The 56133-nt window shown below is 68.5% G+C and carries 47 protein-coding genes and 20 pseudogenes (2 of these 67 running past the window's edge); 35 read left to right on the top strand and 32 right to left on the bottom strand.

Features of this window, described 5'->3' with window-relative positions; translation table 11 throughout:
- Nucleotides 1–256, top strand: the 3' portion of a protein-coding gene (locus OG395_RS54630; protein ID WP_327241153.1) for a hypothetical protein. It extends 230 nt beyond the left edge of the window; only the last 256 of its 486 coding nucleotides appear in the window; its start codon lies beyond the left edge, outside the window; its stop codon occupies nucleotides 254–256.
- 11 nt (nucleotides 257–267) lie between these two features.
- Here OG395_RS54630 and OG395_RS54625 read toward each other — a convergent pair whose 3' ends face one another.
- The gene (locus OG395_RS54625) at nucleotides 268–1326 is read right to left on the bottom strand and encodes an IS630 family transposase (RefSeq protein WP_327241115.1); all 1059 of its coding nucleotides are present in this window, start codon (nucleotides 1324–1326) and stop codon (nucleotides 268–270) included.
- Nucleotides 1327–1430: 104 nt separating this feature from the next.
- Here OG395_RS54625 and OG395_RS54620 point away from each other — a divergent pair, with 104 nt between their 5' ends.
- Nucleotides 1431–2051 (top strand): plasmid pRiA4b ORF-3 family protein, encoded by a 621-nt coding sequence (locus OG395_RS54620; protein ID WP_327241116.1) that lies wholly within the window; start codon nucleotides 1431–1433, stop codon nucleotides 2049–2051.
- Between the two features lie 359 nt (nucleotides 2052–2410).
- Here the strand turns inward: OG395_RS54620 and OG395_RS58935 are convergent.
- Together OG395_RS58935 and OG395_RS54615 are read right to left on the bottom strand one after the other, a co-directional pair.
- A pseudogene (locus tag OG395_RS58935) lies at nucleotides 2411–2521 on the bottom strand (IS5/IS1182 family transposase); the annotation flags it as partial.
- 294 nt (nucleotides 2522–2815) lie between these two features.
- A complete protein-coding gene (locus OG395_RS54615; protein WP_078641296.1) occupies nucleotides 2816–3676 on the bottom strand; it encodes an enoyl-CoA hydratase/isomerase family protein in 861 nt (286 codons plus the stop codon).
- Nucleotides 3677–3830: 154 nt separating this feature from the next.
- On the opposite strand from OG395_RS54615, the gene OG395_RS54610 reads away from it, so the two are divergent.
- Nucleotides 3831–4448: a TetR/AcrR family transcriptional regulator gene (locus OG395_RS54610; protein ID WP_327241154.1), complete on the top strand. Its 618-nt coding sequence runs from the start codon at nucleotides 3831–3833 to the stop codon at nucleotides 4446–4448.
- Nucleotides 4449–4764: 316 nt separating this feature from the next.
- A pseudogene (locus OG395_RS54605) lies at nucleotides 4765–6369 on the top strand (DUF4158 domain-containing protein); the annotation flags it as partial.
- Between the two features lie 137 nt (nucleotides 6370–6506).
- On the opposite strand, the gene OG395_RS54600 reads toward OG395_RS54605, so the two are convergent.
- Nucleotides 6507–7826 (bottom strand): IS256 family transposase, encoded by a 1320-nt coding sequence (locus OG395_RS54600; RefSeq protein WP_442818489.1) that lies wholly within the window; start codon nucleotides 7824–7826, stop codon nucleotides 6507–6509.
- A 143-nt stretch (nucleotides 7827–7969) separates the two neighbouring features.
- On the opposite strand from OG395_RS54600, the gene OG395_RS54595 reads away from it, so the two are divergent.
- From OG395_RS54595 to OG395_RS54585, 3 genes and pseudogenes are all read left to right on the top strand, one after another.
- On the top strand, nucleotides 7970–8626 hold the full coding sequence (locus tag OG395_RS54595; RefSeq protein WP_327241156.1) for a hypothetical protein: 657 nt from the start codon (nucleotides 7970–7972) through the stop codon (nucleotides 8624–8626).
- Between the two features lie 27 nt (nucleotides 8627–8653).
- Entirely contained in the window at nucleotides 8654–9031 is a 378-nt protein-coding gene (locus tag OG395_RS54590) for an integrase core domain-containing protein (protein ID WP_327241157.1), read from the top strand.
- A gap of 279 nt (nucleotides 9032–9310) precedes the next feature.
- Nucleotides 9311–9642 (top strand): annotated as a pseudogene (locus tag OG395_RS54585) (site-specific integrase); the annotation flags it as partial.
- Here the strand turns inward: OG395_RS54585 and OG395_RS54580 are convergent.
- Nucleotides 9605–10849: an MFS transporter gene (locus tag OG395_RS54580; RefSeq protein WP_327241158.1), complete on the bottom strand. Its 1245-nt coding sequence runs from the start codon at nucleotides 10847–10849 to the stop codon at nucleotides 9605–9607. The pseudogene OG395_RS54585 and the gene OG395_RS54580 sit on opposite strands and share 38 nt — an antisense overlap.
- A gap of 102 nt (nucleotides 10850–10951) precedes the next feature.
- Here OG395_RS54580 and OG395_RS54575 point away from each other — a divergent pair, with 102 nt between their 5' ends.
- Entirely contained in the window at nucleotides 10952–12037 is a 1086-nt protein-coding gene (locus tag OG395_RS54575; protein ID WP_327241159.1) for a helix-turn-helix domain-containing protein, read from the top strand.
- Between the two features lie 280 nt (nucleotides 12038–12317).
- Here the strand turns inward: OG395_RS54575 and OG395_RS54570 are convergent.
- Nucleotides 12318–12728 (bottom strand): annotated as a pseudogene (locus OG395_RS54570) (ISAs1 family transposase); the annotation flags it as partial.
- Nucleotides 12729–13023: 295 nt separating this feature from the next.
- A pseudogene (locus tag OG395_RS54565) lies at nucleotides 13024–13203 on the bottom strand (ISAs1 family transposase); the annotation flags it as partial.
- A 171-nt stretch (nucleotides 13204–13374) separates the two neighbouring features.
- Here OG395_RS54565 and OG395_RS54560 point away from each other — a divergent pair.
- From OG395_RS54560 to OG395_RS54550, 3 genes and pseudogenes are all read left to right on the top strand, one after another.
- Nucleotides 13375–13521, top strand: coding sequence for a hypothetical protein (locus OG395_RS54560; RefSeq protein WP_327241161.1), 147 nt, complete (start codon nucleotides 13375–13377; stop codon nucleotides 13519–13521).
- Nucleotides 13522–13589: 68 nt separating this feature from the next.
- A complete protein-coding gene (locus OG395_RS54555; protein ID WP_327241162.1) occupies nucleotides 13590–13928 on the top strand; it encodes a TetR/AcrR family transcriptional regulator C-terminal domain-containing protein in 339 nt (112 codons plus the stop codon).
- 151 nt (nucleotides 13929–14079) lie between these two features.
- Nucleotides 14080–14564: pseudogene (locus OG395_RS54550) on the top strand (transposase); the annotation flags it as partial.
- 48 nt (nucleotides 14565–14612) lie between these two features.
- Here OG395_RS54550 and OG395_RS58930 read toward each other — a convergent pair.
- Together OG395_RS58930 and OG395_RS54545 are read right to left on the bottom strand one after the other, a co-directional pair.
- A pseudogene (locus OG395_RS58930) lies at nucleotides 14613–14879 on the bottom strand (IS110 family transposase); the annotation flags it as partial.
- A 218-nt stretch (nucleotides 14880–15097) separates the two neighbouring features.
- Nucleotides 15098–15523, bottom strand: a pseudogene (locus OG395_RS54545) (transposase); the annotation flags it as partial.
- A 162-nt stretch (nucleotides 15524–15685) separates the two neighbouring features.
- Here OG395_RS54545 and OG395_RS54540 point away from each other — a divergent pair.
- Nucleotides 15686–15847, top strand: a pseudogene (locus OG395_RS54540) (DUF4259 domain-containing protein); the annotation flags it as partial.
- A gap of 136 nt (nucleotides 15848–15983) precedes the next feature.
- Here the strand turns inward: OG395_RS54540 and OG395_RS54535 are convergent.
- Nucleotides 15984–16580: a hypothetical protein gene (locus OG395_RS54535; RefSeq protein WP_327241163.1), complete on the bottom strand. Its 597-nt coding sequence runs from the start codon at nucleotides 16578–16580 to the stop codon at nucleotides 15984–15986.
- A 47-nt stretch (nucleotides 16581–16627) separates the two neighbouring features.
- On the opposite strand from OG395_RS54535, the pseudogene OG395_RS54530 reads away from it, so the two are divergent.
- A pseudogene (locus OG395_RS54530) lies at nucleotides 16628–16822 on the top strand (transposase); the annotation flags it as partial.
- Between the two features lie 118 nt (nucleotides 16823–16940).
- Complete coding sequence (locus OG395_RS54525) at nucleotides 16941–17324, top strand: hypothetical protein (RefSeq protein WP_327241164.1); 384 nt, start codon at nucleotides 16941–16943, stop codon at nucleotides 17322–17324.
- 50 nt (nucleotides 17325–17374) lie between these two features.
- Here the strand turns inward: OG395_RS54525 and OG395_RS54520 are convergent.
- Nucleotides 17375–17531: pseudogene (locus tag OG395_RS54520) on the bottom strand (RacP protein); the annotation flags it as partial.
- A 10-nt stretch (nucleotides 17532–17541) separates the two neighbouring features.
- A pseudogene (locus OG395_RS54515) lies at nucleotides 17542–17811 on the bottom strand (DUF6192 family protein); the annotation flags it as partial.
- A gap of 310 nt (nucleotides 17812–18121) precedes the next feature.
- Here OG395_RS54515 and OG395_RS54510 point away from each other — a divergent pair.
- Entirely contained in the window at nucleotides 18122–19384 is a 1263-nt protein-coding gene (locus OG395_RS54510) for an IS110 family transposase (RefSeq protein WP_327241165.1), read from the top strand.
- Nucleotides 19385–19439: 55 nt separating this feature from the next.
- On the opposite strand, the gene OG395_RS54505 is transcribed toward OG395_RS54510, so the two are convergent.
- A complete protein-coding gene (locus OG395_RS54505) occupies nucleotides 19440–20021 on the bottom strand; it encodes a Uma2 family endonuclease (RefSeq protein WP_327241166.1) in 582 nt (193 codons plus the stop codon).
- A gap of 157 nt (nucleotides 20022–20178) precedes the next feature.
- Between OG395_RS54505 and OG395_RS54500 the strand changes: the two genes are divergently transcribed.
- On the top strand, nucleotides 20179–21618 hold the full coding sequence (locus OG395_RS54500; protein ID WP_327241167.1) for an NF041680 family putative transposase: 1440 nt from the start codon (nucleotides 20179–20181) through the stop codon (nucleotides 21616–21618).
- Between the two features lie 113 nt (nucleotides 21619–21731).
- Nucleotides 21732–22001, top strand: a pseudogene (locus OG395_RS54495) (transposase); the annotation flags it as partial.
- A 133-nt stretch (nucleotides 22002–22134) separates the two neighbouring features.
- Here OG395_RS54495 and OG395_RS54490 read toward each other — a convergent pair.
- Nucleotides 22135–24420, bottom strand: coding sequence for a SpoIIE family protein phosphatase (locus OG395_RS54490; protein WP_327249216.1), 2286 nt, complete (start codon nucleotides 24418–24420; stop codon nucleotides 22135–22137).
- Between the two features lie 454 nt (nucleotides 24421–24874).
- The gene (locus tag OG395_RS54485; protein ID WP_327241168.1) at nucleotides 24875–25717 is read right to left on the bottom strand and encodes an IS5 family transposase; all 843 of its coding nucleotides are present in this window, start codon (nucleotides 25715–25717) and stop codon (nucleotides 24875–24877) included.
- A gap of 284 nt (nucleotides 25718–26001) precedes the next feature.
- Here OG395_RS54485 and OG395_RS54480 point away from each other — a divergent pair.
- The 4 genes and pseudogenes from OG395_RS54480 to OG395_RS54465 all read left to right on the top strand — a co-directional run.
- Nucleotides 26002–26232, top strand: a pseudogene (locus tag OG395_RS54480) (IS6 family transposase); the annotation flags it as partial.
- Between the two features lie 226 nt (nucleotides 26233–26458).
- Nucleotides 26459–27655: an IS110 family transposase gene (locus OG395_RS54475; RefSeq protein ID WP_327241169.1), complete on the top strand. Its 1197-nt coding sequence runs from the start codon at nucleotides 26459–26461 to the stop codon at nucleotides 27653–27655.
- 16 nt (nucleotides 27656–27671) lie between these two features.
- A pseudogene (locus OG395_RS54470) lies at nucleotides 27672–28159 on the top strand (IS6 family transposase); the annotation flags it as partial.
- A 160-nt stretch (nucleotides 28160–28319) separates the two neighbouring features.
- Nucleotides 28320–28739, top strand: a pseudogene (locus OG395_RS54465) (transposase domain-containing protein); the annotation flags it as partial.
- A 293-nt stretch (nucleotides 28740–29032) separates the two neighbouring features.
- On the opposite strand, the gene OG395_RS54460 reads toward OG395_RS54465, so the two are convergent.
- Together OG395_RS54460 and OG395_RS54455 are read right to left on the bottom strand one after the other, a co-directional pair.
- Complete coding sequence (locus OG395_RS54460) at nucleotides 29033–33526, bottom strand: caspase, EACC1-associated type (RefSeq protein ID WP_327241170.1); 4494 nt, start codon at nucleotides 33524–33526, stop codon at nucleotides 29033–29035.
- 2 nt (nucleotides 33527–33528) lie between these two features.
- Complete coding sequence (locus tag OG395_RS54455) at nucleotides 33529–34068, bottom strand: effector-associated constant component EACC1 (RefSeq protein WP_327241171.1); 540 nt, start codon at nucleotides 34066–34068, stop codon at nucleotides 33529–33531.
- A gap of 308 nt (nucleotides 34069–34376) precedes the next feature.
- On the opposite strand from OG395_RS54455, the pseudogene OG395_RS54450 reads away from it, so the two are divergent.
- From OG395_RS54450 to OG395_RS54430, 5 genes and pseudogenes are all read left to right on the top strand, one after another.
- Nucleotides 34377–34619: pseudogene (locus OG395_RS54450) on the top strand (transposase); the annotation flags it as partial.
- Between the two features lie 1021 nt (nucleotides 34620–35640).
- Complete coding sequence (locus OG395_RS54445; protein ID WP_327241172.1) at nucleotides 35641–35910, top strand: hypothetical protein; 270 nt, start codon at nucleotides 35641–35643, stop codon at nucleotides 35908–35910.
- 820 nt (nucleotides 35911–36730) lie between these two features.
- Complete coding sequence (locus OG395_RS54440) at nucleotides 36731–37663, top strand: helicase associated domain-containing protein (RefSeq protein ID WP_327241173.1); 933 nt, start codon at nucleotides 36731–36733, stop codon at nucleotides 37661–37663.
- Nucleotides 37664–37706: 43 nt separating this feature from the next.
- Complete coding sequence (locus tag OG395_RS54435) at nucleotides 37707–38282, top strand: hypothetical protein (RefSeq protein WP_327249750.1); 576 nt, start codon at nucleotides 37707–37709, stop codon at nucleotides 38280–38282.
- On the top strand, nucleotides 38177–38503 hold the full coding sequence (locus tag OG395_RS54430) for an ASCH domain-containing protein (RefSeq protein ID WP_327249747.1): 327 nt from the start codon (nucleotides 38177–38179) through the stop codon (nucleotides 38501–38503). Before OG395_RS54435 ends, OG395_RS54430 begins: the two co-directional genes overlap by 106 nt.
- A gap of 2 nt (nucleotides 38504–38505) precedes the next feature.
- Here the strand turns inward: OG395_RS54430 and OG395_RS54425 are convergent, their stop codons facing one another.
- The 3 genes and pseudogenes from OG395_RS54425 to OG395_RS54415 all read right to left on the bottom strand — a co-directional run bounded on the left by OG395_RS54425 (nucleotide 38506) and on the right by OG395_RS54415 (nucleotide 41590).
- Nucleotides 38506–38907 (bottom strand): group II intron maturase-specific domain-containing protein, encoded by a 402-nt coding sequence (locus OG395_RS54425; protein WP_327249739.1) that lies wholly within the window; start codon nucleotides 38905–38907, stop codon nucleotides 38506–38508.
- A 141-nt stretch (nucleotides 38908–39048) separates the two neighbouring features.
- Nucleotides 39049–39548, bottom strand: a pseudogene (locus OG395_RS54420) (reverse transcriptase domain-containing protein); the annotation flags it as partial.
- An 842-nt stretch (nucleotides 39549–40390) separates the two neighbouring features.
- Nucleotides 40391–41590, bottom strand: a complete 1200-nt coding sequence (locus tag OG395_RS54415; protein ID WP_327249208.1) for an RNA-guided endonuclease InsQ/TnpB family protein — start codon at nucleotides 41588–41590, stop codon at nucleotides 40391–40393.
- 50 nt (nucleotides 41591–41640) lie between these two features.
- On the opposite strand from OG395_RS54415, the gene tnpA reads away from it, so the two are divergent.
- Nucleotides 41641–42069 carry an IS200/IS605 family transposase gene (gene tnpA, locus OG395_RS54410; RefSeq protein WP_327241177.1) on the top strand — a complete coding sequence of 143 codons (429 nt, stop codon included), beginning with the start codon at nucleotides 41641–41643 and terminating at the stop codon, nucleotides 42067–42069.
- A gap of 160 nt (nucleotides 42070–42229) precedes the next feature.
- On the opposite strand, the gene OG395_RS54405 is transcribed toward tnpA, so the two are convergent.
- Together OG395_RS54405 and OG395_RS54400 are read right to left on the bottom strand one after the other, a co-directional pair.
- Nucleotides 42230–43858 carry a transposase gene (locus OG395_RS54405; RefSeq protein ID WP_327241178.1) on the bottom strand — a complete coding sequence of 543 codons (1629 nt, stop codon included), beginning with the start codon at nucleotides 43856–43858 and terminating at the stop codon, nucleotides 42230–42232.
- On the bottom strand, nucleotides 43851–44429 hold the full coding sequence (locus tag OG395_RS54400) for an IS607 family transposase (protein WP_327241179.1): 579 nt from the start codon (nucleotides 44427–44429) through the stop codon (nucleotides 43851–43853). Before OG395_RS54400 ends, OG395_RS54405 begins: the two co-directional genes overlap by 8 nt.
- A gap of 356 nt (nucleotides 44430–44785) precedes the next feature.
- Between OG395_RS54400 and OG395_RS54395 the strand changes: the two genes are divergently transcribed.
- The 7 genes from OG395_RS54395 (at nucleotide 44786) to OG395_RS54365 (ending at nucleotide 49202) form a co-directional block, all read left to right on the top strand.
- Entirely contained in the window at nucleotides 44786–45127 is a 342-nt protein-coding gene (locus OG395_RS54395; RefSeq protein ID WP_327241180.1) for an ArsR/SmtB family transcription factor, read from the top strand.
- Between the two features lie 68 nt (nucleotides 45128–45195).
- On the top strand, nucleotides 45196–46860 hold the full coding sequence (locus tag OG395_RS54390; RefSeq protein ID WP_442818724.1) for a SulP family inorganic anion transporter: 1665 nt from the start codon (nucleotides 45196–45198) through the stop codon (nucleotides 46858–46860).
- The gene (locus OG395_RS54385) at nucleotides 46860–47276 is read left to right on the top strand and encodes a pyridoxamine 5'-phosphate oxidase family protein (RefSeq protein ID WP_327241182.1); all 417 of its coding nucleotides are present in this window, start codon (nucleotides 46860–46862) and stop codon (nucleotides 47274–47276) included. Before OG395_RS54390 ends, OG395_RS54385 begins: the two co-directional genes overlap by 1 nt.
- Nucleotides 47277–47326: 50 nt before the next feature.
- Nucleotides 47327–47698, top strand: coding sequence for an ATP-binding protein (locus OG395_RS54380; protein ID WP_442818490.1), 372 nt, complete (start codon nucleotides 47327–47329; stop codon nucleotides 47696–47698).
- Nucleotides 47699–47747: 49 nt separating this feature from the next.
- Nucleotides 47748–48197 carry an STAS domain-containing protein gene (locus OG395_RS54375; RefSeq protein ID WP_327241184.1) on the top strand — a complete coding sequence of 150 codons (450 nt, stop codon included), beginning with the start codon at nucleotides 47748–47750 and terminating at the stop codon, nucleotides 48195–48197.
- 5 nt (nucleotides 48198–48202) lie between these two features.
- Entirely contained in the window at nucleotides 48203–48559 is a 357-nt protein-coding gene (locus tag OG395_RS54370; RefSeq protein ID WP_327249218.1) for a zinc ribbon domain-containing protein YjdM, read from the top strand.
- A 274-nt stretch (nucleotides 48560–48833) separates the two neighbouring features.
- On the top strand, nucleotides 48834–49202 hold the full coding sequence (locus OG395_RS54365; protein WP_327241185.1) for an ArsR/SmtB family transcription factor: 369 nt from the start codon (nucleotides 48834–48836) through the stop codon (nucleotides 49200–49202).
- 70 nt (nucleotides 49203–49272) lie between these two features.
- Here OG395_RS54365 and OG395_RS54360 read toward each other — a convergent pair whose 3' ends face one another.
- The 5 genes from OG395_RS54360 to OG395_RS54345 all read right to left on the bottom strand — a co-directional run bounded on the left by OG395_RS54360 (nucleotide 49273) and on the right by OG395_RS54345 (nucleotide 51194).
- Nucleotides 49273–49443, bottom strand: coding sequence for a hypothetical protein (locus OG395_RS54360; protein ID WP_327241186.1), 171 nt, complete (start codon nucleotides 49441–49443; stop codon nucleotides 49273–49275).
- 60 nt (nucleotides 49444–49503) lie between these two features.
- Entirely contained in the window at nucleotides 49504–49623 is a 120-nt protein-coding gene (locus OG395_RS54355) for a DUF6126 family protein (RefSeq protein ID WP_442818725.1), read from the bottom strand.
- Between the two features lie 114 nt (nucleotides 49624–49737).
- Nucleotides 49738–49875, bottom strand: coding sequence for a transposase (locus OG395_RS58925; RefSeq protein WP_442818491.1), 138 nt, complete (start codon nucleotides 49873–49875; stop codon nucleotides 49738–49740).
- Between the two features lie 245 nt (nucleotides 49876–50120).
- Nucleotides 50121–50903: an MmyB family transcriptional regulator gene (locus OG395_RS54350; RefSeq protein WP_327241188.1), complete on the bottom strand. Its 783-nt coding sequence runs from the start codon at nucleotides 50901–50903 to the stop codon at nucleotides 50121–50123.
- Between the two features lie 36 nt (nucleotides 50904–50939).
- A complete protein-coding gene (locus OG395_RS54345; RefSeq protein WP_327241189.1) occupies nucleotides 50940–51194 on the bottom strand; it encodes a hypothetical protein in 255 nt (84 codons plus the stop codon).
- A 38-nt stretch (nucleotides 51195–51232) separates the two neighbouring features.
- On the opposite strand from OG395_RS54345, the gene OG395_RS54340 reads away from it, so the two are divergent.
- The gene (locus OG395_RS54340) at nucleotides 51233–51385 is read left to right on the top strand and encodes a hypothetical protein (RefSeq protein WP_327241190.1); all 153 of its coding nucleotides are present in this window, start codon (nucleotides 51233–51235) and stop codon (nucleotides 51383–51385) included.
- Between the two features lie 49 nt (nucleotides 51386–51434).
- On the opposite strand, the gene OG395_RS54335 is transcribed toward OG395_RS54340, so the two are convergent.
- From OG395_RS54335 to OG395_RS54315, 5 genes and pseudogenes are all read right to left on the bottom strand, one after another.
- Nucleotides 51435–52574, bottom strand: a complete 1140-nt coding sequence (locus OG395_RS54335) for a serine hydrolase domain-containing protein (RefSeq protein ID WP_327241191.1) — start codon at nucleotides 52572–52574, stop codon at nucleotides 51435–51437.
- A gap of 341 nt (nucleotides 52575–52915) precedes the next feature.
- Nucleotides 52916–54555: pseudogene (locus OG395_RS54330) on the bottom strand (Helicase associated domain protein); the annotation flags it as partial.
- Nucleotides 54556–54557: 2 nt separating this feature from the next.
- A pseudogene (locus OG395_RS54325) lies at nucleotides 54558–54929 on the bottom strand (transposase); the annotation flags it as partial.
- Nucleotides 54916–55494: an AAA family ATPase gene (locus tag OG395_RS54320; protein ID WP_327241192.1), complete on the bottom strand. Its 579-nt coding sequence runs from the start codon at nucleotides 55492–55494 to the stop codon at nucleotides 54916–54918. The gene OG395_RS54320 and the pseudogene OG395_RS54325, both read right to left, overlap by 14 nt.
- A gap of 345 nt (nucleotides 55495–55839) precedes the next feature.
- Nucleotides 55840–56133: the 3' end of a response regulator transcription factor gene (locus OG395_RS54315; protein ID WP_327249220.1), read on the bottom strand. The gene runs 345 nt beyond the window's last position; 294 of the gene's 639 nt are visible here — the last part of the coding sequence; its start codon lies beyond the right edge, outside the window; the stop codon is at nucleotides 55840–55842.

Here is a 56133-nt window from a genome sequence, read left to right as displayed (position 1 = left end):
GGAGCAGTTCCCGGAGCTTCAGCCGAACGAGGAGGGGATCACCGATGTCGCCGACACCTACGCCTTCTTCGCTGTCCTCACCTTGCGGTATGCCCTGCTAGCCCATGGCACGGGAGACGCTGATGACGCGGTGTCCTGCGGCCATGTGGCGCTCACCGCGATGGGGATGCTGGACCAGAACGTGGCGGGGGCCAGCCTTCTTGCCGAGGAGCAACGGCTCCAGTCCTTGTTGCTGACTAGTGCAGCGCCGCACTGATCCTGCGGGGGTCAGGTGGCCTTGAGTGGGGTGCCGTCGTAGGTCCATCGGAAGGGGCGGGCTTCCTTGTCGTAGGCGAGGGTGAACTCGCGGATCTGGTCGATGAGGTCCTGGCGTGAGGTGAACTCGCCTCGTCGCAGCAGTCGGCGGGCCAGGATCGAGAAGAAGATCTCGACCTGGTTCAACCATGAGGCGTGCTTGGGCGTGTGGTGGACGGTGAACCTCGGGTGGGCCGCGAGCCAGGCCCGCGTGGCCTTCGAGACGTGTGACGATCCGTTGTCGAGGACCAGATGGATCGCCAGGGCAGGGTCGATACTCCCGTCCAGCAGTCGCAGGAACCGGATGAAGGTGACGGAGTCGTTGCGGGCGATGTCCTCGACCAAGACCTGTCCGCTGTGCACGTCCAGGGCCGCGACGATGGACGCGGTGCCGTGGCGTCGGTACTCGAACTCGCGGCGCTCGGCATGGCCGGGCCGTACGGGCCTGGTGGGGTGGCGACGCGAGCGGGCCTGCATGGCGGTCTTCTCGTCCACGCTGAGCACGACCGACCCGGGCGGGCGATGCAGGTAGAGGGCGCACACCTCGGCGGCCTTGACGTGGAAGTCCGGGTCGTCGGGGCGGGTGAGCCAGCCGCGGACGAGGTGGGGTTTGAGGTCCAGGTCGGCCAGGATCCGCCCGACCTGGGAGGCGGAGATCTCGTGGGCAGCAAGGGACTTGGCGATCGACTTGTGGGTCCATTGACTGTCGGGGGCCGGTTTGGCGGAGGTGACCGTGGCGACGATCGCAAGGTGCACCTCGGGCCCGTACCGACGCGGGCGGCCCGGCCTCCTGCGGTCGTCCAGAGCGGCCATGCCCTCGTGGTGGAACCGCTTGCGCCAGCGTCGCACGGTGGCGATGTGTAACCGGTGGCTGCGAGCGATGGCCGCGTTGGAGACACCGTCGGCGGCGGCCAGGGCGACCTCGGCTCGCTGGATGCGCCGCAGCGGCGCGGTGCGCGAGCGGGCCAACTGCTCCAGAACCGCGCGCTGGCTCTTGTCCCAGACCACCGTGAACGGGCTGTGCGCTGGCATGACCCCACCCCTGGATTCGACGAGCGGCGGTCATTGTCGCGCGGACGAACGGGGTCAGCGGCGGACGGCCTCGCGGGAAGGGGGCCGGTGGCAGGATGACGGCCATGGCGAATACCAGGCGCGCGAAGCCGATCTCCCGCTCCCGGACGGCACCCGGAAAGGTCGTCCACAAGATCAAGGTCACCCTGCGTGGCTCCCGGCCCCCGGTCTGGCGCCGCCTGGAAGTGCCGTCGGGCACCACGCTGCAGCAGCTTCACCACCTCATCCAGGCGGCCTTCGGCTGGGAGGGCTACCACATGTGGGCCTTCGAGACCCCGCAGGACCGCTATGGAGTCGCCGACCGTGAGTTGGGGATCCGCAGCGCGGCATCCAAGCGACTTGACCAGGTCGCCCCGAGCGTCGGCGACAAGCTCAGCTACACCTACGACTTCGGCGACGACTGGGAGCACGACATCCTCGTCGAGGCCATCACCGACGCCGAAGCGGGTACCCCCTACCCACGCTGCCTCACCGGCCGCCGTGCCTGCCCGCCCGAGGACTGCGGCGGGATGTGGGGATACGAGTACCTCATCGAGATCCTCGCCGACCCCGGCCACGAAGAACACGACGAACGGCTCGAATGGCTCGGCCTCGACACCGCAGACCAGTTCGACCCCGCCGCCTTCGACCTGGCAGAGGTCAACAGCGCACTGTCCGGCTTCGCAGCCATCCTGATCGAGAACTGACGCTCCACCATGCAGCATCGATCGCCCCAGCCACCACGGCAGGGGCGATCCTGACCCTCGCAGGATCAGTGCGGCGCTGCACTAGTGATGCAGGAGGTCTGTGGGACGCGAGCGTCACGGCAGGACGGGAGAGGTTCCGTGCCGTACTGGGCCGCCTGCCCCGCTAGGCGGGACGCGGGGAACGGCCATGCCGGATCGTGCGCTAAGCCGGGTCCGGCGTCGCCTCCGCGTCGGCGTCCGGGTCGCCGGGCATCCACACAGGGCCGTCGTACTCGGCTCGGGCCAGGGTGTTGCCCTCAGCGTCGAGCAGGTGCAACACGTTGTTCGCGGCCTGGTCCTGCCAGTCGTACTGGTGCCGGGCGGTGTTGCGGAAGCGGGCGCTGTCCGGGCTGGGCCGGCGGGGGTCCGGGCAGCAGGACCGCGAATTGGTCCCAGAGCGGCTCGGTCAGCCATGATGGAAGCGCAGGCACAGGTCTCCTCGGTGATCACAGAGCGTCACAACTCCGTGATCAACGAGACCTGTGCCCGCTCGGCTACCTACCTTCCCAACCGCGCCTATCCGCGCGGCCGAACAGCGTTGTCAAGCTTACGGCTTTGCGCTATCCACTCCCCTGCCCGCCGTTTCCGGCGCTTCAGCCGGTCGTGTTCCCGACAGGCCCGGCGAACCAGGGTGGTCGACCTGACCACTCGACAACGCGCGTGCCGGCAATGGCTGAGGAACTCTTCCTACGGAGCCTCTGCACGGATGGCGAGAGCTTGGGCACTCAGATGCTGTTGGCGATGCGCTCGTGGTCCCGTTCGCCCTCGCGGGTCTGGATACCAGCGGCGAGCAGCTTGTGGGCGAGCTCGGTGACCTCATCGCCGAACGCCGCGAACAGGCCCTCGTTCTCAACGGCGTACGCCGCACGCGGAATCGGCTGCGCGACCGCGTCGACCGCAGCCTTCGTGATGGAGATCACCTCCGGCCGGAGGCCGGCGATCCGTCGGGCGAGGGTGTCGACGAAGGAATCGAGTTCTGCGGCGGGCAGGGCACGGTTGATCAGGCCGTACCGTTCCGCGAGCTCCGCGCCCACGAGTTCGGCGCCGAGGATGAGCTCCAGCGCGCGGGCCCTTCCTGCCAGGCGCGTCATGTTCACCGTGCCGCCGCCTCCGGGGAGGATCCCCATCAAGGACTCCGGCTGCCCCTGCCCCGACTTGCCGATCGCCGCGAATCGCATGTCCAGGTACATGAAGAACTCGTTGCCCGCGCCGCGCGCGAAGCCCGCCAGCTTGCCGATGGTGACCTGCGGCAGCGAGCGGACCTCCTCGCTCATCGCCTGGAGGATGTTCAGGCCTTCCGGGACGGTCGAGCCCGGCGCGGCCGCGATCGCAGCGCGAGTGGCTGCAGGCAGCGCGTCAGGGTCGGTGAGGTAGGCCATGTCACCGTGCGCAACGAAGAACTCCGGGTCAGCACTCTCGAAGACAATGACGCGGACGTCGGCGTCGTCCCGCACACGCGCGACGAATGCCCGGAGTGACGGCAGGAGGACCGCGTCCATCAGATTGAGCGGCGGGTGATCGATTGTCACCGTCGCGACCCCGTCCGAGACGTCGATCGTCAGGGCGGGAAGGTCTTCGTAGCTCATGAGGTGGCTCCATTTCGCAGTAAGGGACGGCCCGTGACCGGGCCGCCGGCTGGGGACAGCGTCGCGAATCTCAGCATCGCAACTGACACTGAGTATCAGGTTAGAAACCTGTATCCAAAGAAGCAAACGAGTGTGTCGGAGTACACTCGTCCCCATGAGCGCAGCGCCAGTCGGTACCCGTGAGATCAGCCGCCACGCGGTGCGAGCAGAGCTGGCCCGCGTCGCGTTCAACCGGTTCTGCCTCACCGGCTTCAACCAGGTCACCTTCACCGACCTCTCCGAAGCCGCCGGAGTGTCGCGGAGCACCTTCCTGCGCTACTTCGGCACCAAGGAAGACGTGGTCCTGTTCGTCTTCGACCCTGTCGGTGACGTCATCACTGACGCGCTCGATGCCGAGCGGGCCAACCAGGACGATTGGAGCAGGCTGCGCAACGCCCTGGAGTCAGCCGTGAGGTTCCTCGTGCGCGACGTCCAGGAACTCGTGACGATCCTCGGCCTCATCGAGCAGACCCCAGCCCTGTGCGCACGCCTCCGCGAGAAGCAGGCTGAATGGCGACCAGAGATCGTCGCCCGACTGCAGAAGACAACCTCCTCGACCGACGGGTCATTGGTCATCGCCAACGTTCGCGTAGCGGCGGCGCTCGAAATCTTGTGGATCGTCCTCGGGCAATGGAGTGCGAGCGACGGCCAAGAGGACCTCGGCAAACTGCTGGACGCTGCGTTCGCCGCCTTCTCGACCCCGGCATGCCAGCAGACGGACGCTCCGTTGTAAAGGGCCGAGGCGGCGGCTTCCTCGGCGGTGCCGAAGCGGCCGAAAGGAGTGGTCGATCCGGCGGCGGTGATCGCGTCGTCGGAGTCCAGCTCCGGCCGCGAGTGCAGGAGTGGGGTGTCGATCCGGCCGAAGCGGACGGTGTCCACGCGCAGCCGTGCGGGGCCGCCGAGGCCCCCATAGCGCCTATCTGGGGCTTGAGGAACATCTGTGTCAGATCGTGCGCTAAGCCCTCCGGGCGTTGATTGGCGCTTTGACCTGGTGTGATTGCGTACCGGAGCCTTCGCGGGTCGCTGTAGTCGATCTTCGGAGAGTTGTTGTGGCGGTCGAGTTTCTGTCGGGTGAGCAGGCTGGGTACGGGGCGTTTGTCGGGGCGCGGTCCCGTGCGGAGTTGGAGCGGTACTTCTTCCTGGACGACGCGGACCGGGATGTGGCGCAGGCCAAGCGGCGTGCACACAATCGGCTCGGATACGCGGTCCAGCTCACGAGCGTGCGCTACTTGGGCCGGTTCATGCCGGATCCGCGGCAGGTGCCGGCGGAGGTGGCCGAGTATCTGGCCGAGCAGCTGGAGATCGAGGACCCTTCGTGCCTGAAGGAGTACGGCGAGCGGGACGGGACGGCCCGCAGCCACGCCGGGGAGATCCAGGAAGCCGGGGGCTGGCGGGACTTCACCGAGGTCTCGGCCGAACTGGGTGAGTGGCTCGATGCGCGGGCCTGGACGACCGGGGACGGGCCGAAGGCGTTGTTCGACGCGGCGGCCGGGTGGCTGCGCGAGCGCAGGGTGCTTCTTCCCGGGGCGAGCCGCCTGTCAAGGCTGGTAGGTAATGTCCGGGAGGCGGCGAACCAGCGACTGTGGGACACCCTCTACGGGCTGCTGAACACCGGGCAGCGGGCGGTGCTGGACTCGCTGCTGACGGTGCCGGCCGGTTCGCGGGTCTCGGAGCTGGACCGGCTGCGGCGCGGGCCGGTGCGGGTGTCGGGTCCGCAGATGAAGTGGTCGCTGGATCGGGCGGAGGAGATCGCCGACCTGGGCATGGGTGAGCTGGACGTGTCGGGGATACCGCCGCGCCGGCTGGCTGAGCTGTCGCGGTACGGGGTGGATGGCAAGGCAACGCTGCTCAAGCGCCACAACGACGCGCGCCGGCTGGCGACCCTGCTGGCCACCGCGGTGCACCTGACGACGCGGGCGGTCGATGACGCCCTGGATCTCCTGGAGGTGTTGATCGCCACCAAGCTGCTGGCCAGGGCCGAGCGGGAGACGGCCAAGGAAAAGATGAAGACCCTGCCGAGGGTCGAGCGGGCCGGGGCGAAACTGGCGACCGCGTTCCAGGTCGTCTTCGACACCACCTCCGAGCAGGTCGACACCGACACCGGCGAGATCAGCGCCCCGAAAGTGGAAACGTTGGCGGCGATGTGGGAGCAGATCGAGGCGGTGGTGCCACGCAGCGAGTTGGCCGCCGCGATCGCCGCACTGTTCGAGCTGACGCCGCCGCTGGACTCCGATGCGGACCAGGCATGGCGGGCGATGCTGGTTACCCGGTTCGGCACGGTGCGGCCGTTCCTGAAGCTCCTGATCAAGGTCGTGGACTTCGGCGCGACTCCGGAGGGCGCCCCGGTGCTGGCCGCGCTGAAGTCGCTGCCGGAGCTGATGGGCCGCAAGAAGGTGGGACCTGCCGAGATCGACACCGAGCTGTTGGCCGGGTCCTGGCGGCGGCTGGTACTGGCCGCGCCGAACCTTGAGCCGGGGTGCGTGGACTGGAAGGCGTACGTGTTCTGCGTGCTGGAGCAGTTCCACCGCATGCTGCGCAGGCGGGAGATCTTCGCGAAGAACTCCTCTAAGTGGGGCGACCCGAGGGCGAAGCTGCTGGCCGGCGGGGCATGGGAGCAGGCCAAGCCCACCGTGCTGGCATCCCTGGGCCTGCCTGTCCCGCTCGAAAATACGATTTCGCGGCTGTGGCCTGCACGTTTGCTGAGAGGTTGTCAATTCCTTTGTGTATGTCGTGATGCGTGTTCTTGCTGGTCGGGCCCGTGGGGTGGTTACTGAGGGTGATCTTGCTGGGGTCAGAGGGGGAGGCGGTCAGGGAAGGCGAGCATGAAGTGGTTCATGGCGCGCTTCCAGCCGAGGGTGCCGGTGCCCCGGACGCGGCCTTGGGGGATGGGGCCGTCGCCGTCGATGTGCCGGCCCTCGATGCGGCGGATGCCGAGGTAGAGGAGCTTGATGGCGGCGTCGTCGGAGGGGAAGTGGCCGCGGGTCTTGGTGATCTTGCGGAGCTGGTAGTTCAGGGATTCGATCGCGTTGGTGGTGTAGATCACTCGACGGATGTCGCGGTCGAAGGCGAGGAAGGGGATGAAATCCTCCCAGGCCCGCTCCCAACTGGCAATCAAACCAGGGTAGTTCTTGCCGTAGTTCGCCCTCAGCTCGTCCAGGGCGGACAGCGCCTCGGACTCGGTCGCGGCCGTGTAGATGGGTTTGAGGGCGGCGGCGACCTTCTTGCGGTCGCTGTAGGAGACGTACTTCATCGACGCCCGGATCAGGTGGGTCACACAGGTCTGGACCAGGGCTTTGTCCCAGACGGTGTTGATGGCCTCGGGCAGGCCGGTCAGGCCGTCGCAGCACACGATCAGCGCATCGCGCAGGCCGCGGTTCTTCAGCTGGCTGAGCACGTTCAGCCAGAACTTCGAGCCTTCGGTGTCCTGGATCCAGATGCCCAGGACGTTCTTGATGCCGTCGACGTCGACGCCGATGACCAGGTGGGCGGACTTGTTGGTGACCATGCCGCCGTCGCGGACCTTCACGCTGAGTGCGTCGATATAGAGGATGGGATAGACCTCGTCAACTGGCCTGTTCTGCCAGGCAGTTATCTCATCGGCCACCACATCAGTGATCTTGGAGACCAGGGCCGGGGAGACCTCGGAGCCGTAGACCTCCTTCAGATGCGCGGTGATGTCGCGGGTGGTCATGCCGCGGGCGTAGAGGGACAGGATCATGTCGTCGACCTGGGCCAGGCGCCGTCGCCCCTTGGGCACGATGACCGGCTCGAAGGCGGCCTTGCGGTCCCTGGGCACGTCCACCGTGACCGGCCCCGCCGTCGTGGTGAGTGTCTTGGGGAAGCTGCCGTTGCGGGAGTTCCCGCTGCCCCGACCGGCCGGGTCGCCGGCCTCGTAGCCCAGGTGGTCGGCCATCTCGACCTGCAGAGCCCGCTCCAGGACCGCCTTCATCATCTGCTGCAGCAGCCCGCCGGCCCCGTCGATGCCGACCCCGGCCTCCTCCGCGTCCGCCAGCATCCGGTCGATCGCCGCAGGCGACAGTGCCCCCGCCAGGCGTCGGGCGGCCTCCTCACGGCTGTCCATGGGCGCGGCCTGCGGGCTGATCTCGTTCATCAAGTCACTCACTGTGTGTCACAAACTCCAGGTCAGGACGGGCCCGACCAGCACCCAGCAAGACCATCACTTACACATAGGAGTGAACACCCTCTTTGCTGATCCTGGCGACAAGGCCTCGACTGGCCTGCGACGATCTGCGGATGTCGCTGTCGGTCGTCGCCACGCTCGTCCGGAATCTGATCACCGTGCCCGCTGCCGTACTGCGCAGCCGTATGGCCAAGGATGCGGAAGTTCTCGCGCTCCGGCATGAGAACGCGGTGCTGCGCCGGCAGACCGCCCGGGTCTGCTACGAGCTCGCCGACCGGATCTGGCTCGCCGCATTCTCCCGGCTGATCCCGCGCGAACGCCGGCGCCAGGTCTTCGCGGTCACCCCCACCACATTGCTGGCCTGGCACCGTCAACTCCTCGCCCGCAAGTGGGCGTTCATCCAACGCCGCCGCCCCGGCCGACCCTCCACCGCGCCCGCCGTCAAGCAGCTCATTCTGCGCCTGGCCCGCGAGAACAGCACCTGGGGCCACCACCGCCGGATTCAGGGCGAACTCGCCCGCCTGGGCTACGCGATCGCCCCGTCCACAGTCTGGGAGATCCTGCATGCCGCCGGCATCGACCCCGCCCCGCAGCGCTCCGGGCCGACCTGGCGCCAGTTCCTCACCGCCCAGGCCCACGGCATCATCGCCGCCGACTTCCTCCACCTCGACACCGTGTCACTCAAGCGCCTCTACGCCCTGGTCGTCATCGAGCACGGCACCCGGCGCCTCCACCTCGCCGGCGTCACCGCCCATCCCACCGCGCAATGAACCGTCCAGCAGGCCAGGAACCCCGCCGTGATCCCGGACCGCCCCATCGACTCGCTGCGATTCCTCCTCCGGGACCGGGACAGCAAGTACACCCACGCCTTCGACGCCGTCCTCGAGGCCGACAGCGTGGAGATTCCGCTCAGCCCACCACGGACACCCAAAGCGAACGCGATCTGCGAGCGAGTCGTGGGCACCCTCCGCCGCGAGCTCCTCGACCGCATGCTCATCTACAACGAGACCCACGCCGTGAAAGCACTGACCGAGTACATCCAGCACTACAACGGACACCGTCCCCACCAATCCCGCCAGCAGCTACCCCGGACAGCGACCAACCGTCCAACCCGGCCGCCATCACCGACCTCCAGACCCACCAGATCCGGCGACAACCCATCCTCAAAGGATTGATCAACCAGTATCACCGCGCCGCCTGACCAAACGACACCACCGCAGCTCACAGCACCGAATCGTATTTTCGAGCGGGACAGCAACGGCTTCGACGCGCAGGACTGCCTTCTTGCCCGCGTGAGCCCCGGCGCCACCGAGGTGTGGGTGCCGCCCCGGATCCAGCGGATGCCCGGCGGATGCACCGTCGGCAACGCCCTGGACCCGAAACCGCCACCGCATTGAACGGGGTGCATGGCTCCGGCGAAAAGCCGCCTGCACCTTCCACGCCGCCTCCACGATGTCGCCCATCGCCGCCCCGGGCCTGGCAAGGTCGTCAGCCCGCGCGGCATATGCCCGGACACCGGGCTTGCCCGGCTCTCCTACGGCCAGGCGCGCGCCCTGCTGGACGAGCACACCGCACTTCGGGGGCCGGGCACAGGCTGGGATCTGCACGAGTACCGCCACTCCTCGCTGACCTACCTCGGCGAGCAGGGCGCGTCCCTGTTGATGCTGATGGCGAAGTCCCGGCACAAGAGAGCGGAGAACGTCCGCCGCTACGTCAAACCGTCACCAGAGGCGAGGCGATTGCCGAGCTCACAAGCCTGCTCGCTCCCGGGGGCAGCAACCGCTGAGCCGCGTTCCTTGATCCTTCTCGGTGGCAACGGCGCCAGCGGAGAGGAGTGTCGCGGCGGCGAGGCTGCCCCAGAGGGCGGCTGGGCCGTGGGGTGCGAGCGTGGTGATGACCGCCGGGGAGACGGCGAGGCCGAAGCCCGTGGAGAGCTGGAAGCGAGCGAGGGTGCGGCCCAGGACATGGGCCGGGGCGAGTGCGGTGACGAGCGCGGTGGCGCTGCCGGCGTAGATGATCTCGCCGACCGTGCAGACCACGGACACCGTGGCGATGGCCGGGGTACCCCAGCCGTGTCCCAGTGAGGTGGCCGCGAGGAAGCCGAGGTAGGACGCGGCCAGCACCACGCCAGAGAGGGCCAGCACGGTCCGCCGGGAGAAGCGGGACATGAGGACGGTGACCGGCACCTGCAGGGTGACGACCAGCGCCGTGTTGGCCACGAAGACGGCTGCCGGCCACGCCGGGGACGCGTGGAGCTGCGTCACCAGGACCAGAGGGAGCGCGATCTCGGGGACGTTGAGGCAGAAGACGTAGACCACATTGGCGACAAGTAGCGCGAGCATCCGGGGTGCGGGCTCATCGTCCCGGTCCTTGGCCGGGGCGGCCTCCGCTGGATGTGCGTGCACGTGGACCGACCACGCCAAGGCGGCTGCGGCAAGGTAGGCGAGCGCAGTGACAGCTGCCAGCGCCCGCAGTGCGGTGGTGCCGCCCGCCAGGCATACGGTGGCAAGGAGTGCTCCGACGCCCAGGGCGGCGTTGCGCAGGGCGCGGGCCCCTGCGAGGGCGGTGTCGCGTTCTCGGCCGTGGGCGACCGTGGCCACGAGCGCGGCGTGGGCGGCCGGCCATGCCTGGTTGCCGATGCCGAGGAAGAGTGCCGCCGTCGCGAAAAGCCAGACGTGCCCCGCTGGGGCGGCCAGCAGCAGCGCCACGCCCAGCACCCGCACCAGCATCGACGCCGCCACGACCGTGCTGCGTGCGCCGCGGTCCAGCCATCGGCCCACTGCGGGCATGCACACCAGACCCGCGACGATGCCGACCGTCATGGCGGTGCCGGTGACCGGAGCGGACAGCCTCAGTACCGTCACGCCGTAGAGCAGTAGAAAGGGCCGCAGCAGGCCGGTGCCTAGCGCGTCCACGGCCAGGGCGACGGCATAGCGGGGGCCTCCTGAGGCGCGGACGAGGGCGCGGGGCTGGATTCTGGTGATGGTTGCCATGGCGTCAGACGGTGCGTTCGGCCGCTGGGGCAGGGCACGTCGGTTGACGCACATCGTCAATCGACGCCGTCGCCAGGTTGTCCGGGCGGTGATGATGAGGGGATGACGCTGAGGATCGACATCAGCGGTCTGCCGTCCGAGCGAGTGCGGTTCGCCGCCTCCCCGCTGGCCGAGCTGACCGCGATGCTGCACGTGCTGGCCGAACCCGGTCACCATCCGCAGTTCGCCGGCTGGGCCGCGGACGTCTGGGCCGGGCTGCGGCCGGAACTGGCCGAGCGGCTCAGGGAGGCGGAGTTCCTCTGGCGTTCCTCACAGGCAGACTTCCTGATCCCCGCGCGGCCCCGGCCGACCCTCGCCGAGGAGCTGGACGACGTGGACCGGATCGACGACGAGACGTATGTGACCGCCGCGCTCGTCACCACGTGCGGCAGCAACCGGGTCCATTTCCCCGGGGCGTCGCCGCTCACCGACACGACAGCGCGCGAGCGGGCCCTGGACGTGGCCCAGGCCCGCGGCGCGCCGCAGGAGGCCTTCGCGGAACGGCTGCTCGCGGACCCGGCCGCGGTGCGAGCGCGGGTGCGCCACACCCTCGAAGAATGCGTCGGAGCCTTCTTCGACGGCGCCTGGGCGGGCGTCGCGGTGCAGCTCGCCACCGATCTGCGACTGAAGAACGAACTGCTCAGGCGCCACGGCGTCGGGGCGGCACTCGCCTCGGTCTCCGGCGCGGTCACCCTGGCACCGGACGGCGACTGCATCATCGTGGACAAGGTGCAGGACAAGGCGACCGCCGCCCGTGGCGCCGGGGTCACCTTCATCCCCAGCGTCTTCGGCCGCCCGCACCTGGTGGCGGTCCACGCGCCCGGGTGGCATCCGGTGGTGCAGTACCCTGTCGCCGAGCTGAGTCCGGCTGATCCGGTCTCTCTGGAGACGGTCACCCTCCGGCTGGAGGCGCTCGCGCATCCGGTACGGCTGCGGCTGCTGCGCACTCTGGCCCGCGGCCCGCACACCACCGGCGAGCTGTCCCACTTCTGGGAACTCTCGCCCCCGGAGGTGTCCCGCCACCTTGCCGTCCTGCGCCGCGCGGGCCTGCTCACGGCTCGGCGGCACGGTCGTTACGTCCGTTACACCCTCAATCTGCCCGATCTGGCGGCGTTGGGCACCGACCTCCTGTCGGCCGTACTGCGCTGAGTAGCTTCCGACTATCAGAACGCGGGCGACCACCGCCTTCGCAGCATCATCCGACTCGGCAGGCCGCCGAGCAGTACCGGCGCCAGGGCTTCGGCGTAGTCGGCGGGCGTCCGTTTCGTGATCACTTGAGCCCGAGCAGGGCGAGCGGGCGGTCCGCGTTGCGGGCGTTGTGTCGCAGAGCGGCGGCGATGTTGGTCGCGCCGGCCAGCCGCAGGGCGCCTATGGCGAGGTTGCGCCAGGTGGCCATCGCGCGGGGCGCGTTGCCGGTTCGCAGCTGCGAGGCGTCTTCGGCGAACGTGGTGTCTCTGACGTGGTGCAGGGCCTCGATCTGCCAGTGGTCACGGATCAGGGTGGCAAGCTGGGCGGGGTTGGCGTGCTCGGCGGTGAGGCTGGTGACGGCGTAGACGGTCCTGATGGTGGTCTTGCCGGTCTTGCGGTCGGTGCGGCGGCGCTTGACCTGGACGGCTTGCCGGGCTCCGGGGAAGAGCAGGCCGTTGACCGTGGCCACCTTGATCCGTCGGATCTCCGAGCGTCCGTGGCCGGTGCCCCTCACCCGGCCCTGCAGCGGGATCTCTGTCCACGGAAGGGATTTGAGCTGCTTGCGGAGCTTCTTCTGGTTGCCCTTGACGATCACGATGTAGTGGGCTTCGCGACCGAGGATGTAGTCGGCGTGCTCGCGCTGGGTGTGCATGGCGTCGCTGGTGACGACCACCCCGGCCAGGTCGGGTCTCCAACAGCGGCTGGAAGCAGGTGATTTCGTTCGTCTTCTCCTGCACGTCCAGCTGGGCCAGGACCAGGCCGGTGGTGTGCTCCAGGGCTGCGAGCAGGTGGATCCTGCGGCCGTTGGCCCTGGCCGCTCCGCGCAGGCTCTTGCCGTCGACCGCCAGGCCGCGCAGCCGGCCCTCGGCTCGGTTGCGGCGGTCGGCGAGCCAGCGGCCGACCGCCAGGTCCAGCGTGTCGCCGTCGATCCGGGCCAGCAGTCGTCGAACCGTTGTTTCCGCAGGCAGAGACCGTTTGGGGAACAAGGGATCGAGTCGCATGCCGACTTGTTCCAGCACGTGGGGCGGAGCGTCGGCGATCCATTCGCCGACCGCCAGCAGCGACGTTGCCCCGGCCAGCACCGCGCAGGCGGCCAGGGCAAGAACGCCGACCAGCGCGTGGCGCACTCCGCGGGGATCACGCGGATCGGGCACCTGGGTGAGGCGGTCCAGCAGTCCGGGCACTTCTTCCGGCGCGGCCTCGGGATGCTCGCGAAGTTGGTCAAGGGCAGGCGGGATCAGCGATGATGCTTCGGCAGGCACGGTCTTCCAGACAGGTCACGGGGCGTCGAGAACTCCATGATCTTGGAGGCCGTGCCTGTTCCGCTCTCCCCGGCCGACCAGACCGTCATGAACCGGATGCCCGTCGACTACGCCGAAGCCCTGGTACCGGCGCGACTGAACGCCCCCAGAGGTTCGTGCGCACCGACGGCACGCACCGGGTGACGGCTCCTGCGGGTGTCGTGGGAGGAGCAGACTGCCCACACCGTGACGGTGTATCAACCCCTGGTCCGGTGGCCGCTGCCCACCCCCTGCAGGCCGCGGCCGCCGTCTTCACCTACGTCCTCGGCCACGCGGCTAGCGCCGCCGCGACCGCCGCACTCACCCGGAGACTCAACCAGGGCCGCGTCACCACCGAAGCACAGTTCCAGGACGCCATGACCAAGGCGCAGGAGATCGCCATGCACTACCCGCGCCTGCGCGCCCGGCTGGACACCCAGGCGGCCGCCGAATATGCCGCTGCCCCCGACAGGACCTTCGAGTTCGGCCTCCAGGCCCTTCTGGACGGCCTGGCGCATCACCGTATGAACCCTGCTTGGGCATCGTCTCCAGGGTGTCCACTCGCCACCTGAAGCGCTCAGCCGCCGACTGAGGAGCTCAGTCACACCAACTCAAATGCACAGCCCGACAGATCCAGTGCTCATCCGCCATCTGTAGTGCTCAGTCTCATGCGGGGGGTCTGTACGGTAACCGGTGTAACTCCCGAGCTGGAAGCGACAGTTGATGACTGACGTGATGAGTGACATCAAGGCCGGGGAGGCCGCCGTGGGTGCGCTGGATGTGTGGATGACGGTCTGGTTGCCGAACTGGTGGCCCGGGCCCAGGCCGGCGGAGTGAAGCTGAACGGCGAGGGCGGCCTTCTGGCGGAGCTGACGCGCAAGGTGCTGGAGTCCGCGCTGGAGGGTGAGCTGACCGACCACCTCGGACACGAGCCCGGTGAACGGGTCGAGGGCGGCCGGGAGAATTGCCGCAACGGCCACCGGTCCAAGACCGTGACCACCGAGGTCGGCCCGGTGGAGATCACGGTGCCGCAGGACCGGGCGGGCACGTTCGAACCGCAGCTGGTCAAGAAGCGCCAGCGGCGCCTGGGCGGCGTGGACGAGATGGTCCTGTCCCTGTCCGCGAAGGGCCTTACCCACGGCGAGATCTCCGCCCACCTGGCCGAGGTCTACGGCACGGAGGTCTCCAAGACCACCGTCGATGGGATCGGACTTGCCGATCCTGCGGCGCTCGGCCTTGTCCGGCCGGTTGACCTCGATCACGGTCAGGCCGGCCTTGCGGGCCGCTCGCGTGAACCCCGAGCCGTAGGACGATGTGCCTTCCACCCCGACGGAGACGACAGTGCCATGAGCGGCCATGAACGCGATAGCAGCCGTGTATCCAGCGGCCGTTGTGGGGAACTCAGCGTCGGCGAGCTGCCCGCCGCGGTCAGTCACCACGGCGACGTGGATGGTGTCGGCGTGGGAGTCCACTCCGCCGATCACCACGTGTTCGACGACGGCTTCGGTGTCCGTTCCTGTCATGCTGGAGATGCCTTCCTGACCGGAGATGGCTCCGGCCGGGCGGGGCAGACAGGACAGTGATGGGGCCTTTGGCCAGGCTCCTATAAGGTCATGATCCACCCGGCCGGGGCCTCGGGAACGGGCCCCGGCAGCCGGACAGACCAAGGCGAAGACAGCCCAGCAGGACGTCAGTCAGTGATCGAGTCACGACCACCGGGAACCCGGATACCACTATCACTGTCCGTGATCATGGAAATGGTCGTCTTGGAAACCTCGGCGCCATAGACCTCCGCCAGGTGGGCGGATATCTCCCCATGGGTCAGGCCACGGGCGGACAGCGAGAGCACCATCTCGTCCACTCCGGTCAGCCGACGCTGTCGCTTCTTGACGATCTGCGGCTCGAAGCTGCCCTCACGATCGCGGGGGACTTCGATGTCCACCGGCCCAACCTCGGTCACCACGGTCTTGGAGCGGGTGCCGTTACGGGTGTTGCCGCCGACGGCCCTCTCGTGCTTCTCGTGCCCGAGATGGTCGGTGATCTCACCTTCGAGGGCGGACTCGAGGATCCTCTTCGTCAGCTGCTGCAGCAGCCCGCCCTCACCGGTCAGTTTGATCCCGCTGGCCTTCGCCCGGTCCACCAGCTGGCCGATCAGCTGGTCGTCCATGGCGTCCGGCACCCCCAGGGGCTGCACTTCCTGCACGGCCTCAGCCGAGACGATCACGTCTGTCATCAGGTGTCACTTCCTGTTCGAAGATCCACCGTTGACCGTACAGACCCTGTCGAGCCTGATGCGAGGATCCCGGCGAAGCTACGCAAGGAGATCAGCATGGGCACCTGGGATACTGGTCCTTTCGACAACGACACAGCTGCGGACTTCGCCAGCGCTCTCGACGACGCCGAGCCCGAGGCACGCGAGGCCCTGATCCGAGGCGTTCTCATCCGGACAATCGACGCCACTGGCTACCTCGCGGAAGCGGAAGAGGCGGTGGAGTAATAGTCAAGACCTGTGGATCAAGTCAGTTGGGCTGGTCCCTGTGCCAGGGTCGGCGTCTCATTGCGTTTCGAACGCGGCGGGTTCCTCCGCGTTCGGCCAGCAGTCCAAGGGCCTCTGGTGAGATGCTTCCTCACTGGTCTTGGCCGGGCCAAACTGTCACAAGATCGCGGTAGTTGGCGAAGCGAGGGCCGGGAACCGTGTCTTGGATCGGCTGACCGTTCAGCCAGCATATTTGGAAGGTGTCGCTCTCGGTGTCGAGTAGACAGCACACTCCGCCGCTGGCGGCGGTGAGGCCGGTAAACACGGCTCCGATGCTTGCGGATCGCTCAAACAGCCGACTCATCCCCGACGTGGCTGCGGTGAACTTTAGCGACGCGAAGCGAGGGTGTGGCGCGGGCGCGAACCGCAGCGTGAGGTAGACGTACCCAATCTGAACTCTCCCGAACTCGTCGGGTTCGGAGTCACGGTCCCCGCAGAACTCGCGCACCGCGTCGTCGACGCCGAACATGATTGAGGTGTCGAGTTCAAGCCTGCCGCTTGTGGAGCAATCCACCGGCTCGCTCTTGAAGTTGGACGTGAACGGGACGACGACCCGGTCACCGCCGGGCATGGTGACCGTAAGCGGCGTCACTCGACGGGTTGGCGGCGCCAGCTTGGTGAGCTCGAGCAGCGCCCTGGCGACGTTCTTGGCAGGCACAAAGATCTTGTAGCTGTAGTCAAGCCCCATACGCTCCACCCCTTGTCCGTCGAACTGGATCTTCCCATGACATGCCCGGACCGGTCGAGGTGAAGGTCCCGCGAGACGTGGCCGGCACCTTTGAGCCGCAGATCGTCAAGAAGCGCCAGCGGCGTCTGACCGGCGTGGACGAGATGGTGCTGTCGCTGTCCGCGAAGGGCCTGACTCACGGGGAGATCTCCGCGCACCTCGCCGAGGTCTACGGCGCGGAGGTGTCCAAGGCGACGATCACCACGAAATAACGGGGCCATCGTGGGCGGTGAGAGCCACAATGTCGCCATGGGAGACCGGGGTGGGGATGAGGTCGCGGTGTGGCGCGTCGGCGGGGGTGCTCGCCCCGCGGCGTATGTCATGTCGGCTGTTGTCGTGGTGGCAGCCGCTCGGTGCTGGTTCTGGTGGGTGCTTGCACCGACGTGGGTGGGCTTCACACGGGCAGGGTTGTGGACGGGCCTGGCGGTCGGTGCCTGCTGTTTCTTCTGGTGGGTGATACTGCGAGTCCGGCTGGAGATTGGTCCGGAGCTGGTTGTCGCCGTGAACCCGTGGGGTACTCAGCGGTTGCCCTTGCAGCAGGTCACACATGTGACGCTCGGCAACTGGGGTGCCGAGTTCCATCACACTGACGGGTTCAAGACCACTGCGTATGCGCTCAGCGACATGGCCGCCGGCAAGGTGCAGAGCGAAGAACGCTTCGCAGAAGTCCGGGCCGCGTTTGAGAGGGCCCGACGACCTGCGTAATTCCCGGCTCAGGCGGCTTCTGCCAGCTCAGTCGGGGTGAGGGCCGGGCCCGCGATGATGTCGCGCAGGCAGGCCAGCCCTGCCCGCACCTGGCTGGGTGTGAGTTCACCGGCAGCGGCCCAGCAGCCCGGCGGGGCGGGCCTCGAAGAGGATGAAGCGGAGTGTGTCGGCGCGCCGCCGAGCAGCCTGGCCCCGGCGCCTGGGGGCATGGCTTGGGGCCGGCCAGGAGACGGGCCAACTCGCCGTCGACGTCGACCTTGCCGGTGTCGACCGCGGTCTCGATCCAGTCCAGCGTGGCCCTCACCCTGGCGACGTTCTCGTGCACGATGGCGCGCTCGTCCTCGCCCAGCTGCCGGTCCCGCAGGCCGGGGACGGTGCGGCCTGCGGCCGCGACGAAGGAGTGGCAGGCAGAAACCAGGTCGAGGAACTCAACGGTCCGGTCGATCTGGCGGACTACGGGGGCGACGGGGCTGGTCCGGTCGAAGTGGATGAACGAGCGGGAACGAAACCCGGCGGACGAGGTCCCGACCGGGCGCAAGGCCCTGCCCAAGACAGCTCCTACCTGCAGTTATTTACGCGTCAGTAATCCAGGCCCGCTGCGCGGGCCTCCGTGGAGGCGGGAAAATGGGCCCGTGTCCGTCCGGGACGCCGATCTATCTGTGATGCCATCGAGCTCGCGCGTCAGTATGGCGTTGGGGGCCGCTGACAGGGACCGTCAATTGTTGCTGCAGCACGCGGACCAGACTCTTCAGCCCTGTGGCCCCTCCGGACGGCGCCTCGTCGCCCGGGAGGGGTTCATGGACGTGTTGCACGAGCGGTGCGCCGCTTTGGACATCGGCAAGAAGGACCTAAAAGCGTGCGTACGCACCCCCAGCCCGAGCGGGCGACGCTCGCGCCGACAAGAGACCCGCACGTTCGCCACCACCACCAACGCGCTCCTGGAGCTGCGTGACTGGCTGATCTCCGAACAGGTCACCCTGGTGGTCATGGAAGCAACCGGCGACTACTGGCGCGGGGCGTTCTACCTCCTCGAAGACTGCCTGAACGTGATCCTGGTCAACGCCGCACACGCCAAGGGCCTGCCCGGGCGCAAAACCGATGTCGCCGACGCGGCCTGGCTGTGCCAGCTGGGCGAGTGCGGCCTGCTGAAGGCATCGTTCGTGCCCCCGGAGCCGATCCGGCACCTGCGCGACCTGACCCGCTACCGCTCCACCCTCGCCGCGGAACTCGGCCGCGAGGCCCAGCGGCTGGAGAAGGAACTGGAGGACGCCGGCATCAAGCTCTCCGCGGTGGCCATCGACATCCTCGGCGTCTCCGGGCGGGCGATGCTGACCGCGCTCATCGACGGCGAACGCGACGTCCACGCCCTGGCCCAGATGGCCAAGGCCCGCATGCGGCCCAAGATCCCCGCCCTGGTCGAGGCGCTGACCGGCAACTTCGGCGAGCACCACGCCTTCCTGTGCCGTCTGCACCTGGAACGCATCGACCAGCTCAAGGCGGCCATCGCCGAGCTGTCCACGCGGATCGAGGAGGAGATGCGCCCTTTCGCCCGCCAGCTTGAACTGCTGGAAACCATTCCCGGAGTCGGCCGCACCACCGCCGAGGTGCTCATCGCCGAGACCGGCGGCGACATGTCCCGCTTCCGCACCGCCGGACACCTGGCCTCCTGGGCCGGGGTCTGTCCCGGCCACCACGAGTCCGCCGGCAAGCACAAGTCCGGCCGCAGACGCCACGGCAACCGCTGGCTGGGCGCCGCCCTGGGCACCGCAGCCATGGCCGCCTCCCGCACCCGCGACACCACCTACCTCGGCGCCCGCTACATGCGCCTCATGCCCCGCCTCGGCAAGAAGAAAGCCCTGGTCGCACTCGAACACTCGACCCTGACCGCGGTCTGGCACATGCTCACCCAGGACACCGCCTTCCACGACCTCGGCGGTGACTACTACGCCAAACACGACCCCGAACGCGCCCTGCGCCGGATCACCCGCCAGGCCAACGCCCTCGGCCTTACCGTCCGCTTCGAACCCATCGAGGCCACCTCAACCCACCTACCGGGCTGATGCTCAGACGTTATTTTCGGACCAGAGTCCCACAGGATGCCAAACGCCACTGTGATCAGCGAACGAGACGGAGCAAGTCGAGTTCGATACCGAAAGGGACTGCTGTCTTTATGCGATCGCGGTTAATACCGGTGGCGACGTAGGCGCGGGTGGTGTTGTCCAGCTCGTACGTGTGGATGACGGGGAGGCCGTTTTCCTCCTCGACACGCCAGTAGTGCGGAATACCCGCCTGCGCGTACTTGAACGGCTTCAGCGACCGGTCACGGTCGGCGGACTCATCCGAGACGACTTCGATGGCGAGGGCTACCTGGTCGGGGAGGTAGCGCGTGCGGTTCGGGTCGTATGGGACCGTGACAGCAAGGACGTCGGGCTCGGGCCGGTTCTTCTCGTTCAGCTTGATCGTCATTTCCCGGTCGATCTCGAATCCCTCGGGAGCCTGATCGTCCAATGCGGTCGTAAGCCGGGTGACGACGCGGGCGTGCCAGGACCGCTGCGGGGACATCATGAAGATCAGCGCTCCATCGATCAGCTCGGTGTGTCGCGGGAGGGCGGGTGCGTTGTCGAGGTCATCGGCCTCCCACCCACTCGGCCGGGGCGGCAGCATCCAGGGCGGGAGCGCGTCCCATGCGGTCGTCATCGTGTCCTCCTTCGGGCGCTCTGGTCAGCTTAGCTTGACTATTAACCCCACCAAGATCGTGTCTTGGTGGGGTTCGTCGTTCGCCTGACAGCTGGGCGGCCTTTGCGTGATCGTGTCTTCTCGCTGAAGTCGACAGTCGATCAACCCAAAGGCCGTGATGGACAGTCTGCAAGACGACGCTGCGCGCGTCGAGGCATTGACCGGGTTATCTCGGTTTCGCCGCGAGTTCTACGAGTGCCTGACCCTGCGGGCGGATGCTCTGTTCGAGCTGGCGGACGCGGTGCTGTGTGCCGGCGGGCCGGTGGTCTCGCTGCCGGAGTTGTCGCTGGAGGCAGTGCACCGGCGTGGGCACGGGGCGATGTACGACGCGCTGGCCCAGGGCCACATCGCCGTGTCCCGCCTGCGGATGGCGCTGGCAGGCCTTGAGCTGCCGCGCGGGGCGGACCGGCAGCTGTCGATCGCGCTGGACGTCACTCCATGGCCGCGTCCGGACGCCGAGTGCTCGCCGGAGCGCCTGCACTGCCACCGTCCGTGTCGCTGCGACGGGGTTCGCCAGACCATCCCGGGCTGGCCCTACCAGGTGGCCGCGGCCCTGGGCGGTGGCCGCTCCTCGTGGACAGGGCCGCTGGACGCAGTCCGGCTGGGGCCCGAGGACGATCCCACCGAGGTCACCGCGACTCAGATCCGTGACCTGCGCGCCCGCCTGCAGCGGGCCGGGCAATGGCGACCGGGCGACCCGCCGGTCCTGTTCGTCCTGGACTCCGGCTACGACCTCGTGCGCCTGACCTGGCTGCTGCGCGAAGAACCGGTGCGGCTGCTGGGCCGCATCCGCGCGGACCGGGTGATGTATGCACCGGCTGGCAAGCGCCGCGGAACCAACCCCGGACGCCCGCCCCGCCACGGAGCACAGTTCCGCCTCGCCGACCCCGCCACCCACCTGGCCCCGGTCCAGGAGTCGGCCGGCGTCCACGACCGCTTCGGCCAGGTCCTCGCCCGCTGCTGGGGCCGGATGCACCCCAAGCCGGACCGGCGCGGCTCCTGGGCCGACCATGAAGGCGAACTACCCCTCGTCGAGGGCACGTTGGTCCATCTGGCCATCGAGCACTTACCCGGAAACCGCGACCCCAAGCCGCTATGGCTGTGGCACAGCGACCCCGACGCCACCGCGCACGACGTCGACCGCCTCTGGCGGATCTTCCTCAGGAGATTCGACATCGAGCACACATTCCGCTTCTTCAAGCAGACCCTCGGCCTCACCCGCCCCCGCCTACGCACTCCCGAGCAGGCCGACCGGTGGGTGTGGCTGATCCTCTCCGCCTACGCCCAGCTCCGCCTCGCCCGCCCCCTGGCCGAGGACCTGCGCCGGCCCTGGGAGAAGCCGCTGCCGCCGGATCAGCTGACCCCCGGCCGGGTCCGGCGAGGCTATCCACGCATCCGGCGGATCCTGGGCACCCCGGCCAGCACGCCGAAAGCCACCCACCCCGGGCCCGGCCGCCCCAAGGGCCGCACCTCCACCCCCGCACCCCGCCACCCAGTCGGCAAGAAACAACGTAAAGCGGACACACCCCGATGCGGCGGAGCCGAGGAGGAGGCTTAAAGATCAAGCTTAGAGCTCGCGCAGATAGGCGGCGTGGGCAGCCCCGGCAACAAGGTGGGCACAGGTCCCGGTGATCATGGAGTTGCGACGCTCTGTGACCACTGGGGAGATCTGTGCCCGTCCTTCCATCATGGCTGACCGACCCGCTCTGGGATCAATTCGCGGCACTGCTGCCCAAGCGCCCTGCGGTCGATCCGGCCCACCCGCTGGGTTGCCACCGCAGCCGTATCAGCGACCGGATCGTGTTCGACAAGCTGCTCCAGCTCCTGCGGTTCGGCTGCTCCTACCAGGCGGTCTCCGACACGACCTGCTCGGCGACCACGATCCGCAACCGCCGCAACGAGTGGATCCGGCTCGGCGTCTTCGCCCGGCTCAAACAGATCGCGCACACCTGGCAGAGCGCCGTCCACCGGCTCCGATCGGCGGTGGGCTCGGAAAGGGAGGCATGCTTCACCGAGTCCGGCGGCGTCGACGTGGCGGGGACAGGAGCCCCGCCGAGCTGGGCGGGCCGTGGTGTCAGCGGCCGTGTTGTTGAGGCCGGATGAGGAGCAGGGCGATGTCGTCGTTGCGGGGGGCGGACCGTTGGGCGTGGTGAATGAGTGTGTCGGCGAGGGCGTCCAGGGTCTGGCCCCGGGCCTGTGCGAGCTGGGCGGCGAGGTCGGCGGTGGCGTCGTCGATGTCGATGCCGGGGGTTTCGACGAGTCCGTCGGTGTACAGGGCGAGCACGGCCCCGGGCGGTAGGGGGATGTCGGTCTCCGGGTAGTCGGCGGCGGGGTCGATGCCGAGCAGGAGCCCGGGCGTCAGCGTGAGGATCTCAGTGTGTAGGTCGGGGTGGCGCAGGAGTGGGGGCGGGTGGCCGGCGGTGGCCAGGCAGGCGCGGTGGCGTGCCAGGTCGAGCTGGACGTAGAGGCAACTGGTGAACAGGCCGGGGTCGAGGTCGGTGAGCAGGCGGTTGGTGCGGGCGAGGACTTGGCCGGGCGATGCGCCGGCGGTGGCGTGGACGGCGGTGCGGACCTGCCCCATGAGGGCGGCGGCGTTCACGTTGTGGCCTTGGACGTCGCCGATTGCTGCGGCGGCGAGGTCGGTGTCGAGATGGATGAGGTCGTAGAAGTCCCCGCCGACGTCGATGCCGTGAGCGGTGGGGAGGTAGCGGGTAGCCACGTCCAGGCCGGGGACGCGGGGCAGTGCTTGGGGCAGCAGGCTGGCTTGCAAGCTGTGGGCGAGCGCCTTATTGGCGTCGTAGAGGCGGGCGCGGTCCAGGGCCTGGGCGATCAGCCCGGCGGTCGAGGTGAGGACGGCTCGTTCCTCGGGCGTGAAGGAATGCGGCCGGTCGTACGCGAGGACCAGCGAGCCGACGGGGCGGCCGGAGGTGATCAGGGGCAGGAAGGCCCAGGCGGCCTTGCCGTCCTGCAGGACGGCGGGGGGATGAGCGCGCTTGAGGTCCGCGAAGGTGGCGTAGAAGCTGGGGACGCCGCTGGTCAGGACACGCACGGCAGGGGTGTTGGAGGCCAGGGGGGTGCCGTCGAAGCGGTCCATGAGTTCGGCGGGGTAGCCGCGGTAGCCGATGATCCGCAGCCGGCCCTCCTCGGCGATCATCAGGGCGAGGGCTTGGGCCTCGAAGGCGGTCGGGACCAGGTCGTCGATCCGGGCGATCACGTCCATGACCCCGACGGCCTCGGTCAGCGTGGCGGCGAGGTGCATCAGGAGGTGGTGGGCGGTCGACCGGCCCGGTGCGGCCGACGGTGCGGGGTGCAGAACCTCTGACGTCTCCGAGGCAGGGGACGGGGAGGCCGGGGCGATGCGGACGCTGATGCCGGAGACGTCCGGGTAGAGGTGGAAGGCAAGCCACCGGTCCGGTGGGCGCAGGGCGGTGAAGCAGGTGGCCTCCTGGCTGAGCACCGCGGCCCGGTAGCGGTCTTCGACGACTGGGTCGTCCAGCCACGGCAGGACCTGCCGTGGCAGGACGCCCAGCAGGTCGGCGGCGCTGGCGCCGAGGAGGTCGGCGGCGGTGGTTGTGATGAAGGTGATCCGGCCGTCAAGGTCCAAGGTGCAGCATCCTCCGGGCAGGCGCTCGGCGAAGTCCGCCGCTGCCGCCTCCTGGGTTGGCCCGCGAGCGCGGGCACGCAGGGGGGCCAGGACCTGCGGCTCGGACCCGGGCAGCAGCGGGTGGCCGCTGTCGGCGGCCTGCCGCAGGAGAAGGCCCAGGCGGCGGCAGGAGGTACGGACCGCGTTGCGTTCGTGTCGGGTCAGCGGCGATGGATGCGAGCTGGGCCACCGCACCACCAGGGCGCCCCAGACTGTGGTGCCGGTGGTGATCGGGGCAGCGGCCGCCGAGAAGGGGTAGGGCAGCGCGAGCGCCATCTGCGGGTAGTGCCGCGCCATCTCTTCCTGGCCGCCTATCCACACCAGACGCCGCTCGCGCACGGCGTCGGTCGCCGGGGTGCGGGCCGTCAGCGGCACCTGCGTCCAGTGCGCGGCGATCTGCCGGGGAACCCCCCTCAGCACCGCAAGTCGCAGCACCCGCTCACCCGGCGGCAGCAGGTATACCAGGCCCCCGGAAGCGCCTGTCTCCCGCATGAACTGTTCCAAAGCAGCGCAGAGTAGATGCGTGCCCGAGCCTGTGCCAGTGCCGAAGCCGGCAAGGTCCCTCGTGCTCTCACCCTCCCGAGCGGCACCAGGAAGGGATCCCTCCAGGCGCCTGAAGCGACATCTGGCCGCCTCCGCGCTGATGCCCAGGCCAGCACCGATCTGCGCCCAGCTCGCCCCGGTTCGTCGGTCCGCCAACACCGCACAGCGCACCATCTGCCCGGCCAGCCCGGGCACCTCCGCCACGGCGGCAACATGGCAGCCCTCCGCTCCTCGCCCCGGGCGCGAGTCGCTCGCCTGCTGGGTTGCGGCCTGCACCTGCGTCAGGAGATCCGCTTCCGCGAACACCAGCGCCTGCCGCGCCTCCGCCGCCGCCTGCCAGCGACGCCTGGCCCGCCAGGCCGCCTGCCGATGCGCCTGACGGCAATACCGCCGACCCGGGCCTGCCGACTCCGGCAGTGGAGCTCCGCACCAGCCACACCGATCGTCACCCATATACCGATCGTCGCCCATATAGGGAAAATATGCTCTACTGCCGTGACGACGTGCTGCACACGTCCACCAGGGCGGTGGCGGCCGTACCTATACGTCGGCAGGCATACGTACCGATCATGTCGGCATCAAGATGCCCAAACTGCTGCACTTAGACGCTGCGTAGATCGGCACTCGCTCATGGGCGGCGGTTCGGACGGTTGTCCCAGCGGTGGGTCGTCCACGCCCTGCGGAGCAGGCTACGGACGGTGATGATCGTATCGGCGAGGTCGAAGAACGCGTCGATGACCGCGACGCGGCGTTCGTAGCATCGGGCGAGCCGGTGGAAGGCGTTCTGCCAGGCGTGGGTGCGCTCGACGTGCCACCGCTGGCTCGCCTGGATGGGCGCCTTCTCGCCCTTGTGCGCGATGCGGCCGTGCAGACTGCGCGCGGCGAGTTCGGCGCGGGTCTTGTCCGAGTCGTAGCCGGCGTCCAGGTGCACGGTGATGGCCTCGGGCAGCGGCCCCAGGTCCACCAGCAGGTCCAGGGTCGGAGCCAGCAGCGGAGAGTCATGGCGGTTCGCTCCGGCGAGGACCCTGCCGAGCGGGATCCCATAGCCATCCGTCATGCCGGAGCGCTTCAGGCCCTGTTTGCCGCGGTCGACCGGCGAGCGCCCGGCCGCTTCTCCGCCGCCGGGGGCCTTGGTGATGGAGCCGTCGACGGCGATCTGGTCGAGCACGAGCCCGACGATCCGGTCGTAGGACTCAAGCGCGATCTGTTTGAGCCGGGCGAAGACGCCGAGCCGGATCCACTCGTTGCGGCGGTTGCGGATCGTGGTCGCCGAGCAGGTCGTGTCGGAGACCGCCTGGTAGGAGCAGCCGAACCGCAGGAGCTGGAGCAGCTTGTCGAACACGATCCGGTCGCTGATACGGCTGCGGTGGCAACCCAGCGGGTGGGCCGGATCGACCGCAGGGCGCTTGGGCAGCAGTGCCGCGAATTGATCCCAGAGCGGGTCGGTCAGCCATGATGGAAGGACGGGCACAGATCTCCCCAGTGGTCACAGAGCGTCGCAACTCCATGATCACCGGGACCTGTGCCCACCTTGTTGCCGGGGCTGCCCACGCCGCCTATCTGCGCGAGCTCTTAATCCGTCAGTTCCGCGTGGCGGCGGTGCGGGCCGCGACGAGAGCGGCGACGGGGTCGGCTGTGGCGGGGGCGCAGGGCCACCATGCGGCGGCGGTGCCGTGGCCTTCGCGGGGCGTTGTCACGTTAGTTGACCGGCCTGGGATGATCTTGGAGTTGATCGTGCCGGGGAGGGGTTCACTCGTGTCGTCCGCGCCGCCGTCGTACAAGGGCCGCCGGTACCCGGTCGAGGCGATCTCCCACTGCGTGTGGCGGTACTTCCGCTTCCCTCTGTCCTACCGCGAGGTCGAAGAGCTGATGCTCGAGCGCGGCGTGCTCGTCTCCTATGAGACGGTCCGCCGCTGGTGCGCCAAGTTTGGGCAGGCCTACGCCGCCGGACTGCGCCGCCGGCGGCCGAGGCCCGGGGACAAGTGGCTCTACCTTCTTGAACGGGTTGATCCTCCCGTTCGTAGGGTGAGGACACCCAGGGGAGCTGGGTGTGGCTGACAAGTGGCTGCCGTTCGTGGCTTCAGGTGCTTGGCCGCCTGGCTCCCCACGACGACTCGGCCGCCGATTGGGAAGTGCGAACAAGTCGCTGTGTAGAGCAATGCCGGCGAGGTCGTCCGTGGTACGCAAGGCAAGTACGACCGAATGGAGCACGATGAGCCGGATATGGGCGGGGACCGACTGCGGCAAGACCCACCACCACTGCCTGGTCCTGGACAGCGAGGGCGACACGCTGCTGTCGCGTCGGGTGGCCAACGACGAGCCGGAACTGCTGAAGCTGATCGGTGACGTCCTGGACCTCGCCGACGGCGGCAAGACGACCTGGGCGCTGGACATGACCGGCGGCGAGCCCGGCCTGCTGATCGCCCTGCTGGTCAACCATGGCCAGGAGCTCGTCTACATCCCCGGTATCGCGGTCAACCGGGCCACCGACAGCTACCGAGGCCAGGGCAAGACGGACGCCCGTGACGCCCGCGTGATCGCCGACCAGGCACGGATGCGCCGCGACCTGCAGCCGATCCGCCCCAGCGACGAAGCCACACTCGAGCTGCGGCTGCTGACCGACCACCGCGTCGATCTGGTCGCCGACCGCACCCGCACCACCAACCGGCTGGGGGCCCTGCTGAACAGCATGTTCCCGGCCCTGGAACGGGCCCTCGACCTCGGTAACATCGGCCCGATGGTGCTGCTGACCGGTTACCAGACACCGGCAGCGATCCGCCGCGTGGGCAGCCGGCGGCTGACCGCTTGGCTGCGCAACCGCAAGGTCTGCAACGCTGCTTCCCTCGCCGAGAAGGTGGTTGAAGCCGCCGAGCGCCAGCACACCGCCGTCGTGGGTGAGAAGGCCATCGCGACGATGGTGCACACCCTCGCCAAGGAGGTGATGACCCTCAACGAGAAGATCACCGAGACCGACAAACTCATCGAGGGCCGGTTTCGCGAACACGAACTGGCCGACGTGATCCAGTCCATGCCCGGCATCGGCACGATCCTCGGTGCCGAGTTCCTCGTTGCCGTCGGCGGCAGCCTGGACGCCTTCCCCACGGCCGACCGGCTCGCGGCCTTCGCCGGAACGGCCCCCGCCCCACGCGACTCCGGCCAGGTCAGCGGTAACGACCACCGACCGACGAGATACCACCGTCGTCTGCAGCGCGTCTTCTACATCTCCGCGCTGGTCAGCGTCCAACGAGACCCCAACTCACGGAAGTTTTACGACCGCAAGCGCGCCGAGGGGAAACGCCACGTCCAGGCCGTCCTCGCGCTCGCACGCCGTCGCGTCAACGTCCTGTGGGCCCTGATTCGTGACCGACGGTGCTACCAGGTCACACCCTCAGTGACAGCGACGGCTTGACATCAGCATTGGGAAGCACCTGGACGAGGTCTTCATCAAGGTCAACGGCGAGCTGAAGTATCTGTGGCGGGCCGTCGACCAGAATGGCAACGTCCTCGACATCCTCGTCCAGAGCCGGCGGGACAAGGCGCGGCCAGGCGCTTCTTCCGCCGTCTGATGACGAAGACCCGTACGGTGCCGAGGGTGGTCGTCACCGACAAACTCCGCTCCTACAGCGCGGCGCACCGCGAGGTCATGCCCTCGGTGGAACACCGCTCCCACAAGGGCCTGAACAACCGGGCGGAGAACTCCCACCAGCCCACGCGGCAGCGTGAACGCGCGATGAAGGGATTCCGTTCCGTAGGCGGGGCCCAGCGGTTCCTGGCCGCGTTCAGCGGCATCTCGCCCCACTTCCGCCCTCACCGCCACCTGATGACAGCCTCCGACCACCGAGCCGAGATGACCGTCCGCTTCGCGATCTGGGACCAGATCACCCAAGCTGCCAGCCGGCCCACCACGGCCTGACCACAGGCCCGGACCGCAAGCCCACCATGCCCCAACGCGCCGTCACACACCGACATACTCAACAATTTGACAGCGCCAGTTGAAGGACTTCTGACACAGAGCAACGGAGCTCGTTGGTACAGGCAGTCGTCCAAGACAGCTTGTACCGCAAGGAGCTCCGTTGCCTGTTCATTGTGTCTCGCCGTCGGCGCTGACGGCCATCACCCGTACGGTGACTGTGGCCGCGGGCCGGTTCGCGCCCGGCCATCTGGGAGAACTGACGCCGATCATGCCGTTCGAGCTCGTCGACGCGGTCTTGTCCGAGACCAGGACCGTGCAGCGGCGGCTGCGTGATCTGCCTTCGCGGGTCGGCGTCTACTTCCTCCTGGCGATGTGCCTGTTCCCCGAGATCGGCTATCGACTGGTCTGGGACAAGCTGACCGCCGGCTTGTTGGGGATGCCGATCGTCTGCCCGAGCACGAAAGCGCTACGTGATCTGCGCCGCAGACTCGGCAGCGCGCCGGTGCGGGCCTTGTTCGAGGTGCTGGCCGGGCCGTTGGCCCAGCCGACCACGCCAGGGGTACGGTTCGGCCCGTATCGGCTACGTCCACGAGCGTCTCGCGATCTTCGACAATCGCAAGCGCGGCATCCCGGGCAGAAAGTGGGGCAAGCGACACGACGGCGCGTGGTTCGCCAGGCTCGGAGCCTTTCGCCTGTCTGGAAACGTGCGCAGGGTGGCGGTGCACGCCAGCCGGTGAACGATGTCGGTAAGCCGTGTGCGCGAGAAGCGCATGCACGGTTTGACGGGCGGGGGCTGGAAACGGAGCCCTCACAGGCCACCGCGCCAGTCCCCGACCCTACTGAGCAATCGGGCCAACGTTCCACAATCGTCAGTCAATCGCAGGACCGCCGGCGGTCCAGGTGCGGGATCAGGGCTTTCCACAGGCCCTTGTCGACGTTGAGAGGGTGGGTGGTGCACAGCCACTCGTAGATCCGGTCGGTGTCGAGGTCGATCAGATAGGTGAGTCCCGACGCGACTCGTCCTTCCCGAGAATTGTGCGGGACCACGGCTGCGAACGGGTTGTTCCCAGGCAGCAGCCTCACGTCCTGCATGTCTGCCAGGGTGGCGATGGCGGGGGTGTGCCACATGCCACCTGCCCCGGAATCCCAGACGCGGTAGGGGGAACTGGTGAGGACCCGCTTCCCGTCGGGCGACAATCTGATGTCCTCAAGGCGGGTGTCGAAGCGCATCGCACCAGTCTTACGGGCCTGGTACGGGTTCCCTACGTCCCAAAACTGCACGGTTCCGTCGGTGAGCGTCGTCGCCAGGACGCCTTTTCCGACCGGTAGATAGCCGCCGGATGCGGCGGGCAGCAAGTCGGCCTTCCGGGGCCTGCGGATGTCGCGCATGTCCCACAGTTGGGTCCGCTCGGGAAGTGCGTCGTGCATCAGCAGATGCGACGAGGGCACGTAGACCGCTTGTCCCGTGGCAGCGCCCGGGAGGAGACGGACCTTGAACGGTCGGGCGGGGTCGGTGAGGTCCCAGATGCGCAGATCACTCGGTCTGCCCTGCCCCGGCTCGCCCCGGTCGACGATGGCGAATCCCCGGTCGCCCATGAAGAACATGCTCTGCGGTTCCGCGATCTGCGCGGCGGTCATGGTCCCGCCGCGCACCGGTCGGAGGGGGTCCCGAATGTCCCATACACGCACCGTTGCGGTGAACCAGTCGCCGAGGACCAGGAGGCCACCGTCCGCGGAGACGGCCGTCCGTACGTCCTCCGCCTGCAGATGGATTTCCTCACCCGGTACCGGAGGCTTGTTCTCGTCGCCGCCGAAGTCCCACAACCGGAACGCGTGGTCCCCCGTGCTTTCCGTCCAGCGGTGGGCCAGCAGCACGGAGCGGTCGGTCCCTGGAAGGAAGTACCGGGCCTCCCACCCCTTGGGCAGGGTGAACCGCACGCGCGGATCCCTTCCCTTGGCCGTGTCCGCGGAGCGGAGGTCCCAGACCTGGAAGGTCTTTGCCGGCGCGGCGACCACCATGAGCGTGCCGTCGCCGTTGATTGGGCTGGCGCCTGGGTCCGGTGTGGTCATGGTCCCTCGGACCCGGGGCGCGGGGGTGCGCTGCGGCCACACGCGTACGTTGCCCGCCACGTCGCCCACCGCGAGCTGGTCCCCGTCGGGGCTGTAGGCCACCGACTGGGCCGGCTCAGCCGAGGGGGCCGTCCCCTGTTCGGCCGAGTAGCTGAAAAGCTCGAAATCGGTCGCTACCGTCGCACGGATCAGGGCGCCTCCCTGAGCCGAATTGCCTGCGGCGGCCAACCGCTCCCCGTCGGGACGGAAGCTCAGCGAAGGCAGGTCGGGGTAACCCCAGGTATTGTCCCGGGCATCGGGCTCGGCGCGTACGAGCCGATGGCCACTCTCCACCCTCCACCAGGCCATCACACCCTTCGCGCCGGTCGCGACCAGCAGATTCCGCGTCGGATGAGCGGCCACCGCCATCACGGAGGGGGCCTCGGCGGTGTCCAGCAGCCGGGCATCCGCAGGATCCCGTACGTCCCACAATCTCACCTCCGCGGGCCGCTCGGCCCTGCCCGTCCCGCTGATGCCGTTGCCCGTGACCATCAGGCCGTCGCGGCGGAACGCCAGTGACATCAGTGCTTCGGCAGCTACCGACCGGTCCGTCCTGAGTGCAGGAGCCGTCGGATTCGACACATCCCACATTCGAAGCCGCCCCTGGTCACCCCCCGCCGCCAGCGTGCGGCCGTCCGGCGCGAACCTGAGGGCGTACGTCATGCCTTTCGGGATCTCCCGTTCGGACAGCCGCTCGGGCCGCTCGGGTTCGCTGACGTCCCAGAGGGTGAGGTCCGTGGCCGTCTGTGCCGCCAGCAGACGGGAGCGCGGGTGGAAGGCGATGGCGGCGCTGCCATGTAGCTTCAGGGCCCCCGCCTTGACCGGTATGTTCCGGTGGGAAAGGTCCCAGAGCTGTATCTGCCCGCCGGCCTGGCTGGTTGCCAGCACATCCCCGTCCTGGCTGAACGCGAGGTTGAGCACTGCCGCGCGATGTCCGCCGGGGATATCGACCGGTGCTTCTGTCAGATAGGCGGCGTAGAGGCTCGACCGGGTGTCGGGGGTATCTGCTGTGCGGTACGCCGCGAGGCTGAGCCGTAGCGCGGTCTGCGGATCGCGCGCGCGCATGGCGTCCGCCTGGGCCGCGATCTCGTTGGCGATCAGGATCGTCTCGCGGCCCTCCGCATCCTGCTGAGCGCCGCGGGCCAGTACGGCGAGGGTGGTCGCGAGCAGGGCCAGTACGGTGACGACGGAGACGACGATCCGGCGCAGCTTCGTCCTGTGGTGTTCGGCGCGGTGGCTCGCGTCGAGGAAGTCGTGCTCGACGCGTCGCATGTGGAGCGCACCGACGTTACCGGCGAGTTGCGCGCGCACGGACGCCAATTGGTCGCCTCCGTACAGGCCGCTCTCCGGGCGTCCCGCCTCGTGCCAGCCGTCGGCGGCGTCACCGAGTCTCCGGCGGACGAGTAGTCCGGCCCGGTTCTCAATGATCCAGTCCTGAAGCCGTGGCCAGGCATGGAGCAGGGAGTCGTGGCAGAGTTGCGCTTCGTCCTGGTCCACGACGACGAGCCGTGCCGCGGTCAGCAGTCCGAGCAGATCGGCATCCTGGTCGAGCTCGGCCACGGGGACGCGGCGGCGCACGGCACGGCCTCTGTCGTCGACCACCAAAATCATGCGCAGCAGTAGTTCCCGCAGTCGGTTCCGGTCGTCGGCGCCGAGCCCGTCATGGACCTCGTCGGCCGTCCGGGCCACGGCTGTGCGGATCCCGCCGGCGGTCTGAAAGGCGGTGAAGGTCAACGTGGTGCCGCGGCGCCCGGCCCAGGTCTGGCGCAGAGCGTGGGCGAGGAACGGCAGCGGGACGGCGTCCCCTTCGGCGGCGCGCTCCTGCCGCAGTTCGCGCAGGATGTGGTCCGACAGGCCGTCCTCCAGACGCAGCCCGGCTTGTGCTGCGGGGCGTTCGATGGCCGCTCGCAGTTCAGTGTCGGACATGGCGGAGACGGTGAACTGTCCGGACCTGACGATCGCGTCGAGCCGTGTGTCGTTCAGGACCTGGTCGTAGAAGTCGGCGCGAAGGCCGAGCACGATGCGGGGACCGTCGGTTCCCGCTGCGGCGAGTGCGCGGACGAAGAGCTCCCGCTCCTCCGGGTCCTGGCACTCGGTGAAGATCTCCTCAAGCTGGTCGATCACCAGGACGTCCGGCCCGAGGGGGCTGAACCGTCCGGTGGCCAGGTCCTTCTCCACCTCGGCAAACGGCCGCCCGATTGCCGTCGCCCAGCTTTCCACGAGCGAACGGAACGGCCGCGCGCCGGGTCCCAGCAGCAGGAGGACCCGCTCGGTCTCCAGACCGGCTATGAGTCCGGCTCGGAGCAGAGAGGACTTTCCGGCTCCCGACGCACCCACCAGGACGACCGGGCTCGGGTGGGGGCCGGCGGTCACCCGGCGTACCAGGCTGCGCGTCAGCTCCTCCCGTCCGAAGAAGAGATGGTGCTGCTCCGGCAGGAATGGGCGTATTCCTGGGTAAGGGCACGGGCCGCCGCCCTGCTCTGTCTCCGGCGCAGCGGTGTCGTCGTGGACGCGCCTGCCGGGATTGCGGGCGAGGACGAGATCGGAGGCCCGTCCGACACCGTCGGAGTGCGGGCGTGCGGCGCTGCCCTGGAAGCGGTGGTCGAGGATGCGGTAGACGTCGAGGAGGGTGAACCAGTTTGGACCGCCCGGATCGCCCTCCGTCAGCAGTCGGAGCAACTCCCCACTGAAGAGCGTGTGTTCCGCATTCGGTGGTGCAAACGAAGCGGCGTAGTGCGTGGCCGAGGCCAGCAGAAAGCTGCCCTCCGGACGGGCTGAGGCCAAGACCTCGCGATACGACTCCCGCGGCGCGACCTGTGCGAGACCGGAGAAGCAGCAGTCGAGGACGACGACGGTACTCGCCGCGGCGTCGGCGAGTCGCTTGCTCACCTGGTCGAAGGGGACGGCGTGCACAGTGTCGACGGCCGAGGAGGTATCCGACGTGGCAAGGTACAACTGCTGTCCAGGTCCGACCAGACCGTGGCCTACGAAGCAGAAGAGGACGACGCCGCCCTCCGAGGCGTCGATGGCGGCCTGGACGGCCGCGAGCACCTCGGTCGGCCCCCGCGGGTCGATGATCGCGGTGACCCGACCGTTGAGACCGCATTTCTCTTCCAGTGCTGCGGCGACCGCCCGCGCCGAGCGCGCTGCGCTCGGCAGGTCCGACAGCGCTCCTTGGCCACTACCGCCGTAACACCCTGTACCGACCACGATCGCGTGGCAGTTGACGCCGCTCAGGTCCCCCCGTCCGACGGCCATGCCTAGGTGCGATTCGCCACAGGCGGCTGCTGGTCGTCAGGGCCATCCGTCCGCGGGGCGGATGGCGGCTGCCGCCCCTCACGCCCGTCCGCTTCGTGCGCCTGCGGGACAGGGCCCGGCTGGTGGCCCTCAGGCCCGTCAGCCGTGGCCGGGTGCGGCTGCTGGAGCATCTCGGCCACCCGCTGCGCCACATCGGCGGTCCCCTGAGGCGTCAGCCCCGCCACCCCCTCGGACGTGACCGTGACCTGTGTCCCATCCGGCCGGGTAATCGTGACGGTCTGGTTCCCGCGTCTGCTCTGCAGCCAGGCGACAACGGCCGCAGCCACGGCTGCGGTGAGCCCGCCGGGCGCCAGCAGAACGGGGACGAGCTCGGCCGCACCTCCGCTCATGCTGTCCGGGGCGGGCGCCCCGGGCGGTGCCTGGCCGACAGCGCTGCGAAGCGCTGGGTCGCGCCTCAGCCACCGGCGCAGATCCTCTGTCTCGGCGGGCCCACCGGCCTCCAAGGTGATTCTCAAATCCCCTCCGCGGTGGGGGTGTTGCATGCAGATTCGGCAAGAATAGCGACACCCGGCGAGGCCCACCAGGTGTTCCCCGGCCGTTCGACGTCGTGATCGCAACACCCTGCGGTGGCCTGCTCGCACGCCCCCGTGACGGGTGTCGTTAGGAGGATGCGGTCCCTGCCGTCATCGGGGCGGATCTCCCGCACCGGGGCGCTGACGGTCAGTCGGTGGACGACCCCACCGTGTCGTCGGGTCTGATGAGCGTGACGGTGATCGGCTTGGGGACAATCGGACTGTTCTTCATCCCGGACGCTTTCTCATGGCAGCTGCTGGAGGTCAGGCGGCAAGACGATGGTTCCCACGCGAAGAAAGGGGGCGCCGACACCGGCCCGTCGCCGGTCGACCGACGGAAGACGGGCAGTAAACACCACCTGATCTGCGACGGGCGCGGCACCCCGCTGAAGGTCATCACGACTGCGGCGAACGTCAACGACGTCACTCAGACCCTCGCCCTGGTCGACGGAATCCCGTCCATCGCGGGCCGCATCGGCCGGCCCCGCCGCAGACCTGTCGCCCTGCTCGGCGGCAAGGGCACGGCGGGCCCCGGAGCGCACCAGGAACCGCGCCCCGCTCTGATGGACGGCATCAAGGAACTCGTTGCCGACACCCTCACCCCGCTCACCCTCGAGGTCGCACTGCGGGTGAGCGACGAGCTCGCCGGCCGCGTCGAGGAAGCCGACCAGCTCCGCGCCGCCTGCGTCGAACGCGCCCGTTACCGCGCCGACCTCGCCAGGCGCCGCTACCTGGCTGTCGATCCCGCCAACCGGCTGGTCGCCGACACGCTGGAGGCCGACTGGAACGCTTCCCTGCGTGAACTCGCCGAAGCCACCAAGGAGTACGAGCGCGCGAAGAACACCGCGATCGGCCCACTCTCGCCCCAGACCCGTGCCAGGATCACCGCGCTGGCCGCCGACTTTCCCCGGCTCTGGAACGACCCGGCCACCCCGATGCGGGAACGCAAGCGCATGATCCGGCTCCTGGTCACCGACGTCACCCTCACCAAGACCGACCACATCAGTGTCGGTGTCGTCCTGCACGGCGGCCAGAGCCACCGGCTCACCCTGCCCCGGCCACTGACCGGCTGGGAACTGCGGCAGACCGACCCCGCCGTCATCGCCGCACTCGACGAACTCCTCGAAGAACACACCGACGGCCAGAGCGCGGCGATCCTCAACGAACGCGGCCTGCCCAGCGGCATGAACCGCCCGTTCACCCGCGGCATGATCGTCCACCTGCGCAATGCCTACAAACTACGCAGCCACCGCCAACGCCTCCTCGATGCCGGCATGCTGACCGTCTCCGAACTCGCCCGCCACCTCGGAATCCACTTCCAGACCGTCAAGCACTGGCGACGGGACGGCATCATCACCGGCGTCCTGGCCAACGACAAAGGCGAGTACGTCTACCCGCTGCCCGGCCCCGAACTCGTTCGGCCCGTCATCGGCCGACCACGCCGCAGCGTCCTCGACCCCGAATACTCCGCAACGACCCGATGAGGTGCAGTGTGATGACAGAGGTTTCAGGTGCGGGGTGTAGGCCGGGAGGTCCTCAACCGTGACGTCGAGAGCGTTGAACGCGGCAGTCACCGTCCTCGACAAGAAGTCCTTGCCCCGATCCACCCGCACCCGCTCCGGCAGCCCGCCCTGCGGCCCGAACGGCCTCTCGCGCACCACCGCCGCGCGCAGCGCGGTCAGCACCGACTCCCGGGACGGGGACCCGGGCGTGACCGCAACACCCATGATCGCGTTCGTCGCGCAGTCCACGAACCAGGTGATCCACGGCCGCAGGGCGGTGCCCTCGACATCGACCAGGACCGGGGCCTGAACGTGATCAGCCTCCCACACCTGGTTCCGCCGCCCCCGCGGCCGGGACAGAAACACATCGTGCCTGCGGGCCTCACGCTCCCCACCCGCGAGCCCTGCCCGCTCCCCCAGCGACAGATCCCGACGAATCGCGCGGTGCAGCGTCGGAATCGACGGCGGAGGTTCACCCTCGCCCCTGGCCGCGCGAGCGGTCAGCTCACGGTGGACAGCGGCAACGTTGCCCCTCCACAGCCCGAGCAGAGCCCGGACCTCCGGGGTGACCGTGAACCGCCCGTAGTACCGGGTCCGCTCCCCCGGCGCCGCGGCCGCAGACTCATCCTGCTCGGCGGCGGCCAGCCACCGCCACACCGCACGCTCCCGCACACCCAACGCATCCGCCGCCGATCTGACATGCCGGGTGGTGAGATTCCCCTCCCGACGCAGAGCCAGCAAACGCCGCACCGCCGGCCCCCGCAACGCCCGAACCGACACCACCGGCAACGCCGAGCCCGACCCCTCCGAGGCTGGTGGCTGTACTTCCTGATCCACCCCACGATCACACCAACCCCCCGGCCGGCCATGGATCAGAACTCACGAAACTGAGACAGCATCACCCCACCTGCGATAAACGCCCAGGACAGCAATCCCACACCGATCTCTCACATCCACGACAGTGACCCCATACCCCGAAACAGCCACCGCCCAGCACCAACACACCAAAGCCCACTGTCTCTCACACCACTGCCACGAAACCAAGAGATCGCACCATCGGCCCGGAGCCGGAAGACGGTGAGGAAGAGTCACGGCTGCTGCTCCGGTTCGCCGCCCCCAGAGACCCCGTCATGATCGCGAAGTGGATCAAGTTCCAGATCCTCGACACCGAACGCCAGGACTGGACCCGCGGCTACGACACCGCCCGCCGCTACTTCGACCGCGAGGGCTCGCTGGACGTGCCCTACGAACACCAGGAAGGCGCCTACCCACTGGGCAGGTGCCTGTCCGACCAACGGCGCGCCTACCGGGCCGGCACCATGCCCAGCACCCGGACCGACGAGCTCGAAGAACTCGGCATGATCTGGGACACCGCCGACACGGCATTCGCCGAAAACCTCGCCGCGGCCCGCGCGTACTACGCAGAGGCCGGCACGCTGGCCGCGCCCCGCCACGCCACCGCCCTCGACAAACCCGTCGGACAATGGCTCACCAACCTCCGACGACCCGACGGACTCGGCAAAAACCCCGAACGCGCAGCACGGCGCGCCGAGCAACTCACCGCCATCGACCCGGACTGGAATCCGGGACAGCTCGGGTGGACTGTTGACTGGCAACGCCACTACACCGGCCTCACCGCCCTCCTCGCGAGCGGTGCCGGCCTCAAGGAGATCGTGCCCGGCGTCACCCACCACGGAGACGACATCGGACGCTGGCTGATCCGGCAGCGACGGGACTGGACACGCCTCAACGAGGAGCAGCGGCGGCGGCTGGGCGAGGCGGGCGTGAAACCGGCTGCACGACCCCAGAAGACCGCAGCACGGGTCACTGAGAAGGCTGGCGCAGCGAAGGGCTCCGACGCCTTCACACGAGGCGTCACAGCCCTCCAGCAGTACATCGAGAGAGAGGGCACGATGCCCGGCCGGGGCCACGTCGAAGAACTCCCCGACGGCACGGAGCACCGCACCGGCGTCTGGATCGGCAACCAAAAAGCCCGCCGCGACAAGCTCGACGCCGAGCAATTCCGCACACTCGCCGGATTGGGAGTGGAATGGGCTGCCTGACGGAACCTTCCTTGTCCCCATCCGCCCCAAATGAGCTTATGAGTTGTTCGGGATTCCCGCGGGCATTCTGTCCCGCGACGACCGGCTGGGACTCAGCCGCGAACACGTCTACTACCGTCCCCCGCGCTCCCGGGGCGAGACGGCGCCCGCCCGCATCCTCTGGTACGCCAGCACCGACAAGACGCACAGCCTGTCCGCCGTGATCGGCTGCTCCCGGCTGGATCAGTGCGTGAGCGACAGCGGCCATCAGCTGTACCGGCAGTTCAAACACCTCGGCGTATACCGGCGCAGCGACATCATGGAATCCTGCGACGCGCACGGGCAGGCAATGGCACTGCGGTTCTCCGACACCAGCCTCTTCCCATATGCCGTTACCTACAAGCGACTTGTGCAGCTCGGCGCTCGTTACGGACAGCGCATCAACGTACAGTCGGTCCTCAAGATCTCGCCCGACCTGTTCCACTCCCTGTACGAGGAAGGCCACCAGCCGCGGCGAACGCACCCCAACGAGCCCTGCTGCTCTCGCTCCACCCGCGGTTCGCCACGGCCATCCTCAACGGTGAGAAGACAGTCGAACTGCGGCGGCAGCGTGTCGCCGTCCCGCCCGGAACCCCCGTGATCATCTACGCCACCTCCCCCGTCATGGCCCTGACGGGAACGGCCCGCCTCACCGGCGTGGATACCGCCACACCCGCCCAGGTATGGCGCCGGCACCGCGCAGCCTGTGGCATCAGCCGCGCCGAGTACACCGCCTACGATCGGGTAGGCGGGCCGGTTTGCCCGGCCCGCCCCCCACACCACCGGACATGCGGGCCCGCATCCGGCGGTTCGTCCAGCTGATCTCAGGCGAGCTTCAGGCGGGACCACGAGCCCTTGAACGACTTGTAGCCCTGCGCATCCCAATAGGCTTTATTCATAGCGATTTCCAGTGGTTTCAGGTGGGAGGCCCGCCAGTATCGCTTGCGTTGCACTGCAACGCCTTGCTCCTGGTCTCCAAATTCGTAACCGAGCTTCTGGAGCATGGAGTTCTTGCGCTGACTGGTCTTCCACTGCACCCACTGGGCCTGCCGTAGCCTGCGGCGGGTCCAGTGATCAATCTCCTCGAAAACCCGAAGGCTGTCGGAGAGACTGAAGTAGGCCACCCAGCCGACCGAGAAACGGTTGAGTTTGTCCATCCTGTGGGCCATCGATACGCCCCACGTCCGGGAGGTGACTCGCCGAACGGTGGACTTTAGCCGTCTCACGGCCTTCCGGTCCACCCGGATCTTCACCTGCCCTTTGGCGAGGTAGTACCCGAATCCCAGGAGTGACGTCCACCAGATGGGGCACGCCTTCGACTTCTCACGATTCACCCTCAGTTTCAAGGTCTTCTCAATGAAGGCCGTGACCGAGGCGAGGGTCCGCTGCGCCGCTCGCTCGGACCGGACGAAAATCATCACATCGTCCGCGTACCTCACGAACCGGTGTCCGCGTTTGAAGAGTTCGCGGTCAAGGTCGTCCAGCATGATGTTCGACAGCAACGGGGACAAGGGGAACCCTGCGGGGTCCCTTCCTCGTTCCTCACCATCACGCCGTCGCTCATAATCCCGGCTTCCAGGTACCGCCGAATCAACTTCAGGACCTTTCTGTCCCTCACCCGGCGAGCCACCCGCGCCATAAGCGCATCGTGATTCACTCGGTCGAAGAACTTGTCGAGGTCCAGGTCCACGGCCCAACGGTTTCTGTCCTGGACGGCCCGGCGACCAACCCTTACGGCTTGGTGGGCCGAACGCCCTGGTCGGAACCCGAACGACGCCCCAGAGAAGTGGGGATCGAAGACGGGCACGAGGGCCTGCGCAATTGCCTGCTGGATCAAGCGATCCAGCACCCGTGGGACACCTAGCATCCGCTCCCCACCATTCGGCTTAGGGATGGTCACCCGACGGACAGGAGCGGGCTTATATGTCCCCGCATCGAGCTCAGCCCATACCTTGGGCCAGTTCTGGGCGATCCATGGCCGGAGTTCATCCGTCGTCATCCCATCAACGCCGGGGGCACCCCGGTTTGCTTCGACGCGCCTGAGCGCCGCGAGAAGGTTCTCCTTCGAGAACACCGTCTCCCAGAGGGAGACCTCGCGGTGATTGTTGTCCGCGTGTAGCGCCGGCTGGTCACTGCGCCCCTTGGGCTGGGCGGTCGTATGCACCGACCCCGTCACCCCAGGGTCTGCCGGGGCAGATTTACGGCGGTCATCGTGACCTGCGCGAGCAGACACCCTTCTTCCAATCCGCTAAACGTTCGGCCCTTCCCGAGTCCTTGTCGGCCTACTGCCTTCCCGTCTCGGTACTATGACCTCTGCTGACTTCTGTCCGGCAAACCAGTGCCATTGCTGGCATCGGTCGTCACAATCGCGGCCGACACACCGTTACAGGTGACACCCGGGCAGACCTCCCCGAATAAGAACAGCAACTTTCCCCGGATCGCCGCCGCATATACTCTGCGTCTTTCTTGGTGAGAACGGGCTTCGATGCAGTCAGCCACCTTGCCCAAGACGCCTAGCCTCAAATGCGGTTCTTGTACATCGGTACCCGGTTTTGCCTCCGGCTTCCTTCGGACCCCACCTCGCGATGACGCCCTTGCCGTTCGGCTAGCGAGTTAGTCTCACCTCTTCTCATCGGGACTTTCACCCTTTAGCTGCTGCCCATGTCGGGCGTACTGACTCCTCCACCCCGTGAACGGGGTGGCTTCTCGCTATGCCGGTTGGGCTTCGCGACGGACCAGCCCGGCCCGTAGGACGTTGAGTGCTCCGACTGTGTCCGCGTGCGCGGTGTGGCCGCAGGCGACGCAGTGGAACTTCTCCTGGGTGGGCCGGTTCTCCTTGGCGGTGTGCCCGCATTCGGGGCATCGCCGGGAGGTGTTGCGGGGGTCCACGGCGATCACTTCCCGCCCGGCGCTCTCAGCCTTGGCATTCAGGATCGCGAGGAACACCCCCCATCCGGCATCCGATATCGAGCGGTTCAGTCCGGCCTTGGCCGCTGCCCCGTTGGGCAGGAAGCTGCCCGGCTGGTCGGGGTCGGGCTTCGGTTCGGGGGCCTTGCTCATGTTGCGGATCTTGAGGTCTTCGTGCGCGATGAGGTCGTGTTCCCGCACGAGGCCGAGGGCGGTCTTGTGGGCGTGGTCGAGGCGCTGGCACCGCACCTTGCGGTGCAGACGTGCCACAGCCTCTACCGCCTTGCGGCGGCGCTTGCTTCCGCGCTTGCACCTGCTCAGTGCCTGCTGAGCTGCTTCGAGCTTCGCTGCGGCCTTTCGCCCGTGACGCGGGTTGGGCACGAACTCGCCGTTCGAGCCGGCGAGGAAGTTGGCAATGCCCAGGTCGATGCCGACCACGCTGCCGGTCGCGGGCAGCGGCTCGGGCCGGGGCCGCTCAGCGGTCAGGACCACATACCAGCGCTTGCCCTCACGCTTGACCGAGACCGTCTTGACATGGCCGACCACCGGCCGATGCCGGTGCACCTTGACGTGCCCGACGCCCTGAAAGCGGACGCGGGTGACCGGGTCATGCGCGGTGGCATCCCACCGGCAGCCGTCACCGTCCTTGGGGAAGTCCACCGTGTCGAAGCGGCCGATCCCCCTAAAGCGCGGACAGCCCGGCTTGTCCCCGGCCTTGATGCGCCGGAAGAACGCGGCGAACGCCTTGTCCAGCCGGCGCAGGGTGGCCTGCTGCGAGGAGAACGACCAGCGGCCCTGACGCTCCGGGTCGCATGCCCGGATCTCCTTGAGCTGCACGGACTGCTGCCCGTATCGGACCGTCGTCTTCGAGGCGTGCCGGTAGGCGTCGCGGCGTTCCTGCAATGCCCCGTTATAGAGGGAACCGTGATCGCGGAGCATCTCACCGAGCGCTTGTTCCTGCCGGGCGGTGGGCCGCAGGAGGAACTTGTATGCACGGATCATCCAGCCCGCCTCCTCCGCGTCGATTCCATCGACCGCACTAGACTTGGTGCATGTCACCACGCTGGGAACCCAACCCCGATGTGCGGCGCGGCCGTCACGTAGTTTACAACCTTCACGCACATTTGGTGTTCGTCACCAAATATCGGTGCAACGTCTTCAATGACGAGATGCTGACGCGCTGCGAGGAGATCATGCGGAACGTCTGTACCGACTTCGGGACCGACCTGATCGAGTTCAACGGCGAAGAAGGCCACGTGCACCTGCTCGTGCACTACCCCCCGAAAGTCGCCCTCTCCAGCCTGGTCAACAGCCTCAAGGGCGTCAGCTCACGCTACCTGCGCGCCGAGTTCCCCGACCGCATCAACCGCGCAACCATGCACGGCCGCTTCTGGTCCGGCTCCTACTTCGCCGGATCATGCGGCGGCGCACCACTCCAGATGGTGAAGGACTACATCGAGAACCAGAAGCGGCCCGACTGAGCGCGGCTCCGCGGGCGAGGCACTCCGGAGCGAAACTGCGGCGCTCCGCGCCGCAGGGTTCAGGATCGGATTCCCTCCCCGCCTGAAGACGGGGATTCCCTCCGAAGAAGACGGATGGACGGCGCCGTCCAGGCCTCCGCCCTCCTCCTAGACACCGTTCCTAAACAGTGTCCAGGAGTGAGCCTTGTACCCACGTCCCGGAACTGCGCGCATCCCGAACGGTTTTGGATGCGCTGGTCCCCCGCGTTCTCGTTGTCCCTGTCCGGTGACGCGCATCGTGTGCACGCTCCGCGACGGGGCGGCGGGTTTCCTCACGCCCTCGGTCACCATGATCGGCCTGGAGGGTCCGATGCCCAGCACCATCACTCTGGTGATGCTGGGGCGGTGCCGTCCGTCGCCGGATCGGGTGCCCGAGGGCGCGTCTGCCAATGGCCACCGAGGCGGCGTCATGGCGAGTCATGCTGATCAGGGGCTTGCGCCAGTGCTGGTCGCCCCACATCGAGGTGTATGCCGGGTCGACGGCGACGATCGCGATGCCGTGTTCGGCGGCCATGGAGACGATGCGGGCCTTGAGCTTGCCGGTAGGCATACCGCAGATGAGTTGCCGGAACCGCTTCTTGCGGCCGTGCTTCTCGCGGGTCTTCTCGGCGGCGAAGTCCAGGTTTTCGATGCCGATCGCCTGCGCGCCGGTCTGCTTGGTCCAGTGCAGGAGGCGGGTGAGAGCGTGCCGGATCTGGGCGTCGCGGTGGTCGGCGGTGCCGGACAGGTCGTAGTGGAAGCGGCGCGGGTCGCCGACCGGGTTGCCGTGCCGGTCGAGCCGGTAGGCGGCGAAGTGGTCGGCGTTCGTGTCGACGCCGACCATGCCCTTGGCGCGGGCGGTGGCCGGCGGCATCGTCTGCACGGCGGGCCTGGTCCACGAAGCGGTGAGATACCAGCGGCCCCGCTCAACGTGGTAGTGGATGCGGTAGGCGACGGCACGGTTGGCCTCGGTGCGGTCGCGCCACTCGTCCCCACGGTGCGCGAACGCGACCTTGGAGGCAAGAACGTACCGGCCATGCTTACTGTTGGCCAGGTGGGCGAGCGGGGCGGGCATCTTGATCGACACTTCGCCGTCAGGAGTGACGCGGATCGTCTCGTTCCCGAAGCGTTTTCCGGACTCGCCGTCCGCGGCGAGGAACCAGCGCTCAGCCTCCCAACGCTGACGCCACTCGCGCTCGGTGAGCTGCGCGGCCTGAAGGTTGTGCCGGTTCTTGAGCAGCCGCCGGCCGCCGCGAACGACACGGACATGTCCGGTCTTCCAGTCGTCGCGGGCCACGTCGAGGCGGTGTTCCAGGGTGGCCAGGCGGCGGGACTTGTGGAACCACTCGCCCTTGGACCGGTACCCGCCCGGCCCCCGCTTGCTGCCTTTCTCCCCGATCGGGAGGGACAGGCGGTGTCGCAGCGTGCGGATACCGGCCTCAAGGTTCTGGACATGGGCGAGCAGGCAGCGTCGGGCCAGGCCGTACTGGTCATGCGTGGCCTTCGTGATCGCACCCGCGATACGCGACGACGACTGCTCGGTCAGGTCACGCTTGCGGGACGCCCACGCGTCGTTGTCGTGCTTGTGCCCGGCTTCGCAACGGGCCTTGAGATCGAGACAGGCCAGGCGGCCCTGGTGCTCGCCGACCAGACGCAACACCTTCTCGTCCTTTGGCGCGAGGTGCTTGAGGCGGTCGCGTAACGCCACACCGGACGGGCCGACAGCAACGAACGGCAAGTCGATGGTGCGGAGCTGCTTCTTGTCAGCCATCGGCAGCCGCCGCTTCCAGTGCCTTCCTGGCACGGTTCTTCGCACTGCGGCGGCCGTACAGGCGAGCACAGAACGAGGTCAGAACCTCCACCATGTCGCGCACCAGGTCGTCTTCGACCTCGCCGTCATCCAGCACAACGAGTCGACGGCCGGTTGCAGCCAGAGCGGCCTCAACGAGTTCGACGTTCATACGGCCCAACCGGTCTTTGCGCTCCACCACTACCGTGGTCACCGCCGGGTCGGCCAGCAGGCGACGGGCCTTGGCGCGGGCGCCGTTCATGCCCGAAGCGATCTCGGATTCGACGCGCACGACCTTATGCCCGGCCTTCGCGGCCCATGCCGACAAGCGTGCGGTCTGCCGCTCCAGATCGGCCTTCTGGTCATGGAAGGAGACACGGGCGTACAGGCCCACGCCACCGGTCACGGACGGTGAGGTGTTCGCGTCGATGTTCACCAGGATCGTGCGCGGCCCCACTCGCTCCGCAGGGACCGGCAGCGTGCCCTCACGGAACCAGCGGTACGCAGTACGCGGGGCGACCCCCTGTGCGCGTGCCCATTCCGTCAGGTTCATACACCAGATCATACGACACTCGTGACACCTGAAGGACACTCATGGACACTTAGTCGAGAGCAGTTCCTGACCCCGCCCGGCACAGATCGAGAGCGCGGTTAGGTCAGGCGAGCTCGGTAAACAGGGTGTCCTGAGGCTGGAGCTTCGGCGTGCCCAGTTCCTTCAGGTACAGGACACTGCATGGCGCTGCGACACCAGCGGTCCCTTCCTCGCGCAGCCGAGCTTTCTCAACGAATCTACGAATTGCGAAATTCGGCAATTCACTACATGCTGTGTTGGTTGTGTCGGTAGGTAGCCGTGGGCGCAGCACGAAGCGAAGCCCCGGGCCGTCGGGGTGGCGAAAGGGGTCCGCGACCGTGGCGGTTCCGCTGTATCAGGCCAAGGCCGAGTTCTTCCGGATGCTCGGGCACCCCGTCCGCATACGAGTTCTGGAGCTGTTGCAGGACGGTCCGATGCCGGTCCGTGAGTTGCTGGCGGCGATCGAGGTGGAGCCCTCGGCGCTGTCTCAGCAGCTGGCGGTGCTGCGCCGCTCGGGCATCGTCTCCTCCGTCCGTGAGGGCTCGACGGTGGTGTACGAGCTGGCGGGCGGGGACGTCGCGGAGTTGATGCGGGCGGCGCGGCGGATCCTGACGGAGATGCTGGCCGGGCAGAACGAGCTTCTCGTGGAGCTACGGGAAGCCGAGGGTTCGGCGCGGTGAGCGGGTCGCTTGCCCGGTCGTGGGACCGGGTGCGGTCTCTGCTGCCTGCCCGTGCGGACTTCGCCGTCATGGCCCGCAATCCGCGCCGTGACCTGCTCGCCGGCCTCACCGTGGCGATCGTCGCGTTGCCGCTCGCGCTCGGCTTCGGGGTCTCCTCCGGGCTGGGTGCCGAGGCCGGATTGGCCACCGCCGTCGTCGCCGGTGCGCTCGCAGCGCTGTTCGGCGGTTCCAACCTCCAGGTTTCCGGGCCGACCGGTGCGATGACGGTGGTGCTGGTGCCGATCGTTGCCCAGCACGGGCCGGGCGGGGTGCTGACGGTCGGGCTGATGGCTGGCGTGCTGCTGATCGCGCTGGCCCTGCTGAAGGCCGGCCGGTACATGCGGTACATCCCGGCGCCGGTGGTGGAGGGCTTCACCCTCGGCATCGCGTGCGTGATCGGCTTGCAGCAGGTCCCGAACGCCCTCGGGGTCGTCAAACCCGACGGCGACACGGTCCTGGTGGTGACCTGGCGGGCCGTCGAGGAGTTCGTACGCAATCCGAACTGGACCGCGGCTGCCCTGGCCCTCGCTGTGGCGGCCGTGATGCTGCTCGGTGCCCGGTGGCGGCCAACGATCCCGTTCTCGATCGTCGGGGTCGTCGCTGCGACGTTGGCCGCTCAGCTCTTCCACCTGGACGCGGCGGCTCCGATCGGCGACCTGCCGTCCGGTCTGCCCGCGCCGTCGCTGGCCTTCCTCGATCTGTCCGCACTTGGCTCGCTGCTTGCCCCGGCCGTAGCGGTCGCCGCGCTCGCAGCGTTGGAGTCGCTGCTGTCGGCCACGGTCGCGGACGGCATGACGGTGGGCCAGAAGCACGACCCGGACAAGGAACTGTTCGGACAGGGCATCGCGAACCTGGCCGCTCCTCTGTTCGGCGGCGTCCCCGCCACCGCGGCGATCGCCCGTACCGCCGTCAACGTCCGCACCGGCGCGGCATCCCGCCTCGCCGCCCTCACCCACGCCGCCGTCCTCGCGGTCATCGTCTTCGCCGCCGCCCCGCTCGTCTCCAAGATCCCCCTCGCAGCTCTCGCCGGGGTGCTGCTGGCCACCGCGATCCGCATGGTCGAGGTCGGCGCACTGCGGGCGATGGTCCGGGCGACCCGCTCGGACGCGATCGTGCTGGTGCTGACCGCCGTGGCCACGCTTGCCCTGGACCTCGTCTACGCGGTCATCATCGGCCTGGTCGTCGCGGGTGCCCTGGCGCTGAGGGCGGTTGCCAACCAGGCCCGAATGGACCAGGTCGACTTCACGGCTGATCTGCAGGGCGAGCACAGCCAGGAGGAACACGCGCTGCTGGCAGAGCACATCGTCGCCTACCGCATCGACGGGCCGATGTTCTTCGCCGGTGCCCACCGCTTCCTCCTGGAGCTCTCCGAGGTCGCCGACGTCCGCGTCGTGATCCTTCGGATGTCGCGGATCACGACGATGGATGCCACCGGGGCCCTGGTGCTCAAGGACGCCGTCGAGAAGCTGAACCGGCGCGGCATCGCCGTACTGACCTCCGGGATACGCCCCGGCCAGCGACGCGCCCTCGAATCGGTCGGCGCGCTGGACCTGCTGCGCCGGGAGGGCCGTGAGTACGCCACCACACCGGAGGCGATCGCCGGGGCCCGCGCCCACCTGCACCAGGCCGGGCTCCTGCCCGCCGCACCCGTCACCGCACCTGTCTCCGCACTCGTCACCGAAGAGGCTCCCTGATGACCACGCCCGTCTCCGGTCGCATGATCGAGCTGCCAGGTACCGAGGCGCTGTGGTTGCTCGAAAGCGCGGCCCAGGGACAGCTGGTGTACGTCCGGGGCGAGGTTCCCGTGCTCCGCCCGGCCTTCCACGTACTTGAGTACGGGCGCCTGATCGTCCGCACGCCCGCTCAGGCCGCGGCCCTGGCCTCCCGTTCGTCGCTCACCTATCACGCGCACGAAATCAAGGTGGCAGGCGGCATCGGCTGGACGGTGACCGTGACCGGCCCTGCCGAGGTCATCACCGATCCGGACGAGGCAGGCCACTACCGCCGCACCCTGCACGGCTGGACGGACGGGCCGCACGACACCCTCGTGCGCATCCGCCCGCAGACCGTCGCAGGTTTCCGCCTGGCCCACGCCGAGGCCGCCCGGTGAGTGGCCGGCTCGAAACGCTTCCGTGGCGGCACGTACTGACCCTGCCCACGATGGGCTCCGCGGTGCGGATCGCGCGTGAGACCACCGAACAGGTCCTGACCGAGTGGGGCGTCAGCAGGCGTCACCCCACGGTCGATCCCGCGCTGCTGATCCTGTCCGAGCTAGTCACCAACAGCGTCCAGCACGCCGCCGTGCTGTCCCCGAACCTCACCGTGATCTACGCGGCCGGTCCGGACACGTTCGCGTTCGCCGTGCACGACCGGCACCCCTATCAACCCCTGCTCTTCTCGGCGAGCACCAGGGCGACCAGCGGCGGGCTGGACACCGTCATGGAGCTCACCCTCGGCCTGGGCGGCACCGCCGTCATCAGGGGCGACGCGGACGGCAAGGGCAAAAGCATCTGGATCACCCTCCCCCTGTGAAAGATCCCCGCAGGAAAGATTCCCGCACGAAAGACCGAGGCAGCAGCGGATGACCATTGAGTGGCGCTACACCACCCACCCCGACCTGGGCGTTCTCTCCCTGGCCGGATACCTGGGCCCCGAAGCCGTCGCCCGGTTCACCGGTGCGGTCGGCTGGGTGCTGGCCCGTGGCACCGGTCCTGTCATCCTGGACCTGACCGAACTGCGCGGCTGGTCAACCGGCGGGCAGGTGGCAGTCGCCCAGGCCGCCCGACAGCTCGCCGACGCGGGCCGGAGCCTGGAGCTGGCAGCGATCCCCGCGGACGGTTCCCTTGTCCCCGACCCCGCGCAGCCACCGATCCCCGTACACGCAGACCTGCACGCTGCCCTCACAGCTCACCAGACGGTGACTGGGGAGCAGCGGCAGTGGCGCAGCGATGCGCGGCCCGGGCGCAGTTCGGCACCCCAGGGGCCTGATGTAAGAGATGTACAGGAACGATCAAGCAAGGAATCACCATGAGCGATGTGACCGAGACGCTGCCGCCGTGCCCCCAGTGCTCCAGCGTGTACACCTACGAGATGGGCGCGCTCCTGGTCTGCCCCGAATGCGGCCATGAGTGGTCGCCCGCGTCCGCCGAACCGGCCGGCGGCACCGAGGACGACGGGATGATCAGGGACGCAGTCGGCAACGTACTCGCCGACGGCGACACGGTGACGGTGACCAAGACCTTGAAGGTCAAGGGCAGCCCGAGCGGAATCAAGGCCGGCACCAAGGTACGCAATATCCGCCTGGTGGACGGTGTGGACGGCCACGACATCGACTGCAAGATCGACGGGTTCGGCCCCATGCAGCTCAAGTCCAGCGTGGTCAAGAAAGCCTGACCGGGCGCCTCGGCACGCGGCGGCGGACAAGCGATGCGCCGCCGCGCTGCTCCGTGCGATCCGGGCAGCCCGGAACCGGGCACCGAACCTCCCATTCGCGCCTTTCGGCATTGCTAATCTTGACAATTCCCGAGGTCACGACCGTGGCGTGAGGGCGCGATGATGTCCCCATGGCGAAGACTTCTGAGGTGGATGCGATGCACGGTACTCGCACGACAGCGCCCATCCGGCGGCCCGGCCGTCCGGCGGCCCGGCGTGCAGCGGGGACCCGTCGGTGAGCGCGCCGCTGTACCAGCTGAAAGCGGAATTCTTCAAAACCCTTGGACACCCGGTGCGCATCCGCGTGCTGGAACTCCTCAGTCAGCGCGAGCACGCGGTCTCCGAGATGCTGTCCGAGATCGGTGTAGAGGCGGCCCACCTCTCTCAGCAGCTGGCCGTCCTGCGCCGGGCCAACCTGATCGTCTCCCGCCGTGAGGGCTCCGCCGTCTATTACTCGCTGACCAACCCGCAGGTGGCGGAGCTGTTGCGGGTGGCGCGAACCATCCTGTCCGGCGTGCTGACGGGCCAGGCCGAACTGCTGGCGGACCTCAAGGCCGCCGAACCTGACACCGTGCCCCAGCGGCGCAGGTCAGCGCCTCAGTGAACGGCGGCCGGAATCTTCTTCCGCGCTCTGGGCGGCGGGGAGACGGCCGCTCCCTGCTGCGCCCAGTCAGTTACAGGAGCCAGTCGTCCCACCAGGCGTGGTGGAGCGTACAGGGCAGAGCCATGGCCTTCAGACCGGTGAAGAGAAGGGCCGACTCCAGAGGCCAGACCAGTCCCGCCGTCTGGCGCTCACGGTCCAGGCTCTGCTCGTAGCCGCTCAGGATGCGCTCGAGTCCTCGCACCTCACCACGGTGATCATCGGCGGCAGTATGTCCTTTTGATCAACTCCAGTGTCGCAGCGCTCACTTGTCGGCGTGCTGGTCCACATAGAACAGCAGCCAGATGAATCCCGCGAACAGGTGTGTGCCGAAGATATAGAAGAACGCCCGCAGGACGACGCCCTTCTCTTTCCACGACTCGATGTCCCGCCCGCCCTCCTGCCGGGCGGCCTGATCCTTGCTGTCGTTGCTCACGGTGTGCCTTCCCTCCCCGCCCGGCGGGGACTGATCCGGTGTCCTGAGCGGCGCGGGCCTTCTTCACCCAGCCCCGCAGAGACTCCGAACTGATCCCGAGCTCCGGGCGACCTCGGTCACTGTCCGTCCCGACGAACGGACGAGCTCGATCGCGTCCCGCTTATACTCGTCCGAGTACCGATTCGTGTACTTGCTTCCCACCTGGCACTGCTTCCTCTGGGCTCTCGCGTCCCGGTCTCCAGGTGTCCACGATCAAGGGGAAGCTTCAGTGGGGGTGTGACCCAGATGTTCGTCAAAGAGCCCCTGGGGGTGAGACCCAGGCCAGGCAGACGTCGGCCGAATTCGGCGCACACCTCCCGGTAGCGGTGTCGGACGAGGAGACCCCGGCCGACCGGATCAGGAAGTCGCCCTGTCGGCGATGGTGCTCACGGTGGCTGGCTGTTGCGCTACGGCAGGTAGTGAGTGGCCTCTGTTCCCAGGACGTTCAGCAAGGCCAGGGCCTCGGCGCTGGGGGATCCCGGCGGCGCGCTGTAGAGCACGAGGCACTGATCGCGGTCCGTGAGGGTGAGCACGTCGCAGTTGACAGTGATCTCCCCGACGGCCGGGTGGCGGAAGGTCTTGGTGAGCATCGGCGCGGCCTGCACGTCGTGGCGTTCCCAGAGCCGGGCGAAGTCGGGGCTGGCGTCGCGGAGTTCGTCGACGAGGCCGCTCACTGCGGGATCCGCCGGGTAGCGGGCGAGGGTGGCGCGGAGCTGCATCACGACGCTCAGCCGGAACTCGGCGGCGTCGGAGACCCCGTACAGCGCCGCACCGGCGCCCTGCGGCCCGAGGAAGGCCCGGCGTGCGAGATTGCGGTGCTTCGGGTCGAGCGGGGCGAAGTCCTCCATGAGCGCGGCCGCGAGGTCGTTCCACGCGAGGACCTCGAACGCGGCGGACATCACGAAGCCGGCCGTCTGCGGCAGCCGCTCGAGCAGGCCGAGGATGCTGGGGCGGACGTCGCGCCGGTGCAGCCGGGCTCCACGGCCGACGAGCATACTGACCTGCGTCAGCACCTCGTTGACTTGGCCCGTCGGATGACTGCCACTGCGCCGCTTCCGTCGGCTCGTGCCGGGCTGAGCACCATGCCTGGCGAACTGGAGCGCTGAGCCGGGCTCACTCGTCGTTGCCGTCGTCATCGAGAGCTCACCGCCGGCGCGCTCGACGCTCTTGCCGAACACGCGGATGGGCACAAAGCGGATATGCCGAGCTGAACGTCGCTGAGGGACTCAGAGGGCGTGTCCGTGGTGGTCGATGGCTACGGGGAGAGTACCGAGCCGTTCGGTGAGGTCGGCTGCGTGTCCGGCGGGGAGCGCTGTGGCAAGTTTGTGGAGGCGGGTGCGGGTTGTGGAGCGGAGCCGGGCAGCGGGGACGTGGTCCAAAACGTGAAGGGCGCGTTGGACGGCGTACTGGGGCTGGCCGAGAGCTTCGCTCTGTGCGAGGACGAGGGTGGCAGCCGCCCAGCCGCCGTACCGTTCGGGCACGCTGCTGCGGACGCTTCGGCACGGGTACGGGCCTGTTGATGACGTCCGAGAACGAGATCGGCTTCTGCCTGGTGGAGAGCGAGCTCCGGTTCATCGAACCCGAACCTTCCCGGCGCGGTACCGACAGGATCGGCTTCGAGCTCGCCCAGCGCGGCCACCAGCGCCCGGTCAGCATCGTCGGGCCGTTGTAGACGTGCGAGAGCCGGCGACGATCTCGTGGTTCCCGCTGCCCGCGGGTACTCAGTTGCTCGCGATGCCGAGCGCCGTACGGATCTCGCTTGTCAGCCGCGCGTCCAGGCCGGGCGTGGTCATCCGGTTCTTGATCAGAGCGAAGGAGAACCGATGCGCCGGGTCGGCGAAGGCCGTGCTGCCGCCCGACCCGCTGTGGCCGAAGCCGCCCGCCGGGCGCACCGGCTTCGCTCCGCTGTCCCCGATCACGAAGCCGCCGCCCATCGTGCAGGTGGTGCCCATCATCCTGTCCACCCCGCTCGCCCACCCCGTGGTCGCCTCCTTCAAGGTCGCCGCCGACAGCAGCCGTACACCCTCCAGCTCACCGCCGCAGGCCAGCACCGCGTACAGACGGGCGGCTGCGCGCGCGGTCATGATCCCGTTTGCAGGCAGTGCCGTACGCCGGAAATCGTCGCGGTTACCCAACTCCGCCACCGGCAGCACCCCGTGGGGGACGCAGTCGAAGAACGGCGCCTCGGGTGGTATCCGCTCCAGCCGCGCTGCCCAGCCGCCGTCGTAACAGGTGGCCACCCGCGACGCCAGGTGCTCAGGGACGTGGAAGAGCAGCTCGTCACCGATCCCGAGCGGACCGGCCAGCTCTTCGCGCAGCAGCTGGTCGCAGGTCCGGCCGGTAGCGCGGCGCAGGATCTCGGCCAGCAGCACCCCGTAAGTCCAGGCGTGGTAACCGAACGCACTACCGGGCTCCCACCGCGGCCGCTGCCCGGCGATCCAGTCGGCCATGGCCGGCAGGTCGAGCAACCGCTCCGGGGTCACGTCCGCCGACAGTCCGGGCAACCCGGCCATATGACCGAGCACCTGCCCCAGGGTGATCCGCTCCTTCCCCGCCGCGCCGAACCGCGGCCAGTACCGCGCCACCGGCGCGTCGTACGCCAGCACCCCCTGGTCCACCAGCACCGCGACCAGGGCCGCCGCCACGCCCTTGCCGGTCGACCAGGCAGGCACCAAGGTGTCCGGCCCCATCGGCCGCCCCTCGGCGACGTCGGCCGTCCCCGCCCACGCGTCGACCACCAACTCGCCGTCGCACCAGGCCGCCACCTGCACCCCGGCCTCCGCGCCCGATCCCGTCAGCTCCGCCAGGACTTCCCCGACGCGCCGCTGCGCCGGGTTGTCCGGCACTGTGCTGGTGTGCACAGGCCCTCCTCCCTCCGACCCGGGGGACCGCGATCACGGTCGCCCGCCGACTTCAACGCGGTTGCGACCGGAACCGTTCCGGCGGTCGCTGGCTTCGCGCTGGCATACGCGGTATCGAAGGCCGCTCCTGCGCGCTGTTGAGGGTGCGCTCGGCAGCGTGTCTTCGTACGGTTTTCAGTGCCCGGCTCGGACAGGACGGCAGGGCTTGGCGGTCCCGTGCCGGTCGCACGTTGCACGGGACCGCCCCCGAGTAGTAACTGGCAGTGGTACGGCAAGGTTGAGTACCCCCTGGCGTCTTGCACCTGTGAGGGCTCGGCCGCGCCTCACCGGCCCGCAGACGGTCATGCCCACTCAACGACCAGTTCCCGTAGTGCGTCCAGCTGCTCCGCGCTGAGCTTGTCCCGCCGGGTCTTGGTGTTGGAGACCCATACGCCCAGCTTCACGACCACCGGCTTCGCCTCGCCGTCGACCGCGATTTCCTCGCTGTGGCCGCGCGGCACCGACCGGCCCGCGCCCTCCCGCTCCACCCACTGCGCGAGCGCCGCCAGGCCCCGCTGGAACGCCTGCTGCGCCTTGCTCGGGCCCTTCGCCGCACGCCCGGCCGCCGGGGCGGGAGGCGGCGCATGGGCGGGCCTGACACCCAGCGTGGTCAGCCGCTCCTGCTACTCGGGCAGAAGCCGCGCCCAGGTGCCCGGCTGCGCCTGCTGCTGGAGCCACTTACCGATGTCGTCGCCGTCCATCAGCACGCCGGGGGCGATGTCGGGCAGCTGGCCGTCGGCGTCAACCAGGTCTGCCAGGACGCGGTAGTGCCGCTGCCAGTCCAGCGGCCACGGGCAGGCCCAGTCCGGGTCGATCGCCGTGAGCTGCGCCGCGCGCGGCGGCCCGTTCCGGGTGCTTGCCCAGGCCGTTCTTCGCGCCCTTCCGGCGGAGGTTGGCCATGTACTGTCCGACCGGCACCATTGCCTGGCCCTCGCCCCAGACCGCGTCCTGCCGGGGCGCGAGGTGTCCGGTGGCCCGCCGGTAGGACCGCAGCGCGGCGAGCTTGGCCTCCCACGCCTCTTCGCCGGGCTCCCAGACCATCCCGGCCTCCGGCAAGTCGAGCAGGGTTTTGCGCCGCTGCTCCAGCTCGCCCGCCCGTAGCGCCTTTCGCTGCTGGTGGACCCACCTCCCGAGGGGGAAGTCCTTGGTGACGCCGACCTCGGTCTCCGTGTCGTAGGGGACGGCGTGCAGGCCGGTGATTTCGTTCTCGGCCCGCCAGCGGAGGAGTGCCTGGTAGCCCTCCAGCCACACCAGGCTCTCGGGCCGGTAGACCCGGGTGCGCAGGAACGCGGCGATGGTCGCCGCGTCGCGCGGGCTGGAGAAGTGCAGCAGCGCCGCCTCGGCGGCGGCCTGCGTGTCGTCCTGCTCCTGGTCCTCGCCGTCACCCTCGCCGCCGGTCCCGACGATCCGTCCTTCCTCGTCGCGCCGGATGTGTACCTTGCGCTGTCCGCTGGTGAGTGCGCGGGAGGCGAGTTGCTCGACGGAGTCGTTCATCGTGCGAGCGGAGGCCCTGGAGCACCGCTACAAGGGGGTGGAACGAGGCGCTGGCGACCATGTCGGTCGGGTCCTCGCCCGGCTCCAGGAACACCGGCACGATGATCCTGGCCACCTTCGTGGTTCCGTCCCGGTTGAGCCGGAGCGCGCGGCCGATGTTCTGCACGATCTCCACCTGCGAGCCGCGAGTGTCGGCGAAGCAGACCGCCTCAACGCCCCGCTCGCCGGTGATGTCGACGCCTTCCCCGAGCACGCGAACGCTTGCGAGGAAGGCGCGGTGCGCCCGGCGCCCGGCCGCGTCGATGCCGTTGGCGAACTGCCGCAGGACCTCGCGCCGTTCGCTGACGAGGTGGTCGCCGCACAGCCAGGCCGACCACACCCGGTCCGGGGGTACGTGGCGGCCGGCCTCTAGCTCGTAGAACTCCGCATCGATCGACGACTTCGGCAGATCCCCCTTTTCCTCGCCCTGGCGGCATGCTGGTGGGCCCGGCAGACGGTGGAGTCGACGTTGATGTCCCAGGTGATCAGGTGCTTCGCATCGGCCTGGACCTGCAGGTCGGTGAATATCTGCTTCCAGGTGCCGTCCCGCTGCCAGCGGCGGAATAGGTCGTACACCCGGCCCCAGGGGCCGTATCGCTCCGGGACATCCCGCCACGGTGTCCCGGTCCGGGTCCGCCACCGTATGCCGTCGATCAGCTGTCGCCGCGTCCATATCGCCGGTCGGCCTGGCTTCTTGTTCATGGGCAACAACGTCTCCAGCCGCACCCACTGTGTATCCGTCAGATCTCCACGCGTCGACCGGTGATCATCACGGAGCTTGATCCATCGTGGAAGTGGATGCCAGGCCGGTCATGGACAGGACCGCCTCGACCGTTTCTTCGGGTGTCTGCGCCGCGTTGTCGATCCAGGTTCCTTCCTGCTTGAGCTCTGCGCGCATCGCCGCGTCCAGGGGCGCCCAATCAGTAGCCAAGGCCTTCTGCCGCGCTTGGTTGCGGTGCCACGCGGTGGCCGGGCCTGGAGCCAGGATGACGATGTGGAGCGGCTTGGTCGTGAGCGTCGTGCGATAGAAGTCAAGGTGGGAACGGCGGACCACGACGTCGTCGAGCACGGGGATGAAGCCCGCTCTTACGAAGCTGTCAGCCAGAAGACACGCGTTGCGGGCCCGCAGGAAGATCTGCCGGTCGGCTTCCGCGTTCGCGGTCGTTGAGGGCCATTGGCCACCGCTGACGATCATCTGCTGGAGGGCATCCACCTCAACATGGGCCGACATCCCAAGCCGGGCAGCCAGCGCAGCGGCCACCGTGGACTTACCGCTCCCGGGAATGCCGGTGAGCAGGACAGCACCGGCAGCCGGCTCGCGGTCGATGGATACCGGATGCAAGTTCATGAGAATCCTCCGTGTGGCAGCGATCAAGGCCTTGAGAGGGTAGATGACCACACCGCCCCATAGCCCCGGGCCGTCGACCACTTGATCCACTTCCGATACACGGCCTAGTCGGCCGGGTCCGGCTGGCGGCGTACGTCCGCGTACAGATCGCCCCCGCGGCCCTCCCTCATACCTCGGGAGCGGTCGAGGGCACGTCGTGACGTGCTGATCACAGGGTCCGTTTCTGCGTCGCTGTCTCCCGCGCCTTCCTCAGCTCAACCTGTCCCGTCGTCAGTCCGGGCAGAACAGTCGCTGGAAGCACTGAACAGCTCAGACGGATCGGCAGTGGGGAACGCTGACACCGGGTCAGGCGCGGCGTGACGGCGCCAGGCCGGCCTCGTACGCGACGGTGGCCGCCTCCACTCGGTTGCGCGCGCCCAGCTTCGAGAGCACCGCGCTGACGTGGGCCTTCACCGTGCCTTCGACCAGGTGCAGACTGCTCGCGATCTCTGCGTTGGACTGCCCAGCCCCGAGTCCGGCCAGTACCTGGCGCTCCCGTTCCGTGAGCCGCTCCAGCGAGCGGTGGGGGTGTGCCGCCCGGTGGGCGCGCATCCCGGTGATGACGCGGCCAGCGACTCTGGGGGACAGGTAGGCGCCACC

Source organism: Streptomyces sp. NBC_01320 (assembly GCF_035974375.1).
GTDB classification, from domain to species: Bacteria; Actinomycetota; Actinomycetes; order Streptomycetales; family Streptomycetaceae; genus Streptomyces; species Streptomyces yanii.
This window is presented reverse-complemented; position numbering and strand designations above follow the sequence as displayed.

Coding starts and splice junctions, on each gene's coding strand:
- OG395_RS54625 (WP_327241115.1), bottom strand. CDS start 1,326: ATGCCAGCGCACAGCCCGTTCACGGTGGTCTGGGACAAGAGCCAGCGC.
- OG395_RS54620 (WP_327241116.1), top strand. CDS start 1,431: ATGGCGAATACCAGGCGCGCGAAGCCGATCTCCCGCTCCCGGACGGCA.
- OG395_RS54615 (WP_078641296.1), bottom strand. CDS start 3,676: ATGAGCTACGAAGACCTTCCCGCCCTGACGATCGACGTCTCGGACGGG.
- OG395_RS54610 (WP_327241154.1), top strand. CDS start 3,831: ATGAGCGCAGCGCCAGTCGGTACCCGTGAGATCAGCCGCCACGCGGTG.
- OG395_RS54600 (WP_442818489.1), bottom strand. CDS start 7,826: ATGAACGAGATCAGCCCGCAGGCCGCGCCCATGGACAGCCGTGAGGAG.
- OG395_RS54595 (WP_327241156.1), top strand. CDS start 7,970: ATGTCGCTGTCGGTCGTCGCCACGCTCGTCCGGAATCTGATCACCGTG.
- OG395_RS54580 (WP_327241158.1), bottom strand. CDS start 10,849: ATGGCAACCATCACCAGAATCCAGCCCCGCGCCCTCGTCCGCGCCTCA.
- OG395_RS54575 (WP_327241159.1), top strand. CDS start 10,952: ATGACGCTGAGGATCGACATCAGCGGTCTGCCGTCCGAGCGAGTGCGG.
- OG395_RS54560 (WP_327241161.1), top strand. CDS start 13,375: ATGATCTTGGAGGCCGTGCCTGTTCCGCTCTCCCCGGCCGACCAGACC.
- OG395_RS54535 (WP_327241163.1), bottom strand. CDS start 16,580: ATGGGGCTTGACTACAGCTACAAGATCTTTGTGCCTGCCAAGAACGTC.
- OG395_RS54525 (WP_327241164.1), top strand. CDS start 16,941: ATGTCGGCTGTTGTCGTGGTGGCAGCCGCTCGGTGCTGGTTCTGGTGG.
- OG395_RS54510 (WP_327241165.1), top strand. CDS start 18,122: ATGGACGTGTTGCACGAGCGGTGCGCCGCTTTGGACATCGGCAAGAAG.
- OG395_RS54505 (WP_327241166.1), bottom strand. CDS start 20,021: ATGACGACCGCATGGGACGCGCTCCCGCCCTGGATGCTGCCGCCCCGG.
- OG395_RS54500 (WP_327241167.1), top strand. CDS start 20,179: ATGGACAGTCTGCAAGACGACGCTGCGCGCGTCGAGGCATTGACCGGG.
- OG395_RS54490 (WP_327249216.1), bottom strand. CDS start 24,420: ATGGTGCGCTGTGCGGTGTTGGCGGACCGACGAACCGGGGCGAGCTGG.
- OG395_RS54475 (WP_327241169.1), top strand. CDS start 26,459: ATGAGCCGGATATGGGCGGGGACCGACTGCGGCAAGACCCACCACCAC.
- OG395_RS54460 (WP_327241170.1), bottom strand. CDS start 33,526: ATGGCCGTCGGACGGGGGGACCTGAGCGGCGTCAACTGCCACGCGATC.
- OG395_RS54455 (WP_327241171.1), bottom strand. CDS start 34,068: ATGCAACACCCCCACCGCGGAGGGGATTTGAGAATCACCTTGGAGGCC.
- OG395_RS54440 (WP_327241173.1), top strand. CDS start 36,731: ATGATCGCGAAGTGGATCAAGTTCCAGATCCTCGACACCGAACGCCAG.
- OG395_RS54415 (WP_327249208.1), bottom strand. CDS start 41,590: ATGATCCGTGCATACAAGTTCCTCCTGCGGCCCACCGCCCGGCAGGAA.
- tnpA (WP_327241177.1), top strand. CDS start 41,641: ATGTCACCACGCTGGGAACCCAACCCCGATGTGCGGCGCGGCCGTCAC.
- OG395_RS54405 (WP_327241178.1), bottom strand. CDS start 43,858: ATGGCTGACAAGAAGCAGCTCCGCACCATCGACTTGCCGTTCGTTGCT.
- OG395_RS54400 (WP_327241179.1), bottom strand. CDS start 44,429: ATGAACCTGACGGAATGGGCACGCGCACAGGGGGTCGCCCCGCGTACT.
- OG395_RS54390 (WP_442818724.1), top strand. CDS start 45,196: ATGGCCCGCAATCCGCGCCGTGACCTGCTCGCCGGCCTCACCGTGGCG.
- OG395_RS54385 (WP_327241182.1), top strand. CDS start 46,860: ATGACCACGCCCGTCTCCGGTCGCATGATCGAGCTGCCAGGTACCGAG.
- OG395_RS54380 (WP_442818490.1), top strand. CDS start 47,327: ATGGGCTCCGCGGTGCGGATCGCGCGTGAGACCACCGAACAGGTCCTG.
- OG395_RS54375 (WP_327241184.1), top strand. CDS start 47,748: ATGACCATTGAGTGGCGCTACACCACCCACCCCGACCTGGGCGTTCTC.
- OG395_RS54340 (WP_327241190.1), top strand. CDS start 51,233: ATGACGTCCGAGAACGAGATCGGCTTCTGCCTGGTGGAGAGCGAGCTC.
- OG395_RS54320 (WP_327241192.1), bottom strand. CDS start 55,494: ATGAACTTGCATCCGGTATCCATCGACCGCGAGCCGGCTGCCGGTGCT.